Source organism: Bacillus sp. BR3(2024) (assembly GCF_039134555.1).
GTDB classification, from domain to species: domain Bacteria; phylum Bacillota; class Bacilli; order Bacillales; family Bacillaceae_G; genus Bacillus_A; species Bacillus_A cereus.
Window position 1 is genome coordinate 1,198,873 of sequence record NZ_CP152433.1, and the last position, 57,671, is coordinate 1,256,543.

The following is a 57,671-nucleotide window of genomic DNA, read 5'->3' on the forward strand; positions in this document are numbered from 1 at the left end:
CCCATACACACCGTCTAAGTTTTCTTTCAAAAATGGTTCGATTGCTAAATCAAACACGAAGGGATAAAAATTATGTTCTTCTAAATGCTGTAAGGCAAGCTGTAAAGATTGCACACTTGGAATTTCTTCTTCCGCTTGTATTTCCACTCTAAAAGAATCCGTGTCATATAAAATAATAGATGATTCAGGCAAGATATTAGCTCTGTAAGGAGTCTCTTCACTTTGAATGTGGAGCAGTGATAGTTGTAGTGCGCTTCGTAACGCTAACGTCATATTAATATTAGATGCACCGTACCATCTATCATTTATACCAACCCAAACGACTGGAAAACTGAGAATCTCTTCACTCATTGCGATTTTAGGTGTTTCATGAATTGTAGAGAGAGCATCGTAATAAAATCTACAATGTTTATCATGAATATCAGTTAAATCAATCGTTGTAAGTTCTTCTAGCATATGTGACTGCCGCTCATACAATTTATTATTTAAATGTTGTTGTAGTGCCCGGTAAAATCCTTCTGTCATCGTTTCTCCAGCACCGATACCGATATCGTTATGTTCAGGAATAAGGCGGTGAATGATTTCTGCTACATATGTTTCAATTCCTGTTAAACCAGCTTCTCGGCGTGCTTCATTATGAGTTAATCCACTACGAGTCATAAGAGGCAGAAGGGGAGCTGGGCCATCTGATAATGGATTGGCTACTTGAATATAGCATTGTGATAATGGTAATTGATATGAATCTTGTTCATCCCATACATGGAATATACCGGCTTCTTTAGAAGTTAATGAGTCGAAAAAGCGGAATACATCAGTTGAAGTATGTTGGCCATACCGATGCTCAAGTTTTTCAGAAAGATTTTCTATCGTATCAATTGTAAAACTTTCATCAGTTGCAAGAGGGTGTTTTATAAAAGGATGCCACGTTCCTTCAAGTGTTTCATAGTTTAATAAAAAGAATTGTGATTCTTTTTCACGATATGAATCATCCGCGACATGTTTAAACAATTCAAAAACGATTACATTTGCTAACATGGCAGATGTAATTGGTGAGAAGGAATCCGATGAATTTTCATTTTGCAAAGTCGTTTCATGTAGCCGATGCCATGCGGATTCCCAGCATTCATCACGATTTTCTGTTACGACAGGTCCAGCTATACCGAGTGTTGATAAACAAATAGCTGGTATGAAATTCTTTTTCGTTTCTCTACAAATAGTGTGAACTGTTTTTAAACCGTCAATGTCTCCGTTTTGAGAAACATATAAAATCCAATCAAAAGGTTCGAATACTTCATGCAAGGGACGGTCAATTGTAGTATCGATTTCTTGAAGGAGTACACTGTTATCAACTTCATATGCACGTTCTATTAGCTCATGTATTCTGTCATAGTTTGTTTCATCCCGATCTGTAACGAGGTAATGAAATGTAGGTAAACCAGATTCTAATAAAGAAGAAACTAAGGAAGTGAGCATATCCCCAGAACCAAGTACAAGGACATTTGCTCCGCGGTACGTTTCGAATTTTAAAGCACCTGAATGAGAATCGGCTTCTAAAAATTCAATTTGCGAAGCATATCTGTCGAGTAATGTACTGTTTAATTCATGAGGTGCATCTTGATTTGCATCACGAACGAAACCATTTTCATATAAAATCTCTCCAATTTCAAATACACGGTTTTGATAGGGGAGAGGGAGGCCATCGGTTATTTCGGCTAAAGAATAATTCCCGTTAAACATTGGCATTAATTTTTCAATCCAGTCATAAATTCCATCACCGTCCATACGAAATGAACTGGCGTTATTTCGAAAATAGACACCCCCGTTTGAATCGGGGAGGAAGAAAGTATCCTTATTTACTTTAAGTTTTGCATGAATTGGAAGGTTATTCATTTTAATCCTCCTTACGTTTAGGCATACATTATTACCTTATGTCATGAAATTTGTCCCGTATGAACACAATAAAAAAAGGCTGTAGAATGAATCATTCTACAGCCTTTAATAGATTTTTAATCTATCAACCTTCTAATAATAATGACTTTGGATCTTCAAGCATATCTTTAACAGCAACAAGGAAGCTAACTGCTTCTTTACCATCAACAATACGGTGATCGTAAGATAAAGCAATGTACATCATTGGGCGGTTTTCCATACGCTCGTTATCAATTGCAACTGGGCGTACTTGGATTTTATGCATTCCTAAAATACCAACTTGAGGGCTATTTAGGATCGGTGTTGACATTAGAGAACCGAATACACCACCGTTTGTAATTGTAAATGTACCACCTTGTAGTTCTTTTAATGAAAGTTTGTTATCGCGTGCTTTTTTACCTAATTCACGAATTTCGCTTTCGATTTCAGCGAAGTTTAATTGGTTAGCATCGCGTACAACTGGAACAACTAATCCATCTGGAGCTGCTACTGCAATACCGATATCATAGAATTTTTTAATGATAAGCTCGTCACCTTGAATTTCAGCATTTAATAATGGGAATTGTTTTAATGCTGCAACAACTGCTTTTGTGAAGAATGACATGAAGCCAAGACGTACATCATGTTTTTTCTCGAAAGCATCTTTGCGTTCTTTACGTAATTCCATGATCGCACTCATATCAACTTCGTTAAATGTTGTTAACATTGCAGATGTTTGTTGAACTTCTACAAGACGTTTTGCAATTGTTTGACGGCGGCGGGACATTTTCACGCGCTCAACTGGTTTTTCGAATTCCGTTTTTGCAACTGGAGCAGGAGCTGGGCTCTTTGGAGCAGCTGGTGCTTCTTTTGGTGCTGCAGCATGAGCTTGTACATCATGTGGTCTCACGCGTCCAAGTGGATCTGTACTACGTACGTCGTTTAAGTCGATTCCTAATTCACGAGCCATCTTTCTAGCAGCTGGTGATGCGATAGGACGGTTTGTATTTGGTAACCCTTGTAGTGTTGCAGTTTGCTCAGCACTTGGTGCCGCAGCTTTCGGTGCTTCAGCTGTTTCTTGTTTTGGTTGCTCAGCCACTGGTGCAGGTGTACTTACTGCAACTGGTGCTCCATTAGCATCTAAAATTGCGATAGTTGCGCCAACTTCAACTGTATCCCCAGGTTCGCCTAGTAACTTCGATACAATACCTGAATCTTCTGCAATGATTTCTACATTGACTTTATCAGTTTCAAGCTCAACAACGCTGCCACCTTTCTCAACTTTGTCGCCTACGTTGATAAGCCATTGTGAAATAGTTCCTTCAGTAATAGATTCTGCAAGCTCAGGTACTTTAATTTCGATCATTTTAAATGTCCTCCCCTTATTTGCCTAACGGTGTGTTTTTTCTTCTTTTGTCTTCGGTAATCTCCATTTGTTAGCCTGGCCTTGGGCAGAATATCTGCCCAAGGAACAAGCTAGAAACCTTCATTGTTACTTTTTAGTTGCTGTAAACTTCAATTTCTTGTTTATCTTGACGGAAGTTATACTTCACATCTAAAGCATGTGCAACAATTAGCTCTTGCTCAGCTTTGTGAGCGAATGGATCGCCGCCAGATGGACTAGAGCGATCAGGACGTCCAATGTAGCCTGTTTTCACTTTATCTCCAGCAAGTTCGAACAGAATTGGAGCCATGTAATGCCATGCACCCATATTACGAGGTTCTTCTTGAACCCAAATGATTTCTTCTAAGTTTTTAAAGCGTTTAATAATAGATTGAACTTTCTCAGCAGGGAATGGGTACAATTGCTCAATACGAACGACATGAACTTCGTCTAAGTTGTACTCATGTTTACCAGACTCGATTTCTGCTGCTAAGTCAATCGCCATTTTACCTGTGCTTAAAACAAGACGTTTTACTTTATTTGGTTTCATGCCAAGGTTTTCTTGTTCTAAAGCAGGTTGGAAACGTCCTTCGCTTAACTGACTAGCAGTTGAAAGCGTAAGTGGGTGACGTAATAAACTCTTCGGCGTCATCAATACTAATGGTCGAACAGCTTCTGTTCCTAAGATAGATGCTTGACGACGCAGGATATGGAAGTATTGTGCCGCACTCGTTAAGTTTGCAACTGTCCAGTTATTCTCAGCAGCTAACTGTAAGAAACGCTCTGGACGTGCACTAGAGTGCTCTGGTCCTTGACCTTCATAACCGTGTGGTAATAGAAGAACTAAGCCAGATTTTTGACCCCATTTTGCTCTTCCAGCTGAAACATATTGATCAAATAATGCTTGCGCAGTATTTGAGAAGTCACCATATTGCGCTTCCCACATAACAAGAGTTTCTGGAGCGAATACGTTATAACCATATTCGTAACCAACAACAGCAGCCTCTGATAACGGACTGTTATGAACAGAGAACGATGCATTAATGTTTGGTAAGCGATGCAATGGTGAATATGTTTCGTTTGTATCAGTATCGTGTAATACGATATGACGGTGTGCGAATGTACCACGCTGTGAATCTTGACCAGTTAAACGAATTGGCGTACCTTCTTGTAAAATAGAAGCGAATGCTAACGATTCAGCAAGTGCCCATTCAATTTTACCATTTTCTTCAAGAGCATCTTTACGGCGCTCAAGAATTTTCTTCACTTTCGGATATACGTTAAATCCTTCCGGCCAAGATAGTAGACCTTCATTAATTGCACGAAGTGAGTCAATCTCAACACCAGTATCAATTGACTGAATACCTTTTGCAACAACATCTGGCACTTTAACGTGAATTGTTGCATCGCTCGTATCAGCTGGTGGTACTTGTGCATAGTCGGATTTTAATTGTTCTTGTGTAAACTGTGTAATTGTTTCAACCTCATCTGCATTTAGAACACCAGCAGCTTGTAATTGATCTGCATAAATTGCTCTTACAGTTGGATGGTTTTTAATTTTTTTGTACACTTGTGGTTGCGTAACTGCTGGATCATCCATTTCGTTATGACCGTAGCGGCGGTAACCAATTAAATCGATTAAGAAATCTTTTTTGAACAACATGCGATATTGAATTGCAAGGTTAGCAGCTGCAAGACAAGCTTCCGGATCATCAGCGTTCACGTGAACAATCGGAATATCGAAACCTTTTGCAAGGTCACTAGAATATTTCGTAGAACGAGAATCATAGCTATCAGTTGTAAAACCAACTGCATTGTTTGCGATAACATGAATCGTTCCGCCTGTTTGATACGCGTTCAATCTACTTAAGTTGAGTGTCTCAGATACAATACCTTGACCAGGGAATGCAGCATCACCATGAACTAAAATTACGAATGATTTTGAAGTATCTTGATCTGGAAGACCAGATTTTTTACGATTCTCTTGAGCAGCACGTGCGAAACCTTCTACTACAGGATTCACGAACTCAAGATGACTCGGGTTATTTGCTAATGTCACGCGAGTGCTAACTTCTTCGTTACTAACGACTTGTTCTCTACCTAGGTGGTATTTCACATCGCCAGTCCAGCCAGAATTAGCCACTGCGCCTTCTATTTTTGCATGTTTGAACTCAGCAAACATGTGGCTATATGGTTTTTCTAATACGTGAGCAAGTACGCTTAGGCGACCGCGGTGAGCCATACCAATCATGACATCCTCAACGCCGTTTTTAGCACCTTCTAGAACAATTTCATCTAAAACAGGTACAAGCATATCAACGCCCTCGATAGAGAACCGTTTTTGCCCAACGAATGTTTTATGCAAGAATTGCTCGAAACCTTCAACAGCTGTTAAACGTTTTAAAAGAGCAGTTCGTTTTTTATTTGATAGTGGTTGACGCAATGAATTTGATTCCACCATTTGATGCAACCACGCGCGTTCTTCACTATCTTGTATATGAGAAAATTCATAAGCTAAAGATTTTGTATAAACGTCTTTTAATCTATGAATTACATCAAGTGCAGTGTGAATACCTTCTGGTGCATCTTGCCATACTGTTTTTGCTGGAATCGCTTTCAAGTCAGCATCGCTCAGTTCGCTCATTGCTTTCTCAAGAAGAGATTGTCCATTTGCAGCATCTTCCATCGGGTTGATGTGAGCCAACGTGTGCCCGAAAGAACGAATCTGCTCAACTAGTTGAACGACTTTAAGAATTTTTTCAATGTTACCTGTGTTTTGAGGAGAAAAATGTGTTGCTGTGTTGTCCCCTGTTACGACATCATCTTGAAACGAAGGAGCTCCAAAAATTTCAAAAAGCTCTTGTAATTCCGGATCAACAGAACCTGCTCCAGTTACGTAAAGATCATACTGTTCAATAACATAACCAAGGTTCGGACCGTGGAACTTGGCCCAAGGGTTTGTCGTTGTATTCTTCCTCGTCATTTGTTTAAACCTCCCAATGCATATAATCCTTTTCCATACAAAGGTGCATTTTGCTCTTTTTCAATAAGTAATGAATCAATAATCAATGTAAATGTTTTCTTTACTCTTATGTTATTACAATAATTTACATAATACCAAACACTATTACTTATCTGTTTTGTAAAAAAACATTCACAATAACTTATCACCCAAGTTAATCTTTCATGTTATAAAGTAATTTTACAGAAAAATGGGGTGGATATATTTGGTATGCCTATACTAATAGCTATAATTGTTGCATTTAAATATAGGTATAATAGTTAGAATGTTTCGATAAAATCAGTTTGAATTATGTATATTGAAATAATAAGCGCTTTCATAGATATTATACAACAATATAACGGAATATAGTATAAAAAATAAAAAATTATGAATTTATCGTAAACTTTATTTAGATAGTGTTAAATATTGAAAGGAAAGTGAAGGATTTCTACAAAAAAAGTTGCTAAACATAAAAAATGCTCCATAAACAGTTAGTTTCTATAAATATGACGAAAAACACCGTAAAACAAATAACGTATTTCGTGAAATAAAGAAATAAATGAAATATTTTAAAAGGATAAAACAAATATGGAGATATTAAATTTTAAAAAAAGAAGTGAGGAGATATAGTAACAGTTATTTACAGTGTTCCGTGTTTCGCTTCAAAATAGACGTGCTGAAATTGAAAAAAGTTTCTTCTATATAAATAGCGTGAATAATAATCAAAATATATGTAAAGGGAACTTGATGTAAAGTTTCCTTTACATATATACTCGGTATATGGAAGGAGGGAGAAATTTCCTTGGAAAATAAAATGGTCGAATACCGAAAAAAATTTGGACTATCTCAAGAAAAGTTGGCTGAGAAACTTGGAGTTTCCAGACAAACCATTATCTCAATTGAAAAAGGGAAATACGATCCATCACTTCCGCTAGCATTTGAAATAGCGAAAACATTTCAGACAACGATAGAACATGTATTTATTTATGAAGGAAAAGAAGAGGGGGAATAGGGATGAATTATTCACAAAAGTACTTTGTAATTATGGGGATTATTTTTCTATTTATGAGTGGATTTATGATATTAACAGGTATAATGACGCATTCTGCACCGCCAGCCATAACGTATCCATTGCTTGGGATGATGATTATGAGTTTCTGTCTAAGCTACTTGCACCCGCAATTTAAAGAAAAAGATGAGCGAATGAAACTTATTCGTTATAAAGGAATGTTTGTAACCTTTTTTGCGTTAACGGCATATTATCTTCTTTTCTCTATCGGCTTAAACTTAAAAATACTTACACTATCTGCTACTGAATTATTAAATATACTTATGGCACTTACAATGAGTACAGTTTTTATCTCATTTGTTGTTTTATCAAAAAGATATTAAGATGGAAGAGAGAAAGGAAGATTAACATATGCAAATGATGTATGCTTTTGGCATTGGGCTTGTATTATTTTTAGCCGTATTCTTATTTATTCGTAAAGACGTTCAAGGCGGGACGTTAACGAAACGAGGATTTTATAAATTAATCGCCTGTTTAGTTGTTATGCTTATAGCGATTATTGTAATGATTGTTTTAATAAGTCAGTCACTATAGAATGTAAAAACGGAACCTTACTTCGGTAAGGTTTTTTTTTATTATTCAACCTAAAAAATACCATTAAATCCATTTACTATAAATAACTTATATTATATAATCCAATGAAATGATAGATAAGGAGTGTAGTATATGAATAAAAAAACTATCTTCTATTTATTAACTTGTCTACTACTTGTAGCTAGTACTACTTATATAATATGTAACAAAAGAGAACAAGTGCCACCTATATTAGTATGGGACGAACAAGAATATTATGTTACGAATGAACCTGCCAAAGTAGAAGAAGTTGGGCGAAAACTTGGCGAAGTAACAAGGGAAATTAAAACAAGTAAAAAACCTACTAAAAATAGAGAATCTAATACATTACAAGAGAAAACAGAAGTATTTACAATGATTGAGGAAGAAAAAAGTGAATATCCGCCTTTAATCATAAAGGAAGCTTATAGTGATGAATATAGGGTAGTGAGGCCGATGTCGAAGCAGGTATTGTGATGAAAAGGAGAATCTTTTGTAGACAGTAATTTAGTATTCGTGTTCGTTAAGAAAAATATTTGTCTTTTCCTCCTATCGGTGCCGTTTACATTTTGATGAATAGAGGAGCAATGCGAAAGAGAGATTTCATTTTATATTTATTATTTACTGCTATTAATATATCGCTTTGGTTATCGTTTATGATTTTTGATTGGAATATGTGGATGGTAGTAGGGCATTATTTGTTTGGAGCAGTTGTTATTGTTTTTTCGAATATGAATAAGAGCTAAGCCAGCAACCTTAAAGTTGCTGGTTTTTATTTTGCTATTTATAATGAAGAAACAAATTTTTAATAGAGAGTAGTGGGCGTTATGAGATGGAAAGAGGGAACGTTTGAAAAAATAGACACGAATGACTCATCTGTTGAGCAACTTATAAACACGTTTAAGGAACAAAACTTAATTGGTGGAACAATAATAAGCTGTTTTAAAGTGCATAACGAAAATTTTTTTAAAGAAATACCACATTCGAAAGATGGACATGAGCACTTCTTTAGAAGAATCTTCAACTCTTTAGACATAATCAATAACTTAGAAGAGTTAAAAATACATACATCAGACAAATATAAGTTTCGTTTTAAAGAGCAGCTGGCAGTTATGCTTGATGGTAGCATTGCTGCGCAAATTTTGTGGGGCGGAGCATATGAAGGGTTTAAGGAACGACCAGTTATCGCAAAACAATTAGCAGTCAATGTATGTCAATATATGTTCCAAGATCGATACGAAGATATTAAAGTGTTCGAAAGCTATCGCCCTTGGACAGATTGGTTTTACGATGTTGCGTGGGATGTTACTTGGATGGTGTTAGATAGTAGGGAACAGAAAATGTGGTTCATTTGTGCTACGGATACAGATTGATAGAAGAGGGCCTTGTAGGAATGCTGCAAGGCCCTTTATCTTTTGGGAATTAATAGAAAACAAATCATATAAATGCTATACTAAAAAATGTTTGTAATGTCAGTTTCATAATATTGTATGATGCTGACTTACTAGAAAAGATAAGAGGAGAATGAGCGTGCAAAAGATAAAGAAATTATTGCTATTAATGATGGTAGTAGGATTAACAGCAGGTGTTTTAGCAGGGTGTGCAAATCCGAAAGATACTACAGAAGAATTTTTAACAGCGATACAAAAAGGTGATATAGAAAAAGCTCGTACATTTGTTGAGAGTGACAAGGAATTTAATAAACTAAATGAAAAAACAGATGATACTGAGGCAAAAGCAATGCTAAGTGCAATTACAAAGAACTTTAAATTTGAAAAGCTAGAAGAAGTATCGAAAAAGGATGACAAAGCAGAAGTGAAAGTGAAAATTACATCTGCTGATCTATCCGTTGCTGTAACAAAAGCAGTGGGAGAAGTTATGCCAATGGCCTTCGCTAGCGCATTTAGTGAAGACAAAGAACAATCTGAAAAAGCAATCGAAAAAACAATGACCTCAACTATCATCAAAAACTTAACGGATAAAGATGCAGCAATGGCAACTCGCGAAGTTACATTGAACTTAAAGAAAGACAAAGATGGCGACTATAAAATCGTTGCTGACGATAACTTGAAAGAAGTATTGTTTGCCAATGCAAAGTCTTTGGAGAAGATGTTTGGTGGGAAGTAATTGAATGAGATAAAAAAGAGACACTATATCACGTAGAAGGTTGATATGGTGTCTCTTTTTTATATGACCCCGGAGAGGCTCGAACTCACGACCTCCACCCTGTCAAGGTGGCGCTCTCCCTGCTGAGCTACGGGATCCCAACTATAAATGTTACCATCAGCAATGTATTTTCATTTCATTCGTGTAATCGGAGGATTTGTACAATTTGTTGAGTATTGTAACATTTGATGTATTCCTATAATAGCAACGAACTTTAATGGTGTAAAGATGTAATTTTCCGAATATTTATATTCTAATTTTTGTATAAAAAAATAAGCCCCGAAGAGCTTATTTTAATAATAATATCAACGCAATTATCAATGATATTTTCAAAAATACAATCATAAATAATGGAGCTTGTTCATAAGCTATCGTCCTGTAACTGTCATTCCTGCTGTGTAAATTGTATCAATAGAACCGTCAGCGCCTTTTATTTCGACTTTATAACGATATGTTCCATCCTCATAAATATCATCGCCATATCCTGTGAAAGTTGCAATTTCATCATTGCTTCCAGCTGGGACCCATTGATTTTGCCAACGGAAGTTGGTTTCAAATTCTCCCCATCTATCGCCATATTTCTTTTCAAGGCTGACATTGTAATGAATTTCTTCAGCTCGGTCATTTGTAATTCTTGCAATTACGCTGTTACCAAAAGTAACTTGTGTAGAGTGTACCTGAACTGTAACACCGTTCACCGTTTCACCAGGACCACAAATGTAATGACAACCATCCCATTCGTCAGCATGTGCTTTTGGTGTTTCAATGTTTATAACCGTTAAACCGCCTAAAGCTAATGCGCCAGTTAATAATACTTTACCAAATGTTTTCACTTGAAATTCCCCCTAAGTATATTCTCAATTCGTTCGATAGATATCACATTAATCTAATGGAACGTTTTTTCCTTAAGTGTATTCGCTATGAATCTTTCATCTTGTAGTAATCTAATCACTACATAAAATTTCATAGTTTTGATTCCATATATGTATCATGATTTACATAGAACAAATCTGTTAATACGCTTTAGTTATTTACTTATTCCACTACTTCTTATTACCTTTTATTGGTAAAATATTGATTTTATTATATAACATTATTATCTATTTACAAGAGAAAATAATACTGTATGCAAAAATGCATAATAAAAAACACTGCTTGTATTCTAGATTACAGATTAAATGGAGTGTTGGGTTTCAATTAATATTTGATTGGAACCTAATGCTAATTTTTTATACTTAACAGTATACATATATTACTTTTTTTAGTCATAATTGATAAACCTTGTCCAGGGGACACTCTTCTTGCTGAGCTACGGGATCTTCAAAAGGGAAAGTATAAGCCGATTATGCTAGTAATGTATGAAGGGATAATGATAAGAAGAAAATTCAGTGAAAAGTAGTTTTTGAATGTAGCTGTTATATTATTTCCGGTATTTATCTAAAGGATTTTCATCGCTTAAATCAACAATTAAAGGGCATAAAAATAACAGTGGTAAAGCGGCGTTAGCTTGATGAAAAGTATCATTAGACATATATTGCCTCCCAAAACAATACGGACAATCTTTTTCAAATGTCACGAGTATTGACCATACATCTTTTACTTTCCATTTCGTTTTACAATACGTACAACGCGCCATTGAGTTCCTCCTCAGTTTAAGGTGTTTTCTAATATATTCTACTTTATTGTACGAAAGTCATTTGAATTTGATGTGGTAAAATGCAAAACAAGCCTAACCTCGTTCTACATTCAGGGAGGGGTTAGGCTTGTTTTAATTCCGTTCAAAGTCTCTGTGTATCAGGCTGTTTATACATTGCCTAGATAGCTTCGTGTTAAATTCGGGAGAATAATTTTTCCATCTTTACTGTATTTTTCGAATAGCTCTGATAGGAGAAAAATAAAAATTTTATACTGTTCGTCATTTTCTTTCGGAGCATAAGATGCTGATAAATTCCTTCCCAAAAACCCTTCATAATCAAAAAGTAAATCATTTTGATATTCTTTAAAATCATACTTTCCATCTTTAAAAAAGTTGTTAAATACTTCTGGAGTTTCATCTATTCCACCGCTAAAGCCTTTAAAGTTTGGACAGGTTTTCTGGCAAATTTCTGCATTCTCTTTAATAAGTGGACTAGTTAAATCTCTACTATTCCAAACAAGTGCAACATTTGCTTTTTGTTTTAAAATTCGTTGGCATTCGATTTTGAAAGCCTCTTTATCAAACCAATGAAATGCTTGGGCAACAGTTACTAAATCTACACTATTTTCTTTTAAAGTGGTATTTTCAGCAGTTGCTTTTATGGATTGAAAACGAGAATATAGTTTTAACGATTGCTCAGCCATCTTTCTCATATCATCATTTGGCTCAACTCCAATAACATGTAAACCACTTTCAAGCAGCTGGTGGCTAAATATCCCCGTACCTGAACCAATATCAGCCACAATCCGATTCCCTTTCAGTTGGTTAGCTGAAAGCAAGTAATCAATATATTCATTAGGATAACTAGGGCGATATTTTGCATATATATCGGCCCTGTCAGTAAAATTTTCTGTTGTTTTCACAGTACTACCTTCTTTCTTACGATATGATGTACAGAAATAGAAATTAAATATGAATTCCGGCATCAATCTTTAAGTCTACAACTTAAGAATCCAGCTAAATAGAGGGCCTCAGTTTCTTTATTCAAATATCCTTTATCCGTTTAGTATCTATTTTAGATAATATCTTCCAAAAGACTAGAATGGCTTACTCAATTATGTTTTAAAGTGTATATTTTTATGGATTTATTTAATAATTTATGAGCGATTGTATGTCGTATTACGTTTACGTAGGTAAGAGATTTTTATTTTTGCTATTTAAATTGGCCAATATATCCTTTTTACAATTTACTGAAAATCATGTATAACAGAGATACATGATTATTTTATCTCGCTATTTGCGGGCAGTAAGACCCCTTACCTCGAAATTCAGCAAAAGCAAAGAAGTTAGGTTGGGGTCGGGATGGCCGTAAAAGTCCGATTCGTGAGGGTTGATTAAAGTTTCACTTTATAAATATTCAGAAGTAGAGGGAGAAAAGTTGTAATGGTAAGAAAAACGTTCAAGATGCGCGTGTCTAAAAATAGAACGATTTCGATTAATGGTTCGATTCTTGATGTAGATGTTACACATGATGAATTTTTACAAGAGTTTGTTGAGTGGGTCGATTCTAAAGGTTGGTCGTTTATGGGGATAACGGATGAGATTACGCCCGAGGAAGCTAGTCAAAAGTTAATAGATTCGTTGATTGATGAGAAGGATAAGAAAGAGTAATTCCTTCTTATTTTTATTGTATATTTATGTTCTTTATCGTAAAAATATGATATAGTGAAAAATAGTGAAAATTCTTCCAGTTTAATACAAATTACATATGATTGGTAGATTTATTATTTTGTTAGAGGAGTAAATGGAAAAGGGAGAGTCATATGGTAAATTTTAAGAGAATTTTGGTTTTTATTACAGTTATTTGTTTGTTTTTGTTGACACCTATGACATTGCGTGCTGAGACGAATATTGGAGTAAATCCAGAACAAGTTGCACCACCACCTGCAGAAGGACCGAATGTTTTTAGTCAGTTTGCAACGACAATTGATGCAAAAACAGGAGATGTTTTGTATGACAAAAACGCATATCACCGTGCATATCCTGCTAGTACGACGAAGGTGTTAACAGCGATTTTACTCATGGAACATACAAAGCCAGAGGATCAATTTACATTTTCACAATTAGCATTAGATCAAGAGAAGAGTAATTATCAAATTGAGTTTCAACCTGGAGAGACAATTAATAGAAATACTGCGCTTATGATTTTAATGGTGCTGAGTGCGAATGATGTGTCGTATGCGATTGCGGAGCGGATTGGCGGGAGTGTTGAGAATTTTGCTAATATGATGAATGAGAAAGCGAAGCAATTAGGGGCGAAAGATAGCCACTTTGTAACACCGAATGGATTACATGATCCGAACCATTATACAACGCCGTATGATATGGCTATGATTACGAAGGGTGTGCAAAAGTATCCTGAAATTTTACAAGCGATGAATACGAAAAGAACGACAGTTACGACGTCTAGGCAGACGGTGTCTATTTTTAATAAATCTAATTTTTTTGAAAATCCATATAGCATTGGCGGTAAAACAGGGTTTACGAATGAAGCGCGTAATACACTTGTTTTATTAAATGAGAAAGATGGAAATCGTATTATAAGCGTAGTAATGGCTTCTCAAAGACCTGAAATTTATGAAGATTTGAAGCAGATGGCGGAATATTCTTTCGGTCAATTTACGAAGCAAATGGTGCTCGATAAACATAATTGGCATCAAAAAACAACATATTTAAATAAAGATGTTAATTCTGAGTTAGAACAAAGTGCAGAGCTTATGCTTAAGAAAGATGAAGGGAAAAATGTGAAAACTATTTTCCGGGCGGCTTCATTAGATAAAGAATCTTTATATCATAAAGGAATACATCGTGGTGAGGTAGTTGGTGCAGTTGATATTACGAAAAATAATCAAACAATTGCGACGGTAAATGTTCTTTCAACAGAAGATGTCACTTTTGCGATACCTAAAAAAGATACAACTATGCCTGAAGTAAAAGACTCAAATATGAAAGTAATAAGTGTTGGGATAGGTGCGATTGTATTATTTGGAGCAATTTTATATGTAGTGTTGCGCCGAAATACAAAAGGAATGAAATCAGAAGGTAAATAAATTACTAATAAAAAGACTGTGTAAAATTTTGGCACAGTCTTTTTTATATATCTTAAATAACTAATAATTGTAAATTTTCTTATTGCAATAACTAGAAGTTCGTTATATCATTTACTTGTGTTCTTGTTAAAGAACAAAATGGATATTGCATACTTCAAATAATATAAAACAACGGAGAGGGAGAGAGACGATGAAATTAATATGGAAGATAATTAGCAACGCGATCTCATTTGTTTTATTTGCATTGATGGTTTTTTTAGCTTTTGTAGTTATTTCTTCAAAAGCAAGCGGTGGTGATCCGACAGTGATGGGATATCAATTTAAGAGCGTTCTTTCAGGATCAATGGAGCCGACGTTTTTAACAGGATCAATCATTGCAATAGAACCAAACAAAGATGGTTCTAAATATCAAAAAGGTGATGTTATTACCTTTAAAGAGAAAGATCAAAAAATTATCACTCACCGTATTATCGGTGTGAAAGATACAAATGGAAAAGTAATGTATGAAACAAAAGGGGATAACAACAACGGACCAGATTTAGAGCCAGTACTTGCAGAAAATGTAGTTGGAAAGTATGCAGATATTACAGTTCCATATGTTGGTTATTTACTGAATTATGCGAATTCGAAAGCAGGAGCAGCATTACTTCTTATTATTCCAGGAGTCTTTTTGCTTGGTTATTCCGCTATTTCTATTTTTGGTGCTATTCGTAGCATTGACGGAGAAAAGAAAGATAAAAAAGTAGAACAATCCGTCTAGTTCGTTTGGTTATACTTTCCGTTTAGGAAGTTAACAAATATATATTAAGGGGATATGGACATGACTTTAAAGAAAAAATTAGGAATGGGTATTACATCAGCAGTATTAGGAGCAGCTTTAGTTGGTGGAGGAACATTTGCATTTTTCAGTGATAAAGAAGTGTCAAACAATACATTTGCGGCTGGAACACTGGATTTAGCATTAAATCCATCAACAGTTGTTAACGTATCGAATTTAAAGCCTGGGGATACAATTGAAAAAGAATTTAAATTAGAAAATAAAGGCTCTTTAGATATTAAAAAGGTTCTACTGAAAACAGATTATAATGTAGAAGATGTAAAGAAAGATAATAAAGATGATTTTGGTAAACATATTAAAGTAACATTCTTAAAAAATGTAGATAAGCATGAGACAATTGTGAAACAAACTACTTTAGATAAATTAAAAGGTGACACACTTACAGCTGTAGATAATGATTTATCGGCTTGGTTCTGGGATGAAAAAGGTATTTCAGCAGGTAAATCTGATAAATTCAAAGTGAAATTTGAGTTCGTTGATAATGGAAAAGATCAAAATCAATTCCAAGGCGATAAGTTACAATTAAATTGGACGTTTGATGCACAACAAACAGCAGGTGAAGAAAGATAATAATAAAAAGGGCTATCACATGGATAGCCCTTTTTCTATTTTTCTAGTATTTGTCTATCAATTTTAATAGTTCTTTACTATAATATAGATAACGTTCTGTATAAAGAACGTAATGTTCGATGGGAGAGATTAAGATGCTGAAAAGAACGCGTAATTTTAAAAAGATGCTTATATTGCCGTGTATGTGTTCTATTACGTTTTATTTAGGATCTCAAATTATGACGCATACAGAAGCGGCGTTCATTCATGAAACGAAAGTAGAAGCGACGCTTTCTACAGCAATTATATTTCCGAAAACAGTTAATACGTTAAAAGAGCAATCTGAGAAACATAAACAGTTTATTGAGCGTGAGTATGGAACGATGAAGGGGAAATCGAAAGCAACTTCTATTGAAGAAATAAAACAGGCGATTTCTGTATGGCAACAAGGGCGTGAGAAAATTGTTGCTGAGAAGGAAGCTCTGCAAAATGTATATACTGAAATAGAAGCTCCTTACAATCAAATACAAGAAGAATTAAAGGTAAATAAAGATGAGTCGATGCAGCAAGTGTCCATATATGTAAATGAAGGCTTTCGCAGTATCAAAGAGAAGCGTGACTATATTGAGAAAGAAATTAGCTTGAAAGCTATTGATGAGCAAATTCAGGCTCTTCAGCAACAATTAAACGTTGCAATTGAAGCGGAAGGACAAAAGAAAGTAGAAGAACAGAAGAAAGCCGAAGAACAAAAGAAAGCCGAAGAACAGAAAAAAGTAGAAGAACAGAAGAAAGTAGAAGAACAGAAGAAAGTAGAAGAACAGAAAAAAGTAGAAGAGCAAAAGAAAGCGGAAGAACAGAAAAAGCTAGAAGAGCAGAAGAAAGCGGAGGAACTGCTTTAGTGAAACAGCTAGAAAACAAGAATGTGGTGTAAGAGAGAGTGAACGAATAAGCAAGACTAGTAATATTTATACGAGTGTGAGGGAACGTTAGCCCTCACCTCTTTGTTTTTCTTTTTTCTTATAGTATTAAATGATTTGAGTGTGAAAAAAGTTATAAATTATCATCATTTTTTCTGAAAAGTCTAAATAATATTGAGAAATAAAAATAACTGAAAATATTAATAAATATGTGTTGTGTTTATATAGGGTTGTTCGTTATAATGAACATAAGGTTTTTAAAAAAGAACACATATTAGCTAAGCTAATATAGTTTTCTTTACATCTCTTATTGAAAAATAAGTGATAAAAATATAAAAAAAAGCTAGGGGGAATTGATTGTGAGTCTGAAAAAGAAATTAGGTATGGGAGTTGCATCAGCAGCATTGGGGTTAGCTTTAATTGGTGGAGGAACATTTGCATTCTTTAGCGATAAAGAAGTATCAAACAATACATTTGCAGCTGGGACGTTAGACCTTACATTAAACCCTAAGACGCTTGTAGATATTAAAGATTTAAAACCAGGGGATTCTGTTAAGAAAGAGTTCTTATTACAAAACAGCGGTTCGTTAACTATTAAAGATGTTAAATTAGCAACAAAGTATACTGTTAAAGATGCAAAAGGTGATAATGCTGGTGAAGACTTTGGTAAGCACGTTAAAGTAAAATTCCTTTGGAACTGGGATAAACAAAGTGAGCCTGTATACGAAACAACTTTAGCAGACTTACAAAAAGTTGATCCAGATCTTTTAGCTAAAGACATCTTTGCTCCTGAGTGGGGAGAAAAGGGTGGATTAGCAGCTGGTACAGAGGATTATCTATGGGTACAATTTGAATTTGTAGATAATGGAAAAGATCAAAATATCTTCCAAGGTGATACATTGAATTTAGAATGGACATTCAATGCTAACCAAGAAGCTGGGGAAGAAAAATAATAAAAAAGCGGGTATCCCCCGCTTTTTTTATAAAGAAAAAGAAGTGCTACTTGTAAGCACTTCTTTCTATTTATTATTTTGCTTCCACTTTGTAAATTCAAGAAATTCACGAAATTGTTCTTTGGAGACACCAGAGTTCATTGCATCTTTAACGAGTTGTGTCCATTCGGAGTCTAGGTTAGTTTCCTTTGTTGTTTCATCATGAAGTAAAGTATCAACTGGAATTTGTAGAACTGCTGCGATCTTTTCAAGAAACTGAATGGAAGGGTTTTTTTGTAAATTTCGTTCTATAGAACTAATGTAAGATTTAGCAACGCCAGCTTTTTCGGCAAGTTCAGTTAATGAAATCCCTTTTTGTAAACGAAGGCGTTTTATACGTTCTCCAATCATATTTGCGCACCTTTCTATCAATATGTAGTTGTCTTATGATGTCATTATTATAACATAAACTTCGTTAAAAAGAACAAACCTATTGAGCCTGACTGGATGGCTTCATACGTTGGAAAAATTGCTCGATGTCTTGCATGGCGATACCAGCATCTAGAGCTTCAAGTATTAAATCAATCCATTCTTGATCCAGTGCGTCTGTCTTATCTTTGTACAAATGTAATTCCTCCCTAATTATCGGTCATAATTGCTGCTACAGAATACATGATAATGCAATCGGATTTTGTGTTTTATATAGTGAATTATCAAATATTGTGTAGATGAAACAAAGATAAAATCCCCATTAAACTCCCTCTATGGAAATTATAAATTGTTCGATAAAAACTTTCAATATTTTCAGAAAACATTGTTGAATTGTGATATATTCGTATGCTAACTATGAAATTTTTACAAATATATTAAAAATATTACATAATATGACTAAATATTGAAAAAATATTGAATTTTTAATAAAATTCAATTTGTAATACATATTATTTATTAGGGGAGGAAATAAGGGATGAACAAGAAACCGTTCAAAGTTTTGTCATCAATCGCTTTAACAGCTGTATTAGGCCTTTCATTCGGGGCTGGCACTCAATCTGCATATGCTGAAACGCCTGCGAATAAAACGGCTACGAGCCCAGTTGATGATCACTTAATTCCGGAAGAACGTTTAGCAGATGCGCTAAAAAAACGTGGGGTAATTGATTCGTCAGCTTCAGAGAAAGAAACAAAGAAAGCTGTCGAAAAGTATGTAGAGAACAAAAAGGGTGAAAATCCTGGGAAAGAAGTACCGAATGGGGATCAACTTACGAAAGAAGCATCTGATTTTTTAAAGAAAGTGAAAGATGCGAAAGCAGACACGAAAGAAAAATTAGATAACCCTGCAACAGGAACACCTGCAGCGACAGGCCCAGTTAAAGGCGGTCTAAATGGTAAAGTACCAACTTCTCCAGCGAAACAAAAAGACTATAACGGTGATGTACGTAAAGATAAAGTACTCGTTTTACTTGTAGAGTACGCTGACTTTAAACATAATAATATCGACAAAGAGCCTGGATATATGTATTCTAACGATTTTAATAAAGAACATTATGAAAAAATGTTATTCGGCAACGAGCCGTTTACATTAGATGATGGAAGTAAAATTGAAACGTTTAAACAATATTACGAAGAGCAATCTGGTGGTAGTTACACAGTGGACGGAACAGTTACAAAATGGTTAACAGTTCCTGGTAAAGCTGCTGATTACGGTGCAGATGCTGCTAGCGGCGGTCATGATAATAAAGGACCAAAAGGCCCACGTGATTTAGTAAAAGATGCATTAAAAGCAGCTGTAGATAGCGGTCTTGATCTATCAGAGTTTGATCAATTTGATCAATATGATGTAAATGGTGATGGAAATAAAAATCAACCGGATGGTTTAATTGATCACTTAATGATTATTCATGCAGGTGTTGGACAAGAAGCAGGTGGTGGTAAATTAGGTGATGATGCAATTTGGTCACATCGCTGGACAGTTGGACCAAAGCCATTCGCAATTGAAGGTACACAAGCGAAAGTTCCATATTGGGGTGGAAAGATGGCAGCGTTCGACTACACAATTGAACCAGAGGATGGAGCAGTTGGTGTATTCGCGCATGAATATGGTCATGATTTAGGTTTACCAGATGAGTATGATACACAATATAGCGGTGCTGGTGAGCCAATTCAAGCTTGGTCTATCATGAGTGGCGGAAGCTGGGCTGGTAAAATTGCAGGTACAACACCAACGAGCTTATCACCACAAAATAAAGAGTTTTTCCAAAAAACAATCGGCGGTAACTGGGCAAATATCGTAGAAGTAGATTACGAGAAATTAAATAAAGGTATCGGTCTAGCGACATATTTGGATCAAAGTGTTACGAAATCTAACCGTCCAGGTATGATTCGTGTTAACTTACCAGACAAAGATATAAAAACAATTGAGCCGGCATTCGGAAAACAGTATTACTACAGCACAAAAGGTGATGATCTTCATACGAAGATGGAAACACCACTGTTCGATTTAACAAATGCAACGACTGCAAAATTTGACTTCAAATCATTATATGAAATTGAAGCAGAGTATGATTTCCTTGAAGTACACGCTGTAACGGAAGATGGTCAACAAACGTTAATTGAAAGACTTGGTGAGAAAGCAAATAGTGGAAATGCAGATTCGACAAATGGAAAATGGATTGACAAATCATATGATTTAAGCCAGTTCAAAGGTAAGAAAGTAAAATTAACATTTGATTACATTACTGATGGTGGTTTAGCATTAAATGGTTTCTTACTTGATAATGCTTCATTAACAGTAGATGATAAAGTAGTATTCTCTGATGACGCAGAAGGTACGCCACAATTCAAATTAGATGGTTTTGCTGTTTCTAACGGAACAGAGAAGAAAAGCCATAACTACTATGTTGAGTGGAGAAACTATGCTGGTTCAGATAACGCGTTAAAATTTGCACGTGGTCCAGTATATAACGCTGGTATGGTCGTATGGTATGCAGATTCAGCTTACACAGATAACTGGGTAGGTGTACATCCAGGACACGGTTTCCTAGGTGTAGTTGATTCTCATCCAGAAGCAATTGTAGGAACTTTAAATGGTAAACCGACAGTGGAAAGTAGTACACGATTCCAAATCGCAGATGCGGCGTTCTCATTCGATAAAACGCCAGCTTGGAAAGTTGTATCTCCAACGCGTGGAACGTATACGTATGATGGTTTAGCAGGTGTACCGAAGTTTGATGATTCTAAAACGTATATTAATCAACAGATTCCAGATGCAGGACGTATTTTACCGAAGCTTGGTCTGAAGTTTGAAGTAGTAGGACAAGCTGATGATAATTCTGCAGGTGCTGTTCGTTTATATCGTTAATACTGTAAAACTACCGAGAGATTTTCTTTCGGTAGTTTTTTTGTGAGCAATGAATTTTATATAGCTGAAAAAGTCATATATAATGTAACCTTAAGAATAAAAATTTGTTATATATGAAGTCTATATAAATAATGAAAGAATTGGATAAAAATAGTGGGAGAAGGTGAGTGAATGAGTATTTCCTCTATTGTAAGTAGGCAAAAGGAATATTTTTTAAAAGGGCATACGAGAAGCATCGAAATGCGAAAGAATAATTTGAAGAAGCTTTATGAAGGCATTCAGCGTTTTGAAGAAGAAATATTTCAGGCATTGAAATTAGATTTAAATAAGTCAGTTCACGAGTCGTTTACAACGGAAGTTGGATATGTATTAAAAGAAATTTCCTTTCAATTGAAACATATTTCATCGTGGAGTAAACCGAAACGAGTTCGAACAGCACTTACTCATTTTGGATCAAAAGGAAAAGTAGTGCCAGAACCGTATGGTGTGACGCTTATTATTGCACCGTGGAACTATCCTTTTCAATTAGCAATTGCACCACTTGTAGGAGCACTGGCAGCTGGAAATACAATCGTTTTAAAGCCGTCAGAGTTAACACCAAGCGTTTCAAAAGTGCTTAAGAGAATGTTAGATGAATTATTCCCAGAAGAGCTTGTAGCGGTAGTAGAAGGTGGCGTTGAAGAGAGTACATCTTTGCTGAGGGAACCATTTGATTATATTTTCTTTACTGGTAGTGTTGGCGTTGGAAAAGTTGTAATGGAAGCAGCAGCGAAACAGTTGACGCCGCTCACTTTAGAACTTGGCGGGAAAAGTCCTTGTATTGTACATAAAGATGCAAAGATAGAGATGACAGCAAGAAGAATTGTTTGGGGTAAGTTTTTAAATGCAGGGCAGACGTGTGTAGCGCCAGATTATATGTATGTGCATTCTTCCGTGAAAGAAAAGCTAATTGAGGCACTGCGACATGAAATTATAGAGCAGTATAGTAAAGAACCTTTGCAAAATGAAAATTATGTGCGTATTGTAAGTGAGCGTCATTTTGAACGATTATGTGGATTTTTACAAGATGGTCAAGTCGTAATTGGTGGAAACTATAAGAAAGATACATTACATATTGAACCGACAGTACTAGCGGATATTACATGGAAAGATACTGTTATGGAAGATGAAATTTTTGGTCCGATTTTACCAATCATAGAGTACGACAACATAGAAGATGTAATTGGCACAATCCAGCAACATCCGAAGCCGTTAGCGTTATATGTATTTTCTGAAGATAAAGAAGTACAAAAGAAAGTGACGAGTAATATTTCATATGGTGGAGGCTGTATTAATGATGTTGTTTATCATCTTGCCACGCCATATTTACCTTTTGGGGGTGTTGGAAGTAGTGGATTAGGGGGTTATCATGGGAAAGAAAGTTTTCGGACTTTTTCACATTATAAAAGCATTTTAGCCCAATCTACAGCATTCGACATGAAAATTCGTTACTCTTCTACAAAAAGTGCTTTAAAATTCATACGAAAGTTGTTAAAATGATGATGGTGTTTATCAGTAGGCGTAGCCGTATGATAATAGCCCCTTCGCAATGGAAGGGGTTTTTCTGTTCGACGTTATGTATCATGCGAAAATGAATCAAACATACTACATAAAGAATAGAAACGAACGCTTGTTAAATAACCATTTTTGTTTGGATCGAAACAAAAAATAGTCTATAGAACATAAATATTTATTCATGAATATAAAAATTTAAAATTTAAGGTAGATAGGACGGGAAAATGAAAAAGATTATTAAAGTTGAAGCAGTTGAAAAACATTTTGGAAATCAAGTGATTATCCCACCTCTTTCTTTAGATATTAAAGAGGGAGAGTTTTTAACAATTTTAGGGCCGAGTGGCTGCGGGAAAACGACTTTACTTCGTATGATCGCAGGATTTGAAACTCCAACTAAAGGGAATCTTTTATTAGATGATGAAAGAATTAACGATTTGCCGCCATATAAGCGTCATATGAACCTAGTGTTCCAACATTACGCACTATTCCCACATATGACAGTAGAGAAGAATATTTGTTTTGGTATGAAAATGCAGAAAGTATCAGCAGCAGAGCAGAAAGAGCGTGCTGAAGAGGCAATGCGTTTAACGCAGTTACTTGAGTTCCGTAATCGTAAACCTGCGAAGCTTTCTGGTGGACAACAGCAGCGTGTTGCGATTGCAAGAGCGATTGTAAATAATCCGCGTGTATTACTATTAGATGAGCCACTTGGAGCGCTTGACTTTAAGTTACGAAAAGACTTGCAACGTGAATTGAAAAACTTACAACGTAATTTAGGAATTACGTTCATATACGTAACGCACGATCAAGAAGAAGCAATGAGCATGAGCGATCGTATTGTCGTTATGAATAAAGGACATATCGAACAAATCGGAACGCCGAAAGAAATTTATAATAAGCCGAAAACATTGTTCGTTGCGACATTCATCGGTGAAAATAATATTGTGAAGAACGGGGAAGGCTATGTAGCAATTCGCCCTGAAAATGTAAAAGTACGTTCGGTTGAAGAACCAATTTTAAAAGAATACCATCTTGGACATATTGAAGATATTGAGTTTGTCGGAAATATGGAGAAGCTTTATGTACGTGATGAGAAAACATCAGAATTACTAATGGCATATCAAACTGCTGAAGAGGCAGTGCAGTGGAGCATTGGAGATAATGTATATGTAGGCTGGGAGCAAGAGGACGAGGTGACCTTAAATTGAAAAAAGGGAAATTACTCGCACTACCTACAGTCGCGTGGCTGCTAATTTTCTTCCTAATCCCGCTCGTATTCGTATTAGGATTCGCCTTCATGCAGCGCGGAGCTTACGGGACAGTAGAAATGCAATTTACGCTGGAGAATATATCCCGTGTATTTGATCCATTGTACTTAGGAACGTTATGGGAAACTGTTAAGATCGCAGTTATTACAACAGTAATATGTTTATTAATTGGTTATCCGTTTGCGTATACAATTACAATTGTTGACCGCAAATACCGCTCTATTCTTTTATTATTGGCAACGATCCCGTTTTGGATTAACTTTCTTGTTCGTTCATACGCATGGATTGTTATTTTACGTTCACAAGGTCTTGTGAATACGTTGTTATTAAAGCTTGGCATTATTAGTGAACCGTTAAATTTATTATATAATACTCCTTCTGTAATACTCGGAATGGTCTATTCTTTATTACCATTTATGATTTTACCAGTGTATGCAGCAATTGAGCAGCTGGATAAGCGTAAGCTAGAAGCGGCTTATGATTTAGGAGCAACACCAATAAAGGCATTTTGGAATATAACAGTGCCGATGACGATGTCAGGAATTGCGACTGGTTCTATTTTAGTATTCGTTTCTTCTATCGGAATGTTTGTTGTATCAGACGTGATGGGCGGATCGAAAGTAGCATTAATCGGAAACGTTATTCAAAATCAATTCTTAGGTGCACGTGACTGGCCGTTTGGATCTGCGTTATCGATTATCGTTGTTCTATTCTCTGTTCTGTTAATTTACTTATATTATCGTGCAACGAAAGTATATAAATATAATGAGAACGGAGGGGAATAGGCAAAGATGAAGAAGTTTTTAGTTTCTTATTCTTGGTTGATTTTGTTATTCTTGTATTTTCCAATGATGGTTTTAATGGTCTATTCTTTCAACGACTCTCGCATTAATGCGGAGTGGGAAGGTTTTACATTCCATTGGTATACAGATTTATTTCAAAAACAAGATGTTATTGATGCATTTGTAAATAGTATTACGATTGCAGTTATAACAACGATTGTGACAACAGTACTTGGTGTATTCTTTGCAATTGCTTTGCATCGTTATAAATATCGTTTCGAAGGGGCTATTAATGGCCTTGTATATTTACCAATTTTAATTCCTGATATTTTAATGGGATTATCTTTACTAATTCTTTTCAGTCAGTTAGGAATGGAACTTGGACAAACAACGATTATTATTGCACATATTACATTTAGTATTTCGTTTGTTGTTGTTATTTTAGCTGCGCGTCTTTCAAGTATGGGACGTGACTTAGAAGAAGCTGCAAATGATCTAGGAGCAACGCCTTGGCAAACGTTTCGTTATGTAACGTTCCCAGCAATTGCACCGGGAGTTATTTCGGCAGCATTATTAACATTCACATTATCAATTGATGATTTTGTAATTAGTTTCTTCGTATCAGGACCAGGATCAACAACATTGCCACTATACATCTACAGTATGGTTAAGCGCGGAGTATCACCAGAAATTAATGCTCTTTCTACAATTTTAATTGTTGCTATCGTAGGATTAATGGTTTTATCTGAAATCTTCCGGAACAAAGGTGCAGATGGTGAAGAAAACTCTGGAGGACACCTTCCTTTATAATACGAACGATATAGAAAGTACAAGGGGGTAATAAACCGATGAAATTAATGAAAAGAATAGCTGGCGCAGCAATTAGCTTTAGCCTTGTTGCTGGTGTGCTTGCTGGTTGTGGTGAAAAGAAAGAAGAATTAAATATTTATAGTTGGGCTGACAATTTTGATGAGCAAGTGCTAAAAGATTTTGAAAAGAAGTATAATGTGAAAATTAACTATGACAAGTACGCAAGTAATGAAGAAATGCTTGCGAAATTACAAGCTGGTGGCGCAAAGTATGACTTAATTCAGCCGTCGGATTACATGGTTAAAACAATGGCGAAAATGGACTTATTAGCTCCGTTAGATAAAAAGAATATCCCGAATATCGAAAATATGGTTTCTAATTTTAAAACACCTGCGTTTGATCCAGAGAATAAATATTCTTTAGTGTACACTTGGGGTGTAACAGGGATTGCATATAATAAAAAGTATGTGAAAGAAGCACCTACAAGCTGGGCGGACTTATGGAATGAGAAATATAAAGGACATGTAACGTTACTGAACGATTCTCGTGAAGTATTAGGAGTGGGTCTTAAGAAGCACGGGTTCTCAAACAGTACGAAAGACGATGCACAATTAAAGACAGCAGCAGATGATTTAAAGAAGCTGCTTCCAAACTTATTAGCATTTGATACAGATAACATTAAACAAAAATTCATTACAGAAGATGCTTGGATCGGAACAGTTTGGTCTGGAGATGCAGCATTTATCGCAAAAGATAATAAAGATGTAGAATATGTTGTACCAAAAGAAGGCGGCACAATTTGGGCTGATACGTTAGCAATTCCAAAAGGTGCAAAACATAAAGAGCTTGCTGAGAAATTTATGAACTACTTACTAGATGAAAAAGTAAGTGTGAAAAACTACGAGTCAATTGGTTACAGTAATCCAAATGAAAAAGCTCATCCTCTTCATAGTAAAGAATACCGTGATAATCACATGATTTTCTTAACGAAAGAAGAGTTAGATCGTACAGAATGGCTTGTTGATGTAGACGATAAGTTAAAAGACTATGATCGTTACTGGACAGAGCTAAAAACAAAAGGTAAATAAGCAAGGAAATGCGGTTTCTAAAGTAGAAATCGCATTTTTTCATAGTAGGAGGAAATCGTTTGAAGAAGAAGTTACATCAGTATGAGGTAATGTGTATCGGTTTGTTATTTGCTGTATTTGGTATTGTTGCTTGGCGCGTACATGCAGGTGGCGTTACAGTGATGGATACATATGTCCGTGGATTAGTAAGAGGGCTACAAACGGAAAGTTCTCTTACATTTTTCTCGTACTTTACAAAATTGGGATCAGCAATTGGGATAGTCGCTACGCTCGTTATAAGTTTGCTTGTTTTTTGGAAGAAGCGTTATTATGCTGCGATGATTGTATATCCAATGGGAATTTTAATAACACATCTTGTGAATAAAGGGATAAAAGAGATTGTAAAGAGAGAACGTCCGTCATTAAATGAAGCGCTAGATGCACTTGGGTATAGTTTTCCTAGTGGACATGCAATGTTATCGATTATGACATTTGGATTTCTTACTTATATCATTGCTGCTAATTTGAAAAGCGTAGCTGGGAAATGTGTCACAACGATTTTGATGGGGATAGTAATTCTGTCGATTGGATTAAGTAGAGTCATTTTAAATGTACATTACCCAACTGATATTTTAGCTGGTTACTGCGTAGGTGGTATTTTGTTAATTATCGCGATTTACTACCATCGTTTACTTACTGAGAGATTAGGGCTTAATAAAGAGAGATAGAAAAACGTCTGGAAAAACTATTATTATAGTTTTTCCAGACGTTTTTTGTTTATATCAAGATGTGATACAGTATAAGTGACAATTGAATTATGTAAAGTAGGTGAAAATGTGTGAAGACAAATGTACATAAAGTTGATAAGTGGGGGAAGTTAGGAGCCTTTTTGTATCAGTTTCGTTATACAGTAATTGTAGCGTTACTGTTGCTCGCAATCGCACTTGGGATTTTTGCTCCAAAGCTACCGGGAGTATTAGGTGGTGACGGTTTCCAAACGGAAGGCGACTATCAAAAAACAAAAGAAATTTTAGATAAAGATTTTAAGAAGTCTCAAGATACTCTGCTGCTCGTTTTTGAGAAAAATAAAGATGCTTCGCATGAGGAATTTAAAAAGCGAATAAATGAAATTGTAAAGAATGTTCAAGAGAAAGAGAACTATGAATCTTTCCATCACCCAATCCAAAATAAAGAAATGCTACAAGATGACATCGGCTATGCGACAATTTTATTTTCCGGGAAAACAAATAAGGAACGAATGGAAAAGACATTACAATTTGCTGATGAGATTGAGAAAGAAAGTAATATAGCATTAAAAGTAACACCTACAGGGTTTCCGAAAATTAATAAAGAGATTAATGAAAGAACGCAAAATGATTTAAAAGTAGCAGAGATGATTGGATTACCAATTGCGTTTCTTGTATTACTATTTTCGTTTGGTAGTCTTTTGGCATCAATTTTACCGATTTTGAATGGGGCGCTTAGTGTTATTAGTACGATGGGTATATTGTATTTCATCGGTGTTGATAAAGAACTATCTATTTTCGTGTTAAACGTTGCACCGATGATTGGACTTGCATTATCTATTGATTTTGCGCTATTATTTGTGAACCGTTTTCGAGAGGAAGTTGCTAAACGAACGGTAAAAGAAGCGATAGCAATTACATATCAAACGGCAGGACGTGCGATTGTATTTTCAGGATTATGCGTATTTGTTGGGTTATCCGGTTTGTTTTTCTTTAAGATAGATTATATTCAATCTGTCGCGATTAGCGGAATGATTGTTGTCATTATGAGTATTTTATTCTCATTCACACTTCTTCCAGCACTATTATCGTTAATCGGTAAAAGAATATTAAAAAAGAATCAAGTAGCACATACGCCGGCAAAAGCATGGCGTAAATTTGCACGATTTGTGATGAAACATCCAATTGCAATGATTATTGTTGTTACAACATTTATTGTTATTTGCTTATTACCGTTACGTACAGCTAATTTGCAGTTCCCTGGTGTTGAAGCTTTACCTGAAAAGAGTGATACAAGGATTGCATATGAAAAGTATGAAGAAGCATTTAATGAAACTGTCAAAACACACGCTGATGTTACATTAGTTGTAGAGACGAAAAAAGATATGAAAGAAAAAGAAAGTCTACAAAAGATAGAAGAAGTCGTTCAAAAGTTAAAAGATGATAAGAAAGTACATGAAGTAAGAAGTTTATACGACGGGTTAACTGGAATGAAAGCAGATCAAGTTGTTGGAATGTTGCAGTCGCCAGAATCAGCGAAACTAACTCCTGTATTTGAAGCATACACGCAAGGGAATAAGACGACGATAGAAATCTTTTTGAAAACAAAACCACGTACAGAGACTGCAAAACAGTGGGTACGTGACTTTAAAAAGAACTATAAAGAAACGGATGTTACGTATTATCTAGGCGGAATGACGACGTTTCAACAAGAATTAGAAGATGAAATTAAAGATAAAGTTGTAATTGGTATGTCTGTTATATTTGGATCGACCTTTGTTATATTATTATTTGCATTCCGATCTATACTCATTCCAATTAAGGCAATTGTTATGAATATACTTAGTTTAAGTGCAACCATTGGAATTGTTGTTTGGTTATTTGAAGGTGGTCATTTCGGTTTAGAAGCAAGTCCGGTTCTGTTTGTCTTACCAATCTTCATTTTTGGCCTCGTATTTGGGCTTAGTATGGATTATGAAGTATTTCTTATTTCACGTATTCATGAGCTCTATGAAGAAACAGGAGATAACGATCAAGCAACGTTAGAAGGGCTCGTTTCAACAAGTAGAATTATTACATCAGCTGCTTTAATAATGATTGTTGTAACTGGTGCATTCGCATTTACTGATATTTTACCAGTAAAGCAGATGGGTCTTGGCGTTGCATTAGCAATATTTCTTGATGCAACAATTATTCGTCTTATGCTCGTACCAAGCTTAATGAAGTTATTTGGAGACTGGAACTGGTGGTTACCATTTCGAAAAAAAAGAGAAAAAGCATCATAAAAAATGCTCATCAATATGATGAGCATTTTTTATGAATAGCAAAGCCTACATTTTGCAAATAGTATGTGATAAGAACATTACATAATAAGTAGGTGAAGGCAATGTTTCGTTATTTTAAGTTTAAGTTAAATGATACAGTACAGTTTGCCGAGAACGATGGGCATATGTATCGCATTGTCGGTTATCGGTTAGAAAAAGGGTTTTATCCAAAAGATGAATGGACTCATATCATTTATGAACTACTTAGAGAATTTGACGGATATACGATGGATGCAGAAGAGGAAGAACTTGTAAAGGTCGTTCAAGTAGAGGATGAGTATTACAAAATACAAGAAGTATCAGGTTATCGCTATCCAGTAAAAATGAAACAAAAACAACAAGTGATGAAAATAGAAAAGATGGACGATTTATTAGATGCTTACAATGATTATAAAAGGTTGGCGGATTTCTTTAAAGATTTATCGTATGAACAAAAAGCTGAAGAAGTATTGTTAGAAATGAAAAGACTTAGAGCTTGAGGGGCAGTCTATTATAAGACTGTCCTCTATTTTTGACGGTGCATCAAAGTGTGTTTTCCGTTACAATGAGAGAATCAATAGAAATAAGGTGATAAACAGTATGGAAACAAAGAAAAAGGGTGAATGGTGTGAAATTACCGTTCCAGCTAAATGGAATGGTATAAGTATTGAATCGGTATTAAAAGTAGAATGGGAAATACCGAAAAAGCTATTACATCAGCTTCGTATGGAAAAAGGTGTTACGGTTAACGGGGAACAAAGAAGATGGAATGAGCTTTTAAAAGAGAACGATAAGTTACAAGTCCATATGTTTGCGGAGGAAGAGTACGGTGTAGATCCAGAATATGGTGAATTACATGTAGTATACGAAGATGATCACGTACTTATCGTAAATAAACCAGAGCAAATGGACACGCACCCTGCTGAAAAAGGTGGAACCGGGACGCTTGCAAATCTTGTTGCTTTTCATTTTCAAATGCAAGGTTTAGAGACGAAGGTGCGTCATATTCATCGTTTAGATAAAGATACGACAGGTGGTGTCGTGTTTGCTAAGCATAGAATTGCTGGTTCAATTATGGATCGCTTATTAATGGAAAGAAAAATTAAAAGAACGTACGCAGCGCTCGTTGAAGGGAAAGTAAAGAAGAAAAAAGGAAAGATTGATGCTGCTATCGGAAGGGATCGCCATCATGCTACAAGGCGTCGTATTTCTCCAAAAGGTGACCAAGCTATCACATATTATAAAGTAGAAAAGTATTTTAAGAAGCAAAACACGACTTTCGTAACGTTACAATTAGAAACGGGTAGAACACATCAAATTCGTGTTCATATGAGTCATAATGGTAATCCATTAGTTGGGGATGTATTATATGGTGGACAAACAAAATATATGTCCAGTCAAGCATTGCATGCGATGAAGATAAATTTCTTGCATCCAATTACGAAAGAAGCGATTGAAGTTGATGTGCCGTTTCCTACAAAGTTAAATAATAAAATAAAAGAATTTCAAAAAGAAAATGCGTAAAGTATAAGTTTTAACTTGAAAAAAGTAGATTTTTGCAGGGATTTCTCTAAAAGAAGCGAAGCCGTTAAGAGAAAAGAGAGGTGAGAATCACTTGATTAAATATAAGTATGTACTGGGAATATTTTTCGCTTGTCTTTTACTTACTCTATTTCTCTATCCCTATTTACCAAATCGTATGGCAGTACATTGGAATGTAAATGGTCAGCCAAACGAGTTTATGAGTAAACAAGTCGTTGTAGCATTTATTCCCTGTTTTATTATTTTTTCATATGGATTTTTGTATATTATTTCACATAATATATTTAAGTTTAATGAAAGAGAGCATGGTATTATAGGCGGATTTATAAAGAAAATTACGTTATTTATGTTGTTTATTCATACGCTTATCCTCTTTATTAATTTTGGGGATTTGATATCCTTTCAAACAGGATTAACGATTGGGATTAGTATGTTTCTTTTTATGCTGAGTAAAGAATTTAAGAAAATAAAAGGCAAAGAAAAAGAAAAAGATCCAATTAAATTACAAAAAATTTGTTTAGTGAGTAGACGGATTTTTCAAGTGATGGCATGTGGCATATTGTTTTCATTGTTTTTGAACTTAGAGTGGGGATTTTATGTATTGCTTAGTGTAATAAGCTGTGGATCTATGTTGTTTATGTTATATATTTTCTATTCATACATAATAGAAAGCTATGAAACTTAAAAAAGAGTCTTCTCATTATGAGAAGACTCTTTTAATCTATTTACTTCGTAATAAATTGTTGTGTCCAGTAGTTGCCGCTTTCTACATAACCAACACCGATGTGAGTGAAGCCGTTATTTAAGATGTTTGCACGGTGTCCAGCGCTGTTCATCCAAGCTTGTACTACTTCTTCAGGTGTACGTTGACCTTGAGCGATGTTTTCACCTGCAGATGTATAAGAAATACCAAATTTCTTCATCATGTCAAACGGAGACCCGTATGTAGGGCTGTTATGATCAAAGTAGTTGTTTTTTTGCATATCTTCAGACTTAATACGTGCTACTTTACTTAATTCAGTATCGATTTTTAGTGCTGGTAAGCCTTGTTTTGCACGCTCAGCGTTTGTTAATTCAACAACACGTTGTTCAAACTCGCTTAAAGATTTTGCTTCTTCAGCAGGCTTTTGCTCAGCTGGTTTTTGCTCAGCTGGTTTTTGAGTATTGTTGTTTTCAGCAGGCTTTTGAGCTTCTGGTTTTTGAACTTCTTCAGCAGGCTTTTGCTCGGCAGGTTTTTGCTCAACTGGCTTTTGAGTTTCTGGCTTAGCTGTTGGTTGCTCAGTTACAACATTTTCAGTAGGTTGTTGATCAGGAATGAAGCAGTTTGGTTGGAAGTTTCCTTGTTGCCATTGTGCTAATGATTCAACTCCCATAGATTGTAAGAATGCTTGTAATTCTTGTTGGCTCATTTGTTTCATCATTACTTTTGAATGCTGAATATTTTGAACCTTTACGTTAGATGGTTGTACTGTTGCAGCTTGTGCATCTAGAGAAGATACTCCTAAAGTAAGAGCTGTTGCAGCAGCTACAGATAATAAAACACGCTTTTTCATGATGTGTGTCCCCCTATATAAAGTTTTAATTTGTTTTCACACGATTTGTTTTTGACAGCCTGTCTGACTGACAAATTCATCGTAGCATACAATTTGCGAGAAAAAAGATGGAAAAAAATTCATAGACTTTAAAATTACCTAATTTATCCTAAGAGAAGAAGGGAGTAAAAATAAGAGAAATATAGAGTATAAAAGGAATTTATAGTGTTTTTATACTTGGTTTTAAGAGGGGATTTTTGGATAAAGTTACCTAAATAGAAAATGAAGAATCCTATTGTATCAATGGTTTGAACGATTTTTTGAGGAATATAATGGATTGATTTTTACAAAACTGTAATGTTTCTGTTGTTCTTTTTTATAATAAAGTAACATATTTTTAATGTTGTAGCAGACAAAAAAGCGGCTATCTCTTTACATAGACGAAGGAGATAGCCGTTTTCCTATTATTACGTATGTTACGAGTTATTACGAGTTAGTTTCAATTGCTTCTAATAATAAATCCACAATGTGAATTCCTCTCATTTTATGAGAAAGCCCTTCTCGCTCAATGCCCAATTTCATTTGTAATAAACAACCTGGATTTGCAGTAACAATGGTTGCTGCTTCTGTTTTATGCACACGGTCCATTTTGTAATCTAGAAATTCCATTGATAACTCTGAATGAACAATATTGTAAATACCAGCAGAGCCACAGCAGCGGTCGGCATCTTTCATTTCTCGATATGTTGCACCTTGGATAGCCTCTAGTAACATACGAGGTTCAGAAGATGTGCGCATAACATTGCGTAAATGACAAGAGTCTTGATACGTAATAACCTGCGGCGTGAGTCGTAAGTCAGTTCGCTTATGGAAGTCTAATTCTACTAGTATAGCAGTAATATCTTTAATTTTAGAAACAAACTGCTTAGCACGTTCAGCCCAATCCGGATCATCCTTTAAAAGATAATCATAATCTACAAGATAAGCCCCGCAACCACCTGCATTCGTAATAATATAGTCGATGTTTAAATTTTCGAATGCTTTTATATTTCGCTTTGCTAATTCTTTTGCTCCACTCTTTTCACCAGCATGTCCATGCAATGCACCGCAGCAACTTTGTGTTTTCGGAATAACGATATCACAACCAGCTAATTGAAGAAGTTTCATCGTTGCATTATTTGTTTCTAAAAACATCGTATCCATTAAGCAGCCTGTAAAGAATGCAACTTGTTTTTTCTTTGTACTTTCTGCAGGTAAAAATGAAGGACGATCTTTCATCGCTTTCATTTTAGGGACTTTTGGTAAAACGAGATCCATCGTTGCAAGGGTTTCAGGGAATAACTTCATAATCCCTGTTTTATGTGTTAGCGTTTGTAAACCAGAACGTTGATAAAATCCGATTAGTCCAGTTAATGTTCTCATTCGATTTTGATGGGGGAATAATCCTTCAAAAACGACTTTTCGAACAGCTTTCACTGGCACTGAGAATTTTTTATTTTGATTAATAATATCACGAGCTTCTTCTAATAAATGTCCATAATTTACACCAGATGGACAAACAGGCTCACAAGCACGGCAACCAAGACAAACGTTTAATGTATGTTCAACATCTTCATCTGGTTCGATTAAACCATCAACGACTGCTTTCATTAATGCAATACGTCCGCGCGGTGAATGTGACTCTTTATATCCGGATTGAATGTAGGTAGGACAAGTAGGTAAACAAAAACCGCATCGCATACAGTTTAGTAATTCATCTTCACTTAATCGTTCTTTAAATTCTTTTTGAATATTTTCTTTATTTAATGTGGTCATCGCTCAACCACCACTCTTTTTCGAGTGTCTTTCGCGAACATTTTTCCAGGATTCATAATGTTATTTGGATCGAAAGCTTGCTTTATTCCTTGCATAGCTGCAATACCTTCTTTACCTAATTTCATTTCTAAATATGGAGCTTTCATTGCACCAACACCATGTTCACCAGTAATTGTGCCACCAAGTTCAATTGCTTTCGCAAATATTTCAGCAAAAGCTTGCTCAGCTCGGTGCATTTCTTCTGCATTACGAGCGTCTGTCATACAAGTTGGATGTAAATTACCATCACCAGCATGTCCAAACGTACAAATAGGAATATTATATTTTTTTGCAATGGCATTAATAGCTTCAACCATCGGAGCGATTTGTGAACGTGGTACAGTCGCATCTTCTAATATTGTAGTAGGTTTTAATCGTGCGAGCGCTGATAGAGCACTACGGCGAGCGGTACGAAGCGCATCTGCTTCTGTTTCACCTTTTGCAACGCGAACATCAACCGCATTCATAGAGTGACAAACGTTAGCCATTTTTTCAATATCTCGATTGACTACTTCGGGCGGACCGTCTTGTTCGATTAATAAAATTGCTTTTACATCTGTAGGTAAACCGATTTGTGCAAACTCTTCTACTACTTCAATTGTCGGTTGGTCTAAAAACTCCAGTGTTGCTGGAATGATTTTATTTGCAATAATAGAAGAAACAGCATGTGCAGCTTCATTAATATCTTCATATAGTGCAAGCATTGTTTTCTTTGTTTCAGGCATAGGAACAAGTTTTAATATAGCTTCTGTTACCACGCCAAGTGTTCCTTCAGAACCGATAAATAAACGAGTTAAATCGTAACCAGCTACATCTTTTGCTAATTTACCACCAGTGCGAATAATATCGCCATTTGGTAAGACAAGTTCAAGCCCCATTACATAATCACGTGTTACGCCATATTTCAAACCGCGTAATCCACCTGAGTTTTCATTAATATTACCGCCGATTGTAGAAATTTTCATCGAGCTTGGATCTGGTGGATAAAATAAACCTTTTTCTTCTACCGCTTTAATAATATCAAGTGTAATGACACCAGCTTGTACAGTAATTGTTAAGTTTTCTTCATCAATTTCTAAAATATTGTTCATATGGCGGAAAATAAGGACGATACCGCCTTCAAGTGGACATGTTCCTGCGCAAAGGTTTGTTCCAGACCCGCGCACATACACAGGGATTTTGTGAGTGTTACATACTTTTAACACTTCAGCTACTTCATTTGTATTACGAGGAGCAATGACTGCATCAGGCATTGCTTGGAAGTTTGGAGTGGCATCATAACTATAAGTTAAACGCCCCATATTGGATGTATCTACATTATCTTCGCCAACAATAGATACGAATGAATGAATAATTTGTTTTTCTAACATTGGAAATCCCCCTCAAACTGTTAACGTGTTTAGTTATAATAAACAACGTGGTAACAGTGCTTTCATTATAATGATAAAAAAGTCGAGGGATTCTTTCTATGTATAATCATCTAAAGATTAATCTGTTTTATCATTCTTTTTTGTATAATTATCTAATAGGAGAAGTGCGAAGTACAAAACGTTTAAGTCTTTGAATTGTTTTGGATCAAGTCCTGTATGTTCTTCAATCTTTTTTAGCCTGTAATGTAATGTGTTAATGTGTATATGTAATTGTTTAGCCGTCTGTTTATAAGATTGGTTATAATCGATAAATAAGCGTAAAGTTTGCATAAGCTCAGGAAATGATAATAAGTTTTCGATGGTACGCTCTAGAAATTGTTCACGCGTTTCGACAGAAATATCTTGTAAACACATTTCTAAACGTAAATCTTCATTAAATACAATTTTTTTCGTTTCCAATGATACAGAAAGAGCGCGTAATGCTTGTTCGTAACATATGCTCATATTGTTTGGGGTAACTGTTTGTCCAATCCCTATATATAAAGGAATAGAAAATAAAGTTTCGCAGTCTTGTTTTAACCGTTTTAAAAATTGATAAGTTTGTTCTTTGGAGCTCATCGCTGTAAATAAAATAAAACGATCATTTCCCCAGCGAACAAATAGATGCTCTTTTGTTAAAATATTACGTATGTGTTGCCATATTTTACGCTGGAGCATCGTGTCATTTTTGCCAATAGAAAACAAAATAAGTTGTTTTTTCTTATATAAATCAATACCAAGTGTTTTGGCGCGATCAAGAAAACTTGGAGACCACTCTGTATTTTGAAGCCAATCAAAGACAAAAGCTTCATAAGAACGGTGCTCAAGTTCTAGTTGCTCTAAAAAGTAGTTTTCATGAATTAATAATTCGGTCATCTTACGCAATATTTCTCCGTAGCGTGAAATATTTTCAGGTTCTCCTGTAATTCCAATGACACCAATTACTTCATCATGAAATAATAAAGGAAGATTCATCCCAGCCTTTACACCTTGCAATTGCCTTTCATCTTCTTTTGTAATGATGACGGTTTTCTTTTGTTTGGCACAGCGGAGTGCACCTTCATGAAATTGACCAATTCTTTCTGTATCTGTACTTGCGATAATAACGCCTTCTATATTAATGATAATAATATTTTCTGTAATTAGTCTGCGTACTTCTCGTACAATTTTATTCGCTAAATCAGGAAATAGCATAATTGACACACCTCAAATTCTATTTGTTGTACATTATATATGTAAATTGAGTAAGAAAGGGAAATTTCACACTTTCCACACATTTATTTGTTATTTTACAATTATAACGAAATCATCCGAAGATGGAGGGAATCTTTTGAGAAAGTATGTTTTTCTTCTCTGTTTTTTATTTCTATTAGTAGGGTGTCAAGGAAGTTCATATACACCAATTGCTAAAGATAAAAATGTTATTATAACTACGAATATAAAAGAAGGCAGCATTAGTTTTATTGATAAAAAAGATAAAAAGTTAATTACGACATGGGAACTAAATGAGCCAATGGCCGGAATCACACTGCTTCCAAATGGCGATGAAATACTTGTATACGGTAAGCAATTAGAATATATGTATGTATATTCACTAGCGGAAGGAAGGCAAGTGGGAAAATATAAAACTGGAAAGGGCATTGTAAATGTGGTCGTATCAGCAGATAAAAAACAATTATTTGCTGCTGATCAAAATGTTCAAAAGGTAAGGTTCTTTACGATAAATGGGAAAGAGACAGGAAATGTTTCAACAGGAAAAGGGCCTATAACGATGGTAGAGTATCAGAATCGGTTATCTGTACTAAACTTTTATGATACGAAACTAACGACAATTGATACGAAGAAAAAAGAAGTTATTCAATCCTTTATGATTCCGCCAGCATCAACAGGAGCGACGATTAGTCCTGATGGGAAAGAAATATGGATTGGCGGACATGGTGATGGAAATCAAGTAAATGAGAAAGTGTTAGTGTATTCTTTACAGAGTGGAGAAATGGTGCGTTCTTTACACGCTCCATTTATGCCTGTGAATATAACGAGGGATAGTAAGTACGTATATGCACTCAGTCATGGGTCGAATACACTTAGAAAGTTTGATATTAGAACATATAAAGAAATAGCTTCTGTAGAAGTAGGGTCGAATCCATTTGCATTTTTTGAGAGCGGAGCAGAAGGGTATGTAGCCAGTTATGATAGTGATGAAGTGTGCGTTATAGATATGAAGAATTTGAAAATAAAACAAACAATTAAAGTCGGAAAAGGACCGTTTCAACTCATAGAGAGGGAAGGGAAGGACAATGAATAAATATAGAGTGCTAGTTGTAGATGATGAAAGTGATATGAGACAGCTTGTTGGAATGTATTTGGATAACTTTGGATATGAGTGGGGAGAAGCTGAGAATGGAAAAGAGGCTCTTAAAAAACTAGAAACGGATCATTATGATTTCGTTGTATTAGATATAATGATGCCAGAAATGGATGGACTTTCAGTTTGTAAAGAAATTAGAAAAACGTCAGATGTGCCGATTATATTTTTAACGGCAAAAGGTGAAGAGTGGAATAGGGTGAACGGCTTACGTATGGGAGCAGATGACTATATTGTAAAACCGTTTAGTCCTGGTGAATTGGTTGCCCGTATGGAAGCTGTGCTAAGAAGATATACAAAGCAAGAACAGCAAGAAGAGATTCAATTTGGACCAATTCTTATCAATGAAAAAAGTAGACGAATAGAGGCGGATGGTGAGTCGATTTCTCTTACTGTAAAAGAGTTTGATTTATTATATTTTCTTTGCCAACATACAGGACAAGTATTTAGCCGGGAGCAATTACTTGAAAAGGTATGGGGATATGATTATGCCGGAAGTACAAGAACGGTAGATACGCATGTGAAAACGATGCGCTTGAAGCTTGGAGAAAGTGGAAACTACATTCAAACTGTTTGGGGTGTAGGCTATAAATTTGAGGTGTAACGTATGTTTACGATGGTACAAAAACTTTGGCTTACAGTAGTATGTGCAGTATGTGTAACAGTGTCCTTTCTTTATTTCGTATCTTTATACTCGTATGAAAAATTATACGTTGATAATTTAAAAGCTTCGTTAGTAATGGAAGGAAAAAGTCTTGCTGCTCAATATGATAAGCGTGAAGGAATATCAACTTTTGAAGAGAAAGTAAGATCGTTTGATCAAATATCTAGTTCAGACGTTATTTTCGTGTCTAATCCGCGTGATTTAAGCGCATGTTTGCCTTTTGATGTGCATCATCATTCTCTTATAAGTGAAGGAGATAGGCAAACGCTATTAGACGGGAAAACTGTGACAAAAATAGGATATGAAGAACATTTTGACCGTAATATTATGGGGGTTGTCATCCCTGTATTGGAAAATAAAAAATTAGTCGGAATTGTCTATTCGTATATTCCTTTAAAAAGTATAAAAGATTTAATCTATGATATGGGTCTTATTTTAGCACCGTTAGCAATTGCTATGATTTTAATTACGATATGGGTTGGAAGGAAAATTATAATTGCAATTACGAAGCCACTTTCGCAAATGGAGCGGGTTGCAAATCATTTGGCTACGGGAGATTTTTCGGAGCGGATTACAGTTTCTTCAGAGGATGAAATTGGACGATTAGGAAAAGCATTTAATAAAATGGCAAATTCATTAGAAACAGAAGATGTAAAGCGTAAGGAATTTTTAGCAAATGTTTCGCATGAACTTAGAACACCACTTAGTTATATAAAAGGGTATAGCGAGGCTATTTTAGATGGTGTTGCAAAGGGACCGCAGCAGGAAAAAGTAACGCAGCTAATTCATAAAGAAGCAGGTCGTATGCAGCGTCTCGTTCATGACTTGTTAGACTTAGCACAATTAGAAGGTGAGCACTTTCCGTTAAAGAAGCAACCTATCGTTTTTTCACAGCTGATTGAAGACGTATTAGATACGTATGAGATTAAGTTTATAGAAAAGGAAATTCATATTTCAACTAATTTAAATCCAGAGGTCATTGTCATGATTGATGAAGATCGTATGCAACAAGTGCTTCATAATGTGTTAGATAATGCGATACGGTATACAAATCAAAAAGGAAATATCGTTATAACTTTAGAGCAAATCGATGATTACTGTGAATTAAAAATAAAAGATACAGGAATTGGTATTGATATAGAACATTTGGAGAATCTTGGAGAACGCTTTTACCGAGTTGATAAAGCGAGAAGTCGTCAACACGGTGGAACAGGTTTAGGCCTTGCTATTGTGAAACAAATTGTTCATATACATGGTGGACAGTGGAAAATTGAAAGTGAAAAAGATAAGGGAACAACGGTTATTATTAAACTGAATGTACAGGATGAGGGGAGCATGTTCTAATTTTTAGGACATGTTCTTTATATTGAAGAAAATATTTATCCCGCTATTCGCCGGGCAGTAAGACCCTCACCTCAAAATTCAACGGAAGCAAAGAAGTTAGGTGGAGGCCCTGCTGCCCGTAAAAGTCCGATTCGTGAGGGCTAATAATCAGTGGGCGATGAACAAAACCCCCACTGATTAAAGTTTCACTTTATACGTAAAAATATAAATTAATATGTAATAAATATCGAAAATTTGACTATTTTATGAACAAAACATTTGTACTTCTTATCAATTCGGTCTAAAATAGTTATGATGCAAAGTTCTTATAAATCGTTTCAATTGTTGTTTGGAAGATACTGAGGTGATTTAACTGGAGTACAAATCTATTAAACCGAAAAAAATTTACGAAGAAGTATCTGAAGCTATTTTAACAATGATTAAAAATGGTACGTTAAAACCTGGTGACAAACTACTCCCTGTGCATCAATTAGCTGAGCAGTTTCAAGTTGGCAGATCTGCTGTTCGTGAAGCGCTAAGTGCGCTAAGAGCGATGGGCTTAATTGAGATGAAACAAGGAGAAGGTACATATGTGAAGAACTTCGATTCTTCTTCATTAACGAAATCATTAAACAATAGATTATTAATGAAGAAAGAAGATATTTTGAATTTATTAGAAGTACGAAAGGTGCTTGAAGTGGGGGCAGTTCGAGTAGCGGCGGCAAAACGTACGGAAGATAATTTACAAAATATGAAACATTGGTTAGATGAAATGGCAAAGAGCATTGGAGATGAAAAGGCTGGCGAAAAAGCCGATTTTCAATTTCATATGGGAATTGCAGAGTCTTCGCATAATAACATTTTGCTTGAACTCATGAATCATGTTTCAGAGATGATTGCTGAAACAATTGGTGAATCAAGACGCATTATTTTATATGGTGAACAAACGACATCAGAACGACTTATAGAAGAGCATCAAGTTATATATGATGCGGTGTTAAAACAAGATGTAGAATTAGCGCAGCAAGCAATGCTAGATCATTTAACAAATGTAGAACATATTGTCACAGGTAAAAACGATATAAATTCGTAATTTAATCTTTTAAAAATTTAATTTTCTGATAAAATAGAGAAAGATTAAGTAAGCGTTTTCTTTAGAAGAGGGAGAGGATAGGCCATGGTTGAGCCTATTTCTTCTCTACTAAATCATCTGATGACCATATGTTTGTTGGTGAAGTTGTAAAAAGGGGGAGTAATAGTTATGAAAGTTACTTTATTTGTTACTTGTTTAGTCGATATGTTTGAAACAAATGTCGGCAAAGCAACAGTTGAAGTGTTGGAGCGTTTAGGTTGTGAAATTGAATTTCCAGAAGCACAAGTTTGTTGTGGTCAGCCTGCTTATAATAGCGGCCATGTAGAAGCAGCAAAAGAAGCGATGAAACATATGATTGAAACTTTCGAAGATGCAGAATATATTGTTACGCCATCTGGTTCTTGTGCGACAATGTTTCATGAGTATCCGCATGTTTTCAAAGATGATCCAAAGTGGGCTAAACGTGCACAAAAAGTTGCTGATAAAACTTATGAATTTACACAGTTTATTGTAGATGTTTTAAAAGTTACAGATGTTGGTGCAAGTTTACCAGGGATAGCTACTATTCATAAATCATGTCATATGACGCGTATGCTTGGAGTAAAAGAAGCACCAGGAATTTTATTATCAAATGTAAAAGGATTAACTGTGAGAGATTTGCCAAACGTGCAAAATTGTTGCGGGTTTGGGGGAACGTTTTCAGTTAAGATGACTCCAATTTCTGAGCAAATGGTAGACGAAAAAGTAGATAGTGTCATGGAAACAGGTGCAGATTATTTAATCGGTGCAGATTGTGGGTGTTTGTTAAACATTGGCGGACGTATTGAGCGTTTAGGAAAAGAAGTAAAAGTAATGCATATTGCTGAGGTACTGAATAGTCGCTCATGAAGGGGGAACATAAGCTATGTCTATGAAAATCAGTGAGAAAAAATTTAATGATCGCGTTGGTGATGGAATTCAAGATTCGTTTATGCGCGGAGCAGTATCTTCTGCACAAACGCGTTTATATACGAATCGCTTAAAAGCTGCAGATGAATTAGGAAACTGGGAAGAGTGGCGTGAACTAGGTGAACAAATTCGTCAACATACGTTAGAAAATCTGGATTATTACTTAATGCAGTTAAGTGAAAATGTATCAAAAAGAGGCGGACACGTGTACTTTGCGAAGACGAAAGAGGAAGCTGCAAAGTATATTCAAGACGTTGCCAAAAAGAAACAAGCGAAAAAAGTAGTAAAATCAAAGTCGATGGTAACAGAAGAAATTAGTATGAACCATGCGCTTGAAGAGATTGGCTGTGAAGTGTTAGAGAGTGACTTAGGAGAGTATATTTTGCAAGTAGATAACGATCCACCTTCACATATTATTGCACCTGCACTTCATAAAAATAGAACGCAAATTCGCGATGTATTTAAAGAAAAGCTAGGCTATGAAAATTCTGATGACCCATATGAAATGACAAAGTTTGTTCGTAAACAACTTCGTGAGAAATTTATGGATGCAGAAATTGGTGTAACTGGTTGTAACTTTGCTGTTGCAAATACTGGATCTCTTTGTTTAGTAACGAATGAAGGTAATGCAGATCTTGTTATGTCAATTCCTAAAACACAAATTGCGGTAATGGGTATGGAACGTATGGTTCCGACAATGGAAGAATTAGATGTTTTAGTTGGTTTACTATGTCGTAGTGCAGTAGGTCAAAAATTAACAAGTTATGTAACAGTAGCAGGACCAATTCAAGAAGAGGAAGTTGATGGACCTGAAGAATTCCATTTAGTGGTTGTTGATAATGGTCGCTCTCAAATTCTTGGATCTGAATTCCGTTCCGTATTACAATGTATTCGTTGCGCTGCTTGTGTTAACGTATGTCCTGTATATCGTCACGTTGGTGGACATTCATATGGATCGATTTACTCAGGACCAATCGGTGCGGTATTAACACCGCTTCTAGGTAGATATGATGATTACAAAGAGCTTCCTTATGCATCTAGTTTATGCGGAGCATGTACAGAAGCTTGTCCAGTAAAAATTCCATTGCATGATTTATTATTAAAACATCGTCAAGTCATCGTTGAGCAAGAAGGTCGTGCACCACTTGCAGAAAAACTAGCGATGAAAATGTTTAGTATGGGTGCTTCTTCAGCTGCTTTATATAAAATGGGTTCAAAAATGGCACCAGCGGCAATGAGTCCATTTACATCTGGTAATCGTGTATCAAAAGGTGTTGGACCACTTAAAAACTGGACGGATATTCGTGAATTCCCAGCTCCAAGTAAAGAACGATTCCGTGATTGGTATAAAGATCATAAGAAAGGCGGGGATAAATAATGACAGGATTAATTCAAAACCGTGATGCCTTTCTAGATAACATTGCAAAAGAACTTGGGCGCGCACGTAAAACAGAAGGTGTAGAGCGTCCAGTATGGAAAAGTAATGTGAATATAGAAACGTTAAAAGATTATTCACAAGAAGAATTACTAGAAGTGTTTAAAAAGCAATGTACAAACATTCATACAACTGTAGTAGAAACGACAAATGACCGTTTAGGTGAAGACCTTCAAAAAGTAATCATGGAAAACGGCGGGGGACCTATTTTATTATCAGCAGATGATCGTTTTGATGCATATGGTTTAACATCTTTATTTAAAGAAGAACTTCCAAAGCGAGACGTTGAAGTAAACGTATGGGATCCAGAGAGAAAAGACGAAAATATGCGTTTAGCTGAAAAAGCGAATATTGGTATTGCATTTAGTGATTATACATTAGCCGAATCTGGTACAATTGTTGTACAAAGTCATAAAGGGCAGGGACGTTCTTTACACTTTTTACCGACTGTATATTTTGCTATTATTCCACGTGAAACACTTGTGCCTCGTATTACACAAGCAGTTCAGGATATGAACTCACGCGTAGAAAATGGGGAGACAGCGGCATCTTGTATTAACTTTATTACAGGGCCAAGTAACTCGGCTGACATTGAGATGAATCTTGTTGTCGGAGTACATGGACCATTAAAAGCAGTATATTTCATCGTATAAAAGAGGGGAAAGCAGGCCGGAAAATGGCCTGCTTTTTTAGTAGAATAAAGGATAATATGAAGTAGAAGTTCTCTCCTTTTTTTGCTATGTTTTTTGGGAAAGGAGAGGAAGGGATGTTCACTTATTTATATGCACTGTTAGCAGGGATGGTGTTTGGTTCTTTTTTTATGTTAGTTGCGGTGAGGGTTCCATTAGGTGCGTCTATTATTACCCCGCGTTCACATTGTTATTATTGCAAATATGTGCTAAGGCCAAAAGAACTAATCCCCATCATTTCATTTTATATACAAAGAGGCTGTTGTACGAATTGTAAGAGGAAAATTCCAATTATATATGTAGCATTTGAATGTATAACAGGAAGTATATTTCTTCTTACCGTGTATATGATTGGAATAGAACGAGAACTTATTATCATTTTATCCCTTTTTTCGCTACTTCTTATTATTTCAGTTACAGATTACTTATATATGTTAATTCCTGATTGTATTTTAATTTCGTTTGCGGTTTTACTCATTCTCGAAAGTGTTTTTGTACAATTAGTTACTTGGACAGATAGTATAGTTGGTAGTGGTGTTATATTCCTTTTGTTATATTGCATGCAAAAGATATATCCAGAAGGGCTTGGCGGAGGAGATATAAAACTACTTTCGTTACTTGGTTTTATAGTAGGAGTGAAGGGAGTTTTTATCGTTTTATTTTTAGCATCTTGTTTTAGTCTTTGTTTTTTCGGGATTGGTATCGGATTAAAACGTATAGAAGTACGAAAGCCAATTCCATTTGGTCCTTTTATTAGTCTTGGGGCAATGTGCTATGTATTAGCTGTTTATTCAAATTAGAGAGGGAATCGAAAATGAACGTATATATGGATGATCAAAGAAGTTGCCCGTTCGGGTATGTGTCCGCAACTACAGTAGAATGTGCCTTGCAAATGGTTCGGGATTATGATGTGAATATTCTTTCCCTTGATTATAATATGGGCTGGGGAGCAAAAAATGGACTAGATTTTGTAGAAGCTTTTTGTACAGAGGGATTATATGTAAATGAAATTCACCTTCATACGAATGATGTCATCGGTATGCACAAGATGAAACAGAGAATGGATAAGGGAAAGGAAGAAGGAGAAATTAATCCTCACCTTGTTGTTAAATACGTGGGAAGCTAAAAACTCCAAAGTAAAACTTTGGAGTTTTTAGTGTTTCATATGTGCTTGTAAAGGAATAATCTCTTCTTGTTGAGCTACTGCGATTTCAGTTTCTTCCTGTTGAACTTCAGGTGTTTTCTTTGTTAAGTAGTGGTATACCATACCGACAAATACTGATCCGCCAATAATGTTACCGATTGTAACAGGAATTAAGTTATGAATAGCACCTGAAAAAGAAATTGTCTCAGGATGCGGTGAAACTAAAGATAAAGCAAAGAGTGATAAGTTTGCAATACTATGTTCGTAACCAGATAAGAAGAATGTGAAAACAAGTAGCATCATGACTATTATTTTTGCTGTGTCACCTTTAACCTGAGAAGGTAAGAAACAAGCAAGACATACGAGCCAGTTACATAAAATGGCTTTAAAGAATAACTGCACTGTAGGTGTGTTCATCTTTCCTTCAACGACTTTATTCATTAAGTGACCGTGATCAATTGCTTCAAAAATTCCAGTTGCGTAAAATAGTAAGGCAAAGAATAACGCGCCGGCTAAGTTACCTGCATAACAAGCAACCCAGTTACGTAGTGTATCAGAAATCGTTGTTTCTTTTCTTAAAGTTGCTACAGTAAAGTACATTGTGTTCCCAGTAAACAATTCAGCACCGCCATATATAATAAGTACGAGAGCAATCCCGAAAAACATAGAAGCAGCTAAATAAGTTGCTGGTGAATCTGCAATGTGAAAAAAGTTACCTAATTTAAAACATAGTACAATAATAAAACCGATATAAATACCAGCAAGTGCAGCACGAATGAAATATTGCATTGGGTTTGTATCTAGTATTTTCTTTTTGCTTTTAGCCAGTTTGACAACATAATCTAGTCCTTGTTCTAGCATGAGTAATACGCTCCTTTAGTAAATCTTCTATAAATACTCCTTATATGAATAAAGTACATGGAATTGTTCTCACTTTCAATAAGTTTGTGCAATGTTTCACAAAAAGGACATACATACATTAAGAAAACGTTTACAAAAGGTAGTATAATGTAATTTTTTCTGGACATTGAGAGGAAGAAAGAAAAAAGAAAAAGCGCTGTAATTACAGCGCTTTTTCGTCTAAATTCTTTTCTACTTTTACTTCTACTTCTTTTGAGAAGAACCAACCACCAACTGCGATTCCGACTAATACAATCCAGAATGTAAGCTTCCACGGAGTGGATTCTGGGAATGAATGTGGAATTACATTTAATGCAGGGTGTGCTAATGTATAAACTGCTAGCTTCACACCAACCCAACCTACAATTAAGAATGCTGCGGTTTCAAGTCCTGGTTTACGTTTTAAGATTTGTACGAAAGCAGTTGCTGCAAATCGCATAATGATTAATCCGATAAGTCCACCTACAAAGATAACAGCGAATTGCCCAGTATCAAGACTACCAATTGTACCTAATCCTGTTTTTGGTAAAGTCATTGCTAGTGCAACAGCAGCTAAAATTGAATCAACTGCGAAGGCGATATCAGCAACCTCAACTTTAAATACAGTCCACCAAAAGTTCTCTTGTTTTTTCTTTGCTTCTTTTTCTTCTGTTTCTTCATCTGTATTCTTTTTAACATATGTTTTAAATAAGTGATTACCAGCGATAAACATAAGGTAGATGGCACCGATTGCTTGCACTTGCCATACATCGACTAAGAACGAAATCATAAATAACGATCCAAATCGGAAAACAAATGCCCCCGCTAATCCATAAAATAGTGCTTTCTTTCGTTTTTCTTCTGGTAAATGTTTTACCATAATTGCAAGAACAAGAGCGTTATCAGCCGCTAAAATCCCTTCAAGTGCAATTAGGATGAGTAATACCCAACCATACTCCAATAATAATGATACATCCATGTACATTCTCCTCTCATTTCTATAAGTTCTAAATAAGTGAAGAATTTCCCCACTATTTAGTTTCCCCATACTCCTGCCTATTAACTTTGGAAAAATCTGGAAGTGAATGCAAAAAAGACCTCTGCCGTTAATAGGCAAAGGTCTTGCTAGACATATGTAATAAAAAATGCCAACAAAGCCGGAAGAACTAAGTTCTACGTAATGACGACTTTGTTTCCAAGAAATATTCTTGGACGCTACTCCCCTTTGGAGATATGTTATTGTATTCTCATTATATGGATAATTTATACGGTTGTCAACCTGTTAAAATATCTTCATTCGGATATTTTATTTTCAGGTTCTTTTTACGAGCAAATGAAAAAGCCAATGTTAAAGGACCCATTTTCCCGAAAAACATCATAAAGATAATAATAGCTTTTCCGATTATAGTTAAGTGGGGTGTTAAATTCATACTGAGGCCAACAGTCCCAAATGCTGAAAATACTTCGAAAGCACTCATCAATAGAGGAACTCGCTCAGTAATACTCAAAATTAAAATAGCAAAAAAGATAAATGAAATGGAAATAATAGTAATGGTTAATGATTTGACAATGAGAGTATCTTTAATGGATTTTTTAAATACGACAATATCCTCTTGTTCTTGTAAAAATTTAAATACGCCAAAAAATATGATTAAAAATGTTGTTAACTTAATCCCACCACCAGTTGAAGCGCTACCAGCACCAATAAACATAAGGAGCATCATTAATAGGAGAGAAGGTTTTGACAATGTAGAAATATCAACAGTATTAAACCCGGCAGTTCGCGTTGAAATTGCTTGAAAATAAGAGGCCAATCCTTCTTCAAATGGGGTAAAACCTCTCATAGAAAGGGAGTTATGGAACTCGAATATAAAAATAAAAAGGGTAGCAATAATGTTGACGATTAGAGTAGAAGAGAGCATAAGTTTTGAATGTAGTGTAAGGTTTTTAAAGTTTTTCTTTCTTTTTATGTCTACGATTACTGTAAAACCAATTCCACCTAAGATGATGAGAGAGGAAATGACGAGATTGACAAGAATGCTATGAGAATGGGACATTAAATTATCGCTCCACACAGAAAAGCCAGCATTGTTAAAGGCTGAGATTGAATGGAAAAAACTATAATAGATCCCTTTCATAACCCCATATTTTGGTACCCATTCAAAAGAAAGAATTATAGTAGCGATACATTCGACTGTAAAAGAGAATAAAAATAATGCTTTGGCAAGACGGATGATGCCGCCGATATTCGTTTGATTTAATGCTTGTTGCAGTAAAATTCGATTTTGAAGACCGATTTTTCTTCCGAGCATAATCGCAATTAAGACAGCAAAGCTCATAATGCCAAGCCCGCCAACTTGTATAAGCGTTAAAATGACACATTGTCCAAACAAAGTAAATACTTTTCCAGTATCTACAACACCAAGTCCAGTAACAGTACAAGCGGAAACGGTTGTAAATAAGGCATCGAGCCATGAAATGGAAGTTGTCGTAGCAATGGGTAGTTTTAATAAACATGTGCCGACAACTGATAATACAAGAAAAGACAAAGTAAGAACGCGGGGAGGGCTCATGCTAATATTAATCCGTTTCATTTTACAGATCGCTCCTTTCGTTTTGATTAGTATGTGAAAAAGCACCATTATGTATGTTGAAAATAGAAAGAGGCAGAGAATATCTGCCTCTAAGCCATATGTTATATTATTATCCACGTAATTGTTGTTGAGCTAAAGCAACAAGACGTTTTGTTACTTCACCGCCAACTGAACCGTTAGAACGAGATGCTGTATTAGATCCTAAGCTTACACCAAATTCTTGTGCAATTTCATATTTAAATTGTTCAAGTGCTTGTTCTGCACCTGGAACTAATAATTTGTTTGTTTTTACCATGTTGATACACATCCTTATGAGTAGTCCAGTTCAGCTAAGTTCTTATCTAAACTGGTAACGTTATTTTATGTGGAAACGACGTACTCATACGCGGAAGTAATCGGTGCGATTAGAAGTTCTTGGATAGAAAAAAGAGTAGCAAATTTGCTACTCTTTTTTTAGTATTGTCGCTGTTCCTTCCACGACAATATCATCTGATTGATTATATATGTTTGTTTGCAGCGTAATGATTTTTTTATCATCACGCTTCTTAATAACCTCTGCCACAACGCGAAGTGTATCACCGATTTTGACAGGGGCACGGAATGAAACATTTTGGGATAAATAAATCGTATTTTTGCCTGGGAGTTTCGTTCCAAGGATGGTAGAAATAAAACTCGAAACGAGCATACCGTGAGCAATACGTTCTTTAAACATTGTCGTTTTTGCAAAAGAATCTAAAATGTGAATAGGATTCACATCCCCAGTCAATTTTGCAAAATTGATAACATCTTCATCTGTAATTGTTTTTGTAAGGGATGCTTGATCACCGACTTGAATCTCATCATAGCGAAGCTCCGGAACAGTTTGTGCTTCTTGAAATGGATTCATTTTGTCCTCCTTCTTTTCCATATCGAAAAATGTTAGCCATCTTGATGTAGTAGGAGGAAGAAAGAGTTTTGTTTGTGCTGCGGTTAGCTCCCACATTTTTCTTACTTGATGGAAGTAAATAGATTTTTTGAGTTTTCCTCGAACTTTTTTGCGAGTTCCAACTGTTTTGACTTGAACTCTTCCAAAAAACCCTCTAACTGTTTTTGAGCCTCTTCACGTTGTAATTGTTGTTGCTCAATAAATTGTTTTGTTGTTTCTTCAAATTGGCCGCTTGTTTGGGTAAGAATTGACAATGATGTTTTTGTAGGAGAAACAGTAAGCTGATGCATATGAGCAGAAAGTTCCTTCCATTTGTCCTGCCACTCGTTAATTTGATCATTTAAGGAGTTTCCAGTTAATTGTTTCACGTAATCTGTATATTGGTTATTGAACTGAGCAGTGAGTTGTTGTAGTTCTTTTTCTAGTTCATCTACTCCTGATGTTAATTTATGCAAAGCGTCTTGTTGTTGTTTTAATGTTTCTAAAGTAAGTTGCTCTAATTGCTTCCCAGCTGAAGAGAAAAGGGAAAGTGATTGAGACCAGTTTTTCCAAAATGCATCGACTAATTCGTATGGTTTAGTTTCCATTGTTTGACCCCCAAATGTTTTTTTGCATATTGTGAACGCAGATTACTCTGCTGTACCACCAGGTGAAGATGAAGAATCCGTTTCATCCTTTTCTGGAGAAGTAGAAAATGGAAAGAATGCATTGGTGTATAACGTGAAAAACGTTCGCAACATATTTTGATAATGTTCAAAAGAAGTCGCACATGTTGTTAAATATTGCTCTCCATATTCAGTTAAAGAATAAATTCTTTTTGCCGGCCCTCCATCGCTTGTATCCCAAGTAGAAGAAATAAGGTTTTCTTTTTCTAATTTGCGTAGTGTTCTATAAACATTACCTTGGTCAACAGAAGAAAAGCCGATATCCATTAGCATTTGAATAAGTTTGTAACCATGAAGACTCCAGTCTTTTAGACAGAGAAGTAAGAAGGGAACTAAGAAGTTTTTTGGCATGGAGTTTGGTTGTTTCGCTTGGTTGCTCTCCAAACTTTCGCGTTGTTCTGGTTCATTTTGTAGCATGATTGTGCATCACCTCATGAATCAGTTAGATGGAATTTTTTGCTTATAAGTGCAATTTACACCTATCTGTTTTTAAAGTCAACACATTTGTTAGAAAATAGAAAAAATAAAATATAGACTTGAAGTTTTATTCAGAATATTAGAAAATAGTGAATAGGTTGAATTGTTTCAAAAACGAAAAAGGGAGTGTAGGTAAAGTGATTGATCAAAAATTCGATCCACTACAAGCATGGAAAAATGCTTATGAACAAACCGAAACATTTTGGGGAAAAGCGCTCAATGAAACAATTAAAACAGAAGAATATTCTGCTTGGATGGGCAGCGTTCTAGATTTGAATTTGTTTTATCAAAAAGCATTAAATGATACGACAAAAAACTATTTAGAACAAGTAAATGTGCCGACGAAAGAGGATATCGCAAGAGTGGCTACGCTTGTTATTAACTTAGAAAATAAAGTAGATAACATTGAGGAGTTTCTAGAGGAGAAAGTAGATTCTTTAGGGCAAGCTCCTACATTAAAGCGTGATGTAACGAAAGTAAAACAAGATATTCGTACGCTTGAAACAAAAGTAGATCAAATTTTAGAATTGCTAGAAAAGCAAAATGCAGTACTAGCTAAACTACAAGTACCTGTAAAAGAAGAGGTAAAGCCTGCGAATAAACCAGAAAATAAAAAATGATAAAAGCGCTTGTTTATAACAGATAAAAGAGAGAGGGAGAATCTCTTTTCACGTATAAACAGCGAAACATAATTATATATGGACTCTATAGTATGAGTACCAAAATGATTCATAACAATCGTTCACAAATTCATTTAAGGGGGAAAAGAAATGGTTCAATTAAATGGAAAAGTAGCAATCGTAACAGGTGGAGCAAAAGGAATTGGAAAAGCAATTACAGTAGCATTAGCACAAGAGGGAGCGAAAGTAGTTATTAACTATAATAGCAGTAAAGAAGCAGCTGAAAATTTAGTAAATGAATTAGGAAAAGACGGACATGACGTTTATGCAGTGCAAGCGGATGTTTCTAAAGTAGAAGATGCAAACCGACTTGTAGAAGAAACTGTGAATCATTTTGGTAAAGTTGATATTCTTGTTAATAATGCTGGTATTACAAGAGACCGTACATTCAAAAAGTTAAATCGTGAAGATTGGGAGCGCGTAATTGACGTGAATTTAAGCAGCGTATTTAATACGACAAGTGCGGTTCTTCCATACATAACGGAAGCAGAAGAAGGAAGAATTATTAGCATTTCTTCTATTATTGGTCAAGCAGGTGGATTTGGCCAAACAAACTACTCAGCAGCAAAAGCGGGTATGTTAGGATTTACAAAATCATTAGCGTTAGAACTTGCAAAAACAAATGTCACTGTAAATGCTATTTGCCCAGGATTTATTGATACTGAAATGGTAGCAGAAGTACCAGAAGAAGTACGTCAAAAAATCGTTGCAAAAATCCCGAAAAAACGTTTTGGTCAAGCTGATGAAATTGCAAAAGGTGTAGTATACCTATGCCGTGACGGTGCGTATATCACAGGTCAACAATTAAACATTAACGGCGGATTATATATGTAATGAAGCAAGAAAAAAGTGCATATCCATAGCAGGAATGCACTTCTTTTTTTTTAAGAAGGAAATCGACCAAAAAGGAGATAGAAAAATGACTACATTCGCAACAGAATGGGAAAAGCAATTAGAGCTATACCCAGAAGAGTACCGAAAAGCATACCGCCGAGTGAAAAGGGCGAGTGAAATTTTATTACGTGAACCAGAGCCGCAAGTCGGATTAACGCCGAAAGAGGTTATTTGGACGAAGAATAAGACGAAGCTTTATCGCTACATTCCAAAACAAGAAAAAACACAAAGAGTTCCAATTCTGTTAATATATGCTCTTATTAATAAACCATATATTATGGATTTAACTCCTGGAAATAGTTTAGTGGAATATCTAGTGGATCGTGGTTTTGATGTATATATGCTTGATTGGGGCACATTTGGTTTAGAAGATAGTCATTTGAAATTTGATGATTTCGTGTTTGATTATATTGCAAAAGCAGTAAAAAAAGTAATGCGAACTGCAAAATCGGACGAGATTTCTTTACTTGGTTATTGCATGGGTGGAACGCTAACTTCTATTTATGCAGCGCTTCATCCGCACATGCCAATTCGTAATTTAATTTTCATGACAAGTCCTTTTGATTTCTCTGAAACAGGATTGTATGGTCCTTTATTAGATGAGAAATACTTCAATTTAGATAAAGCGGTTGATACATTTGGAAATATTCCGCCAGAAATGATTGATTTCGGAAACAAAATGTTAAAGCCAATTACGAACTTTGTTGGTCCATATGTTGCTCTAGTAGATCGTTCAGAGAATGAACGCTTCGTCGAAAGCTGGAGATTGGTTCAAAAGTGGGTTGGTGATGGTATTCCGTTCCCAGGTGAATCATACAGACAGTGGATTCGTGATTTTTATCAAAATAATAAATTGGTTAAGGGTGAACTCGTTATTCGCGGACAAAAGGTAGATCTTGCAAATATTAAGGCGAATGTCTTAAATATTTCCGGGAAACGTGATCATATCGCTTTGCCATGTCAAGTAGAAGCATTACTAGACCATATTTCTAGTACAGATAAACAATATGTATGTTTACCAACAGGGCATATGTCTATCGTTTACGGTGGAACAGCTGTAAAACAAACATATCCGACGATTGGAAATTGGCTTGAAGAGCGTTCTAATTAAAAATAAAAAATCCAACTAGCCTATGTTAGTTGGATTTTTTTATGAAAAATAACAAAACATAGAAAGGAGAAATTTATATTTTAGGAGTATAATTATGAAACTTATGACAGGTAAGTTGTTTTGGAATACAGGAGTTTCAGTACCTTGTTATCCACCGTTAGGAAGTGATATGATATGTGATGTGCTTGTAGTCGGAAGTGGCGAAGCAGGTGCCCATATAGCGTATTCTTTAGCGAAAATAGGTATGAGTGTAATGCTTATTGAAAAAAGAGAAATTGCATGTGGTAGTACATTTGCAAATGTAGGTGTATTACAGTTTCTTCATGATAAATCGTTAACCTCACTTATCCATACATTTGGTGAAGAAAAAGGGGTACGAGCATATAAACTGTGTTACGAAGCGTTACGGACAATGGAGAAAGTGGTACCTACTCTCGATATTGATCCCTATTTTATTCCGAGAAGTAGTTTATATTATGCAAGTAAAAGTGAGGATGTCTCATTTTTACAAGAGGAGTACAATACGTTACAGAATTATGGATTTCCTGTTGAGTATTTTACAGAATCTGATATTAAGAAACGTTATCCTTTCATAAAACAAGCGGCATTATATACACACGGTGATGCCGAGGTGAATCCGTATTTATTAGCGCACAGTCTTTTGCATAAAGCAAATCAAATGGGAGCTAATATATATGAACATACAGAGGCAATACATATAAAAAAACGTAAAAATGATTTAATTTGTTACACGAAAATAGGAAATCAAATTGTAGCAAAGAATATTATTATGGCGACAGGTTATGAAGCGCTTTTTGGAAAGAAAGAAAGAAAAAATACAACAGTAGACACCTCTTATGCAATTGTAACAAATGAAATAGATCAGTTTGAAGGCTGGCATGAGCGATCGTTAATTTGGGAAACGGCACGGCCCTACTTATATTTTCGAACGTATCGAAGCCGCATTATAGTAGGCGGATTAGATGAAGCGCTGCAAATTCAAACAATTGGTGATACGAAATTATTGCATAAGCGTGATATCCTTATTAATATTGTAAAAGAGATGTTCCCGCAGTATAAAAATATACAGGCAGACTACTATTGGGCAGCCGCATTTGGTGGTACTCATGATGGTCTCCCCATTTTAAAAGAAGACGAAAAGATACATAATTTGTTTTACGCATTGCCGTATGGAGGTAATGGAACTGTATATGGAATGGTCTTTGCCAAATTATTTGAGCAGTTATTTACAAATAAAGAAAGTAAAGATTTTTCTTTATTTAATCGATAGAAAAAAGGTAGCGAAGTGATGGAATGAGAGATATAAAAAAGTTTTTACAAAAATTACGTCCTGTACAACTCATCGTTTTGTTTTATTTGTTAGCAGTAGTTGTATCGGTGATATTGCTTAGTTTGCCGTTTGTTACGAAGCCTGGTGTGAAATGGACATTTATAGATGCGCTTTTTACATCGGTTAGTGCGGTAAGCGTTACGGGACTGTCTGTTATTACGATTTCAGATACGTTTACTACAGCAGGAATTATTGTTTTAGCCCTTATTCTACAATTAGGCGGCTTAGGAATTATGGCGCTTGGTACATTTGTTTGGATCATTACGGGGAAAAAGATTGGTTTGCAAAGAAGAAGATTAATTATGGCAGACCATAATCAAGGGAATTTATCGGGTCTTGTAGAATTGATGCGTTCTATTTTGATTGTAATTATTTCAATAGAACTTATTGGAGCAATCCTATTAGGTACAAGATTTTTACTTTACTTTCCGACTTGGCAAGAAGCTTATTTTCACGGTTTCTTTGCAGCTGTTAGTGCGACTACGAACGGCGGATTTGATTTAACAGGACAATCATTAATTCCGTATAAAAAAGATTATATTGTTCAAATGATTCATATGTTACTAATTATTTTGGGAGCGATTGGTTTCCCTGTGCTAATGGAAGTGAAACAATTCCTTAGTAAAAGGAGACAACAATTATTCCGTTTTTCATTATTTACAAAATTGACGACAACAACATTTTTTGCACTCGTTGTTGTTGGTACAATTATGATTTTTTTACTGGAGAGAAATCATTTTTTAGTAGGAAAGTCATGGCATGAAACTGTATTTTATACATTATTCCAATCTGTGACGACGCGAAGTGGTGGACTTGCTACGATGGATATACGTGAATTGTCACAACCGACGCTTTTATTTATGAGTATATTAATGTTTATAGGGGCATCTCCAAGTTCGGTTGGGGGCGGAATACGTACAACAACATTTGCTGTTAGTATATTGTCACTATACACCTTTGCAAGGGGCGGTAGAACAGTTAGAGTCTTCAAACGTCAGCTACATGAAGAGGATGTACTGAAAGCATCTGTCGTTATGACGATGGGGATTTTGTTATGTGCTACTGCGCTATTCATTTTATCTATTACGGAAAATGTACCGCTTATGAGCTTAATTGTTGAAGTTTGTTCTGCTTTCGGAACGACGGGACTATCAACAGGTGTTACGCCTGATTTAACAACTGTTGGGAAACTTGTACTTATTGTGCTTATGTTTATCGGACGCGTTGGCATTTTAACATTTATTTTAGCTAGTGGTGGAAGGGAACAACCACCTCGCTATAAATACCCGAAAGAGCGGATTATTATTGGATAGTATGAAACCATTCTACCTACGTTAGGTAGAATGGTTTTTTAGTCGTTAATGCCAAATTGTGGATGCATAAAAGCTTCATTTTTATTATCCGCTTCGTTTTTTAGCAATTCTTGATTTTCTTCTGAAATCCAGCCAATATCATTTGTAGGATGGATCCACTCATCGCCAGCCATAATGGCAGGATCTACTTCATCACTCCAATTGTTAAGCGGACTGTTCTCGGAATTATATTTACTGTCTCCAATTACAACATCATATTGATTCACAAAAGGTTGTTGCATCGTTTTTCCTGTTCCTTTAAAAGATGGAAAATTCATTTGATGCGGGAGCGTTTCGTCTAAAATCGGTGATTGAATCTTTTCTTTTTTCTTCAAAATCATCGCTCCTTTTTATAATGGTTTCTTCATATGTAGTATTTCCATCGAACGCCTCTTATGTACTTGTTAACACTTGCCAGTAATAATTATTTTAAGTTGTTTCAAACTAGAGTAGAAAGTGATTTCTTGAGAGCAGGTGAATGTATTGGTAAAAAGAAAAGTGAAACAAAATGCGGCAATCAATAATAATAAAACTCCGAAAGAAAGCTTACCAGATGCAGAATTTGCATTAGAGTATGAAGGAGAAAATAGCGCAAAGTATGCTAATCGTAATTCAAAAAAAGGGAAACAAAAATGAGGCGTTTTTTACAAACGCCTCATTTTTTTGTGGGATTATAAAGGTTTTTTTTATTATTTGTAAATTTAGTGTTTTCTATTAGCAGAAAAATGCGAAAAAACATAGAAGTAGCAACGTATTACACAAAAACAAACAACAAACAAAAGATTAATGTTG

The 57,671-nt window shown here is 35.4% G+C and carries 59 protein-coding genes and 1 tRNA gene (1 of these 60 running past the window's edge); 39 read left to right on the forward strand and 21 right to left on the reverse strand.

Annotated elements, in window-relative coordinates:
- The 3 genes from V7S45_RS06205 to odhA all read right to left on the reverse strand — a co-directional run.
- Positions 1-1,890, reverse strand: partial view of a putative thiazole-containing bacteriocin maturation protein gene (locus tag V7S45_RS06205; protein ID WP_025690114.1) — the 5' portion only. 30 nt of this gene lie to the left of the window's left edge; 1,890 of the gene's 1,920 nt are visible here — the first part of the coding sequence; it begins with the start codon at positions 1,888-1,890; its stop codon lies beyond the left edge, outside the window.
- Positions 1,891-2,014: 124 nt separating this feature from the next.
- On the reverse strand, positions 2,015-3,274 hold the full coding sequence (odhB, locus tag V7S45_RS06210; protein WP_000569922.1) for a 2-oxoglutarate dehydrogenase complex dihydrolipoyllysine-residue succinyltransferase: 1,260 nt from the start codon (positions 3,272-3,274) through the stop codon (positions 2,015-2,017).
- Between the two features lie 133 nt (positions 3,275-3,407).
- The gene (gene odhA / locus V7S45_RS06215; RefSeq protein WP_000197161.1) at positions 3,408-6,275 is read right to left on the reverse strand and encodes a 2-oxoglutarate dehydrogenase E1 component; all 2,868 of its coding nucleotides are present in this window, start codon (positions 6,273-6,275) and stop codon (positions 3,408-3,410) included.
- A gap of 823 nt (positions 6,276-7,098) precedes the next feature.
- Here odhA and V7S45_RS06220 point away from each other — a divergent pair.
- From V7S45_RS06220 to V7S45_RS06250, 7 genes are all read left to right on the forward strand, one after another.
- A complete protein-coding gene (locus tag V7S45_RS06220) occupies positions 7,099-7,308 on the forward strand; it encodes a helix-turn-helix transcriptional regulator (protein ID WP_000428506.1) in 210 nt (69 codons plus the stop codon).
- Positions 7,309-7,310: 2 nt separating this feature from the next.
- Positions 7,311-7,688 (forward strand): hypothetical protein, encoded by a 378-nt coding sequence (locus V7S45_RS06225; protein ID WP_001109902.1) that lies wholly within the window; start codon positions 7,311-7,313, stop codon positions 7,686-7,688.
- A 28-nt stretch (positions 7,689-7,716) separates the two neighbouring features.
- Positions 7,717-7,899, forward strand: a complete 183-nt coding sequence (locus tag V7S45_RS06230) for a DUF3976 domain-containing protein (RefSeq protein WP_001178291.1) — start codon at positions 7,717-7,719, stop codon at positions 7,897-7,899.
- 132 nt (positions 7,900-8,031) lie between these two features.
- Positions 8,032-8,394, forward strand: coding sequence for a hypothetical protein (locus tag V7S45_RS06235; RefSeq protein ID WP_001036583.1), 363 nt, complete (start codon positions 8,032-8,034; stop codon positions 8,392-8,394).
- Between the two features lie 110 nt (positions 8,395-8,504).
- The gene (locus V7S45_RS06240) at positions 8,505-8,663 is read left to right on the forward strand and encodes a hypothetical protein (RefSeq protein WP_179206952.1); all 159 of its coding nucleotides are present in this window, start codon (positions 8,505-8,507) and stop codon (positions 8,661-8,663) included.
- Between the two features lie 81 nt (positions 8,664-8,744).
- Positions 8,745-9,290 carry a hypothetical protein gene (locus V7S45_RS06245; RefSeq protein WP_001267333.1) on the forward strand — a complete coding sequence of 182 codons (546 nt, stop codon included), beginning with the start codon at positions 8,745-8,747 and terminating at the stop codon, positions 9,288-9,290.
- 157 nt (positions 9,291-9,447) lie between these two features.
- Entirely contained in the window at positions 9,448-10,044 is a 597-nt protein-coding gene (locus V7S45_RS06250; RefSeq protein ID WP_025690104.1) for a hypothetical protein, read from the forward strand.
- A 64-nt stretch (positions 10,045-10,108) separates the two neighbouring features.
- Here the strand turns inward: V7S45_RS06250 and V7S45_RS06255 are convergent.
- The 4 genes from V7S45_RS06255 to V7S45_RS06270 all read right to left on the reverse strand — a co-directional run bounded on the left by V7S45_RS06255 (position 10,109) and on the right by V7S45_RS06270 (position 12,642).
- Positions 10,109-10,181, reverse strand: a tRNA-Val gene (locus V7S45_RS06255).
- A gap of 270 nt (positions 10,182-10,451) precedes the next feature.
- Positions 10,452-10,916 (reverse strand): hypothetical protein, encoded by a 465-nt coding sequence (locus tag V7S45_RS06260; protein WP_025690103.1) that lies wholly within the window; start codon positions 10,914-10,916, stop codon positions 10,452-10,454.
- Between the two features lie 587 nt (positions 10,917-11,503).
- Positions 11,504-11,719: a hypothetical protein gene (locus V7S45_RS06265; protein WP_000090222.1), complete on the reverse strand. Its 216-nt coding sequence runs from the start codon at positions 11,717-11,719 to the stop codon at positions 11,504-11,506.
- A 167-nt stretch (positions 11,720-11,886) separates the two neighbouring features.
- Positions 11,887-12,642 (reverse strand): class I SAM-dependent methyltransferase, encoded by a 756-nt coding sequence (locus V7S45_RS06270; RefSeq protein WP_025690101.1) that lies wholly within the window; start codon positions 12,640-12,642, stop codon positions 11,887-11,889.
- A 520-nt stretch (positions 12,643-13,162) separates the two neighbouring features.
- Here V7S45_RS06270 and V7S45_RS06275 point away from each other — a divergent pair.
- The 6 genes from V7S45_RS06275 to calY all read left to right on the forward strand — a co-directional run bounded on the left by V7S45_RS06275 (position 13,163) and on the right by calY (position 18,086).
- The gene (locus V7S45_RS06275) at positions 13,163-13,390 is read left to right on the forward strand and encodes a hypothetical protein (protein ID WP_000251856.1); all 228 of its coding nucleotides are present in this window, start codon (positions 13,163-13,165) and stop codon (positions 13,388-13,390) included.
- A gap of 152 nt (positions 13,391-13,542) precedes the next feature.
- Complete coding sequence (locus V7S45_RS06280; protein WP_025690099.1) at positions 13,543-14,829, forward strand: D-alanyl-D-alanine carboxypeptidase family protein; 1,287 nt, start codon at positions 13,543-13,545, stop codon at positions 14,827-14,829.
- 190 nt (positions 14,830-15,019) lie between these two features.
- Complete coding sequence (locus V7S45_RS06285) at positions 15,020-15,589, forward strand: signal peptidase I (protein ID WP_000767792.1); 570 nt, start codon at positions 15,020-15,022, stop codon at positions 15,587-15,589.
- Between the two features lie 60 nt (positions 15,590-15,649).
- Complete coding sequence (locus V7S45_RS06290; RefSeq protein ID WP_000172852.1) at positions 15,650-16,237, forward strand: CalY family protein; 588 nt, start codon at positions 15,650-15,652, stop codon at positions 16,235-16,237.
- A gap of 119 nt (positions 16,238-16,356) precedes the next feature.
- Positions 16,357-17,115 carry a DUF4047 domain-containing protein gene (locus tag V7S45_RS06295; protein ID WP_089607290.1) on the forward strand — a complete coding sequence of 253 codons (759 nt, stop codon included), beginning with the start codon at positions 16,357-16,359 and terminating at the stop codon, positions 17,113-17,115.
- A 377-nt stretch (positions 17,116-17,492) separates the two neighbouring features.
- On the forward strand, positions 17,493-18,086 hold the full coding sequence (gene calY / locus V7S45_RS06300) for a biofilm matrix protein CalY (RefSeq protein ID WP_000053714.1): 594 nt from the start codon (positions 17,493-17,495) through the stop codon (positions 18,084-18,086).
- Between the two features lie 66 nt (positions 18,087-18,152).
- Here calY and V7S45_RS06305 read toward each other — a convergent pair whose 3' ends face one another.
- Both V7S45_RS06305 and V7S45_RS06310 read right to left on the reverse strand, forming a co-directional pair.
- Entirely contained in the window at positions 18,153-18,476 is a 324-nt protein-coding gene (locus tag V7S45_RS06305; RefSeq protein WP_000578884.1) for a helix-turn-helix domain-containing protein, read from the reverse strand.
- A gap of 79 nt (positions 18,477-18,555) precedes the next feature.
- Entirely contained in the window at positions 18,556-18,690 is a 135-nt protein-coding gene (locus tag V7S45_RS06310; protein WP_000276219.1) for an anti-repressor SinI family protein, read from the reverse strand.
- Positions 18,691-19,032: 342 nt separating this feature from the next.
- On the opposite strand from V7S45_RS06310, the gene inhA1 reads away from it, so the two are divergent.
- From inhA1 to V7S45_RS06365, 11 genes are all read left to right on the forward strand, one after another.
- Positions 19,033-21,423, forward strand: coding sequence for a M6 family metalloprotease immune inhibitor InhA1 (inhA1, locus tag V7S45_RS06315; protein WP_001035936.1), 2,391 nt, complete (start codon positions 19,033-19,035; stop codon positions 21,421-21,423).
- Positions 21,424-21,594: 171 nt separating this feature from the next.
- Positions 21,595-22,962: an aldehyde dehydrogenase gene (locus tag V7S45_RS06320; RefSeq protein ID WP_000028378.1), complete on the forward strand. Its 1,368-nt coding sequence runs from the start codon at positions 21,595-21,597 to the stop codon at positions 22,960-22,962.
- A 239-nt stretch (positions 22,963-23,201) separates the two neighbouring features.
- Entirely contained in the window at positions 23,202-24,185 is a 984-nt protein-coding gene (potA, locus tag V7S45_RS06325; protein ID WP_000720334.1) for a spermidine/putrescine ABC transporter ATP-binding protein PotA, read from the forward strand.
- Entirely contained in the window at positions 24,182-25,030 is an 849-nt protein-coding gene (gene potB / locus V7S45_RS06330; RefSeq protein WP_000715500.1) for a spermidine/putrescine ABC transporter permease PotB, read from the forward strand. The genes potA and potB overlap by 4 nt, the downstream gene beginning before the upstream one ends.
- A 6-nt stretch (positions 25,031-25,036) precedes the next feature.
- Positions 25,037-25,837, forward strand: coding sequence for a spermidine/putrescine ABC transporter permease PotC (gene potC, locus V7S45_RS06335; RefSeq protein WP_000714192.1), 801 nt, complete (start codon positions 25,037-25,039; stop codon positions 25,835-25,837).
- Positions 25,838-25,875: 38 nt separating this feature from the next.
- Complete coding sequence (potD, locus tag V7S45_RS06340; protein ID WP_000772485.1) at positions 25,876-26,925, forward strand: spermidine/putrescine ABC transporter substrate-binding protein PotD; 1,050 nt, start codon at positions 25,876-25,878, stop codon at positions 26,923-26,925.
- 59 nt (positions 26,926-26,984) lie between these two features.
- Positions 26,985-27,632 carry a phosphatase PAP2 family protein gene (locus V7S45_RS06345; protein WP_000727792.1) on the forward strand — a complete coding sequence of 216 codons (648 nt, stop codon included), beginning with the start codon at positions 26,985-26,987 and terminating at the stop codon, positions 27,630-27,632.
- 110 nt (positions 27,633-27,742) lie between these two features.
- A complete protein-coding gene (locus V7S45_RS06350) occupies positions 27,743-29,935 on the forward strand; it encodes an MMPL family transporter (protein WP_025687756.1) in 2,193 nt (730 codons plus the stop codon).
- Positions 29,936-30,036: 101 nt separating this feature from the next.
- A complete protein-coding gene (locus V7S45_RS06355) occupies positions 30,037-30,453 on the forward strand; it encodes a hypothetical protein (RefSeq protein ID WP_000490301.1) in 417 nt (138 codons plus the stop codon).
- A 100-nt stretch (positions 30,454-30,553) separates the two neighbouring features.
- On the forward strand, positions 30,554-31,477 hold the full coding sequence (locus tag V7S45_RS06360) for an RluA family pseudouridine synthase (protein WP_000448349.1): 924 nt from the start codon (positions 30,554-30,556) through the stop codon (positions 31,475-31,477).
- 91 nt (positions 31,478-31,568) lie between these two features.
- Positions 31,569-32,180, forward strand: coding sequence for a DUF1648 domain-containing protein (locus V7S45_RS06365; RefSeq protein WP_006917704.1), 612 nt, complete (start codon positions 31,569-31,571; stop codon positions 32,178-32,180).
- Between the two features lie 40 nt (positions 32,181-32,220).
- Here V7S45_RS06365 and V7S45_RS06370 read toward each other — a convergent pair whose 3' ends face one another.
- From V7S45_RS06370 to V7S45_RS06385, 4 genes are all read right to left on the reverse strand, one after another.
- Positions 32,221-33,048: a CAP domain-containing protein gene (locus V7S45_RS06370; RefSeq protein WP_025687757.1), complete on the reverse strand. Its 828-nt coding sequence runs from the start codon at positions 33,046-33,048 to the stop codon at positions 32,221-32,223.
- A 465-nt stretch (positions 33,049-33,513) separates the two neighbouring features.
- The gene (locus V7S45_RS06375; protein WP_342761696.1) at positions 33,514-34,842 is read right to left on the reverse strand and encodes a (Fe-S)-binding protein; all 1,329 of its coding nucleotides are present in this window, start codon (positions 34,840-34,842) and stop codon (positions 33,514-33,516) included.
- Positions 34,839-36,251 carry a glycolate oxidase subunit GlcD gene (gene glcD, locus V7S45_RS06380; protein ID WP_257115936.1) on the reverse strand — a complete coding sequence of 471 codons (1,413 nt, stop codon included), beginning with the start codon at positions 36,249-36,251 and terminating at the stop codon, positions 34,839-34,841. The genes V7S45_RS06375 and glcD overlap by 4 nt, the downstream gene beginning before the upstream one ends.
- 117 nt (positions 36,252-36,368) lie before the next feature.
- Complete coding sequence (locus V7S45_RS06385; protein ID WP_157797734.1) at positions 36,369-37,493, reverse strand: sugar diacid recognition domain-containing protein; 1,125 nt, start codon at positions 37,491-37,493, stop codon at positions 36,369-36,371.
- 127 nt (positions 37,494-37,620) lie between these two features.
- Between V7S45_RS06385 and V7S45_RS06390 the strand changes: the two genes are divergently transcribed.
- From V7S45_RS06390 to V7S45_RS06430, 9 genes are all read left to right on the forward strand, one after another.
- Positions 37,621-38,595 (forward strand): hypothetical protein, encoded by a 975-nt coding sequence (locus tag V7S45_RS06390; protein ID WP_001234152.1) that lies wholly within the window; start codon positions 37,621-37,623, stop codon positions 38,593-38,595.
- Complete coding sequence (locus V7S45_RS06395) at positions 38,588-39,259, forward strand: response regulator transcription factor (protein WP_001046397.1); 672 nt, start codon at positions 38,588-38,590, stop codon at positions 39,257-39,259. The genes V7S45_RS06390 and V7S45_RS06395 overlap by 8 nt, the downstream gene beginning before the upstream one ends.
- A gap of 3 nt (positions 39,260-39,262) precedes the next feature.
- Positions 39,263-40,663, forward strand: a complete 1,401-nt coding sequence (locus tag V7S45_RS06400; RefSeq protein ID WP_000494796.1) for an ATP-binding protein — start codon at positions 39,263-39,265, stop codon at positions 40,661-40,663.
- A 382-nt stretch (positions 40,664-41,045) separates the two neighbouring features.
- Complete coding sequence (locus V7S45_RS06405) at positions 41,046-41,735, forward strand: FadR/GntR family transcriptional regulator (RefSeq protein WP_254904515.1); 690 nt, start codon at positions 41,046-41,048, stop codon at positions 41,733-41,735.
- 168 nt (positions 41,736-41,903) lie between these two features.
- On the forward strand, positions 41,904-42,623 hold the full coding sequence (locus V7S45_RS06410; RefSeq protein ID WP_000869148.1) for a (Fe-S)-binding protein: 720 nt from the start codon (positions 41,904-41,906) through the stop codon (positions 42,621-42,623).
- 16 nt (positions 42,624-42,639) lie between these two features.
- Positions 42,640-44,061 carry a LutB/LldF family L-lactate oxidation iron-sulfur protein gene (locus V7S45_RS06415; RefSeq protein ID WP_025687761.1) on the forward strand — a complete coding sequence of 474 codons (1,422 nt, stop codon included), beginning with the start codon at positions 42,640-42,642 and terminating at the stop codon, positions 44,059-44,061.
- A complete protein-coding gene (locus V7S45_RS06420; RefSeq protein ID WP_000147187.1) occupies positions 44,061-44,771 on the forward strand; it encodes a lactate utilization protein C in 711 nt (236 codons plus the stop codon). The genes V7S45_RS06415 and V7S45_RS06420 overlap by 1 nt, the downstream gene beginning before the upstream one ends.
- Before the next feature lie 113 nt (positions 44,772-44,884).
- Complete coding sequence (locus tag V7S45_RS06425; protein ID WP_000495726.1) at positions 44,885-45,607, forward strand: A24 family peptidase; 723 nt, start codon at positions 44,885-44,887, stop codon at positions 45,605-45,607.
- Between the two features lie 14 nt (positions 45,608-45,621).
- The gene (locus V7S45_RS06430; protein WP_001103770.1) at positions 45,622-45,933 is read left to right on the forward strand and encodes a cyclic-phosphate processing receiver domain-containing protein; all 312 of its coding nucleotides are present in this window, start codon (positions 45,622-45,624) and stop codon (positions 45,931-45,933) included.
- A gap of 27 nt (positions 45,934-45,960) precedes the next feature.
- Here the strand turns inward: V7S45_RS06430 and V7S45_RS06435 are convergent, their stop codons facing one another.
- From V7S45_RS06435 to phaQ, 7 genes are all read right to left on the reverse strand, one after another.
- Positions 45,961-46,812, reverse strand: a complete 852-nt coding sequence (locus tag V7S45_RS06435) for a formate/nitrite transporter family protein (RefSeq protein ID WP_025687762.1) — start codon at positions 46,810-46,812, stop codon at positions 45,961-45,963.
- A 202-nt stretch (positions 46,813-47,014) separates the two neighbouring features.
- The gene (locus V7S45_RS06440; RefSeq protein ID WP_000383314.1) at positions 47,015-47,809 is read right to left on the reverse strand and encodes a TerC family protein; all 795 of its coding nucleotides are present in this window, start codon (positions 47,807-47,809) and stop codon (positions 47,015-47,017) included.
- Between the two features lie 295 nt (positions 47,810-48,104).
- Complete coding sequence (locus V7S45_RS06445; RefSeq protein WP_000822360.1) at positions 48,105-49,424, reverse strand: TrkH family potassium uptake protein; 1,320 nt, start codon at positions 49,422-49,424, stop codon at positions 48,105-48,107.
- Between the two features lie 109 nt (positions 49,425-49,533).
- Positions 49,534-49,719 carry an alpha/beta-type small acid-soluble spore protein gene (locus V7S45_RS06450; protein WP_000241212.1) on the reverse strand — a complete coding sequence of 62 codons (186 nt, stop codon included), beginning with the start codon at positions 49,717-49,719 and terminating at the stop codon, positions 49,534-49,536.
- A gap of 147 nt (positions 49,720-49,866) precedes the next feature.
- The gene (locus V7S45_RS06455; RefSeq protein WP_001067916.1) at positions 49,867-50,310 is read right to left on the reverse strand and encodes a MaoC family dehydratase; all 444 of its coding nucleotides are present in this window, start codon (positions 50,308-50,310) and stop codon (positions 49,867-49,869) included.
- Between the two features lie 101 nt (positions 50,311-50,411).
- On the reverse strand, positions 50,412-50,936 hold the full coding sequence (phaP, locus tag V7S45_RS06460) for a polyhydroxyalkanoic acid inclusion protein PhaP (protein ID WP_000448594.1): 525 nt from the start codon (positions 50,934-50,936) through the stop codon (positions 50,412-50,414).
- Positions 50,937-50,978: 42 nt separating this feature from the next.
- Positions 50,979-51,431 (reverse strand): poly-beta-hydroxybutyrate-responsive repressor, encoded by a 453-nt coding sequence (gene phaQ, locus V7S45_RS06465; protein ID WP_000939956.1) that lies wholly within the window; start codon positions 51,429-51,431, stop codon positions 50,979-50,981.
- Between the two features lie 197 nt (positions 51,432-51,628).
- Between phaQ and phaR the strand changes: the two genes are divergently transcribed.
- The 5 genes from phaR (at position 51,629) to V7S45_RS06490 (ending at position 56,840) form a co-directional block, all read left to right on the forward strand.
- Positions 51,629-52,111 carry a polyhydroxyalkanoic acid synthase subunit PhaR gene (phaR, locus tag V7S45_RS06470; protein WP_000566942.1) on the forward strand — a complete coding sequence of 161 codons (483 nt, stop codon included), beginning with the start codon at positions 51,629-51,631 and terminating at the stop codon, positions 52,109-52,111.
- Positions 52,112-52,261: 150 nt separating this feature from the next.
- The gene (locus V7S45_RS06475; protein ID WP_000250409.1) at positions 52,262-53,005 is read left to right on the forward strand and encodes an acetoacetyl-CoA reductase; all 744 of its coding nucleotides are present in this window, start codon (positions 52,262-52,264) and stop codon (positions 53,003-53,005) included.
- A gap of 85 nt (positions 53,006-53,090) precedes the next feature.
- Entirely contained in the window at positions 53,091-54,176 is a 1,086-nt protein-coding gene (phaC, locus tag V7S45_RS06480) for a class III poly(R)-hydroxyalkanoic acid synthase subunit PhaC (protein WP_000206336.1), read from the forward strand.
- A 94-nt stretch (positions 54,177-54,270) separates the two neighbouring features.
- A complete protein-coding gene (locus V7S45_RS06485) occupies positions 54,271-55,467 on the forward strand; it encodes an FAD-dependent oxidoreductase (RefSeq protein ID WP_000772577.1) in 1,197 nt (398 codons plus the stop codon).
- A 23-nt stretch (positions 55,468-55,490) separates the two neighbouring features.
- Positions 55,491-56,840, forward strand: a complete 1,350-nt coding sequence (locus V7S45_RS06490) for a TrkH family potassium uptake protein (RefSeq protein WP_001204707.1) — start codon at positions 55,491-55,493, stop codon at positions 56,838-56,840.
- Positions 56,841-56,878: 38 nt separating this feature from the next.
- Here V7S45_RS06490 and V7S45_RS06495 read toward each other — a convergent pair whose 3' ends face one another.
- Positions 56,879-57,214 carry a DUF3905 domain-containing protein gene (locus tag V7S45_RS06495; RefSeq protein ID WP_000726024.1) on the reverse strand — a complete coding sequence of 112 codons (336 nt, stop codon included), beginning with the start codon at positions 57,212-57,214 and terminating at the stop codon, positions 56,879-56,881.
- A 148-nt stretch (positions 57,215-57,362) separates the two neighbouring features.
- On the opposite strand from V7S45_RS06495, the gene V7S45_RS06500 reads away from it, so the two are divergent.
- On the forward strand, positions 57,363-57,515 hold the full coding sequence (locus V7S45_RS06500) for a hypothetical protein (protein WP_000240799.1): 153 nt from the start codon (positions 57,363-57,365) through the stop codon (positions 57,513-57,515).
- Positions 57,516-57,671: the final 156 nt, after the last annotated feature.

Coding starts and splice junctions, on each gene's coding strand:
- odhB (WP_000569922.1), bottom strand. CDS start 3,274: ATGATCGAAATTAAAGTACCTGAGCTTGCAGAATCTATTACTGAAGGA.
- odhA (WP_000197161.1), bottom strand. CDS start 6,275: ATGACGAGGAAGAATACAACGACAAACCCTTGGGCCAAGTTCCACGGT.
- V7S45_RS06225 (WP_001109902.1), top strand. CDS start 7,311: ATGAATTATTCACAAAAGTACTTTGTAATTATGGGGATTATTTTTCTA.
- V7S45_RS06230 (WP_001178291.1), top strand. CDS start 7,717: ATGCAAATGATGTATGCTTTTGGCATTGGGCTTGTATTATTTTTAGCC.
- V7S45_RS06235 (WP_001036583.1), top strand. CDS start 8,032: ATGAATAAAAAAACTATCTTCTATTTATTAACTTGTCTACTACTTGTA.
- V7S45_RS06240 (WP_179206952.1), top strand. CDS start 8,505: ATGCGAAAGAGAGATTTCATTTTATATTTATTATTTACTGCTATTAAT.
- V7S45_RS06245 (WP_001267333.1), top strand. CDS start 8,745: ATGAGATGGAAAGAGGGAACGTTTGAAAAAATAGACACGAATGACTCA.
- V7S45_RS06265 (WP_000090222.1), bottom strand. CDS start 11,719: ATGGCGCGTTGTACGTATTGTAAAACGAAATGGAAAGTAAAAGATGTA.
- V7S45_RS06275 (WP_000251856.1), top strand. CDS start 13,163: ATGGTAAGAAAAACGTTCAAGATGCGCGTGTCTAAAAATAGAACGATT.
- V7S45_RS06280 (WP_025690099.1), top strand. CDS start 13,543: ATGGTAAATTTTAAGAGAATTTTGGTTTTTATTACAGTTATTTGTTTG.
- V7S45_RS06285 (WP_000767792.1), top strand. CDS start 15,020: ATGAAATTAATATGGAAGATAATTAGCAACGCGATCTCATTTGTTTTA.
- V7S45_RS06290 (WP_000172852.1), top strand. CDS start 15,650: ATGACTTTAAAGAAAAAATTAGGAATGGGTATTACATCAGCAGTATTA.
- V7S45_RS06295 (WP_089607290.1), top strand. CDS start 16,357: ATGGGAGAGATTAAGATGCTGAAAAGAACGCGTAATTTTAAAAAGATG.
- V7S45_RS06305 (WP_000578884.1), bottom strand. CDS start 18,476: ATGATTGGAGAACGTATAAAACGCCTTCGTTTACAAAAAGGGATTTCA.
- inhA1 (WP_001035936.1), top strand. CDS start 19,033: ATGAACAAGAAACCGTTCAAAGTTTTGTCATCAATCGCTTTAACAGCT.
- V7S45_RS06320 (WP_000028378.1), top strand. CDS start 21,595: ATGAGTATTTCCTCTATTGTAAGTAGGCAAAAGGAATATTTTTTAAAA.
- potA (WP_000720334.1), top strand. CDS start 23,202: ATGAAAAAGATTATTAAAGTTGAAGCAGTTGAAAAACATTTTGGAAAT.
- potC (WP_000714192.1), top strand. CDS start 25,037: ATGAAGAAGTTTTTAGTTTCTTATTCTTGGTTGATTTTGTTATTCTTG.
- potD (WP_000772485.1), top strand. CDS start 25,876: ATGAAATTAATGAAAAGAATAGCTGGCGCAGCAATTAGCTTTAGCCTT.
- V7S45_RS06355 (WP_000490301.1), top strand. CDS start 30,037: ATGTTTCGTTATTTTAAGTTTAAGTTAAATGATACAGTACAGTTTGCC.
- V7S45_RS06360 (WP_000448349.1), top strand. CDS start 30,554: ATGGAAACAAAGAAAAAGGGTGAATGGTGTGAAATTACCGTTCCAGCT.
- V7S45_RS06370 (WP_025687757.1), bottom strand. CDS start 33,048: ATGAAAAAGCGTGTTTTATTATCTGTAGCTGCTGCAACAGCTCTTACT.
- V7S45_RS06375 (WP_342761696.1), bottom strand. CDS start 34,842: ATGACCACATTAAATAAAGAAAATATTCAAAAAGAATTTAAAGAACGA.
- glcD (WP_257115936.1), bottom strand. CDS start 36,251: ATGTTAGAAAAACAAATTATTCATTCATTCGTATCTATTGTTGGCGAA.
- V7S45_RS06395 (WP_001046397.1), top strand. CDS start 38,588: ATGAATAAATATAGAGTGCTAGTTGTAGATGATGAAAGTGATATGAGA.
- V7S45_RS06400 (WP_000494796.1), top strand. CDS start 39,263: ATGTTTACGATGGTACAAAAACTTTGGCTTACAGTAGTATGTGCAGTA.
- V7S45_RS06410 (WP_000869148.1), top strand. CDS start 41,904: ATGAAAGTTACTTTATTTGTTACTTGTTTAGTCGATATGTTTGAAACA.
- V7S45_RS06415 (WP_025687761.1), top strand. CDS start 42,640: ATGTCTATGAAAATCAGTGAGAAAAAATTTAATGATCGCGTTGGTGAT.
- V7S45_RS06420 (WP_000147187.1), top strand. CDS start 44,061: ATGACAGGATTAATTCAAAACCGTGATGCCTTTCTAGATAACATTGCA.
- V7S45_RS06425 (WP_000495726.1), top strand. CDS start 44,885: ATGTTCACTTATTTATATGCACTGTTAGCAGGGATGGTGTTTGGTTCT.
- V7S45_RS06430 (WP_001103770.1), top strand. CDS start 45,622: ATGAACGTATATATGGATGATCAAAGAAGTTGCCCGTTCGGGTATGTG.
- V7S45_RS06435 (WP_025687762.1), bottom strand. CDS start 46,812: ATGCTAGAACAAGGACTAGATTATGTTGTCAAACTGGCTAAAAGCAAA.
- V7S45_RS06440 (WP_000383314.1), bottom strand. CDS start 47,809: ATGGATGTATCATTATTATTGGAGTATGGTTGGGTATTACTCATCCTA.
- V7S45_RS06445 (WP_000822360.1), bottom strand. CDS start 49,424: ATGAAACGGATTAATATTAGCATGAGCCCTCCCCGCGTTCTTACTTTG.
- V7S45_RS06450 (WP_000241212.1), bottom strand. CDS start 49,719: ATGGTAAAAACAAACAAATTATTAGTTCCAGGTGCAGAACAAGCACTT.
- V7S45_RS06455 (WP_001067916.1), bottom strand. CDS start 50,310: ATGAATCCATTTCAAGAAGCACAAACTGTTCCGGAGCTTCGCTATGAT.
- phaP (WP_000448594.1), bottom strand. CDS start 50,936: ATGGAAACTAAACCATACGAATTAGTCGATGCATTTTGGAAAAACTGG.
- phaQ (WP_000939956.1), bottom strand. CDS start 51,431: ATGCTACAAAATGAACCAGAACAACGCGAAAGTTTGGAGAGCAACCAA.
- V7S45_RS06475 (WP_000250409.1), top strand. CDS start 52,262: ATGGTTCAATTAAATGGAAAAGTAGCAATCGTAACAGGTGGAGCAAAA.
- phaC (WP_000206336.1), top strand. CDS start 53,091: ATGACTACATTCGCAACAGAATGGGAAAAGCAATTAGAGCTATACCCA.
- V7S45_RS06485 (WP_000772577.1), top strand. CDS start 54,271: ATGAAACTTATGACAGGTAAGTTGTTTTGGAATACAGGAGTTTCAGTA.
- V7S45_RS06490 (WP_001204707.1), top strand. CDS start 55,491: ATGAGAGATATAAAAAAGTTTTTACAAAAATTACGTCCTGTACAACTC.